At 41.5% G+C, this 57,671-nt stretch carries 48 protein-coding genes, 1 tRNA gene and 1 pseudogene (2 of these 50 cut by a window edge); 23 read left to right on the top strand and 27 right to left on the bottom strand.

Annotated features, from left to right (window positions below; genetic code table 11):
* A protein-coding gene (locus AB6735_RS10510) for a D-alanyl-D-alanine carboxypeptidase/D-alanyl-D-alanine-endopeptidase (protein WP_370995880.1) crosses the window boundary here: on the bottom strand, positions 1 to 709 show its 5' portion. The gene continues 494 nt to the left of window position 1, outside the view; the window shows 709 of its 1,203 coding nt (coding positions 1-709); the start codon lies at positions 707 to 709; its stop codon lies off the left edge, out of view.
* A 181-nt stretch (positions 710 to 890) separates the two neighbouring features.
* Here AB6735_RS10510 and AB6735_RS10505 point away from each other — a divergent pair, with 181 nt between their 5' ends.
* Both AB6735_RS10505 and AB6735_RS10500 read left to right on the top strand, forming a co-directional pair.
* Positions 891 to 2,138: an aspartyl protease family protein gene (locus AB6735_RS10505; protein ID WP_370995879.1), complete on the top strand. Its 1,248-nt coding sequence runs from the start codon at positions 891 to 893 to the stop codon at positions 2,136 to 2,138.
* Between the two features lie 85 nt (positions 2,139 to 2,223).
* Entirely contained in the window at positions 2,224 to 4,869 is a 2,646-nt protein-coding gene (locus AB6735_RS10500) for a zinc-dependent metalloprotease (RefSeq protein WP_370995878.1), read from the top strand.
* 123 nt (positions 4,870 to 4,992) lie between these two features.
* Here the strand turns inward: AB6735_RS10500 and AB6735_RS10495 are convergent, their stop codons facing one another.
* Entirely contained in the window at positions 4,993 to 5,265 is a 273-nt protein-coding gene (locus tag AB6735_RS10495) for a hypothetical protein (RefSeq protein WP_090473681.1), read from the bottom strand.
* Positions 5,266 to 5,455: 190 nt separating this feature from the next.
* Between AB6735_RS10495 and AB6735_RS10490 the strand changes: the two genes are divergently transcribed.
* Positions 5,456 to 6,061: a hypothetical protein gene (locus AB6735_RS10490; RefSeq protein ID WP_370995877.1), complete on the top strand. Its 606-nt coding sequence runs from the start codon at positions 5,456 to 5,458 to the stop codon at positions 6,059 to 6,061.
* A 214-nt stretch (positions 6,062 to 6,275) separates the two neighbouring features.
* Positions 6,276 to 9,212, top strand: a complete 2,937-nt coding sequence (locus AB6735_RS10485) for an outer membrane beta-barrel protein (protein ID WP_370995876.1) — start codon at positions 6,276 to 6,278, stop codon at positions 9,210 to 9,212.
* 59 nt (positions 9,213 to 9,271) lie between these two features.
* Here the strand turns inward: AB6735_RS10485 and AB6735_RS10480 are convergent, their stop codons facing one another.
* A complete protein-coding gene (locus AB6735_RS10480; RefSeq protein ID WP_370995875.1) occupies positions 9,272 to 9,646 on the bottom strand; it encodes a response regulator in 375 nt (124 codons plus the stop codon).
* A 300-nt stretch (positions 9,647 to 9,946) separates the two neighbouring features.
* Between AB6735_RS10480 and AB6735_RS10475 the strand changes: the two genes are divergently transcribed.
* The 3 genes from AB6735_RS10475 to AB6735_RS10465 all read left to right on the top strand — a co-directional run bounded on the left by AB6735_RS10475 (position 9,947) and on the right by AB6735_RS10465 (position 14,020).
* On the top strand, positions 9,947 to 11,356 hold the full coding sequence (locus tag AB6735_RS10475) for a glycoside hydrolase family 30 beta sandwich domain-containing protein (RefSeq protein WP_370995874.1): 1,410 nt from the start codon (positions 9,947 to 9,949) through the stop codon (positions 11,354 to 11,356).
* Positions 11,357 to 11,398: 42 nt separating this feature from the next.
* A complete protein-coding gene (locus AB6735_RS10470) occupies positions 11,399 to 13,174 on the top strand; it encodes a cellulase family glycosylhydrolase (RefSeq protein ID WP_370995873.1) in 1,776 nt (591 codons plus the stop codon).
* 201 nt (positions 13,175 to 13,375) lie between these two features.
* Positions 13,376 to 14,020, top strand: a complete 645-nt coding sequence (locus AB6735_RS10465; protein ID WP_370995872.1) for a hypothetical protein — start codon at positions 13,376 to 13,378, stop codon at positions 14,018 to 14,020.
* A gap of 57 nt (positions 14,021 to 14,077) precedes the next feature.
* On the opposite strand, the gene AB6735_RS10460 is transcribed toward AB6735_RS10465, so the two are convergent.
* The 10 genes from AB6735_RS10460 to AB6735_RS10415 form a co-directional block, all read right to left on the bottom strand.
* Entirely contained in the window at positions 14,078 to 15,616 is a 1,539-nt protein-coding gene (locus AB6735_RS10460) for a YifB family Mg chelatase-like AAA ATPase (RefSeq protein WP_370995871.1), read from the bottom strand.
* 136 nt (positions 15,617 to 15,752) lie between these two features.
* Positions 15,753 to 16,148 (bottom strand): hypothetical protein, encoded by a 396-nt coding sequence (locus AB6735_RS10455; RefSeq protein ID WP_370995870.1) that lies wholly within the window; start codon positions 16,146 to 16,148, stop codon positions 15,753 to 15,755.
* Between the two features lie 193 nt (positions 16,149 to 16,341).
* Positions 16,342 to 17,976 (bottom strand): carboxylesterase/lipase family protein, encoded by a 1,635-nt coding sequence (locus AB6735_RS10450; protein ID WP_370995869.1) that lies wholly within the window; start codon positions 17,974 to 17,976, stop codon positions 16,342 to 16,344.
* A 228-nt stretch (positions 17,977 to 18,204) separates the two neighbouring features.
* Positions 18,205 to 19,782, bottom strand: a complete 1,578-nt coding sequence (locus AB6735_RS10445) for a M1 family metallopeptidase (protein ID WP_370995868.1) — start codon at positions 19,780 to 19,782, stop codon at positions 18,205 to 18,207.
* 297 nt (positions 19,783 to 20,079) lie between these two features.
* Entirely contained in the window at positions 20,080 to 21,465 is a 1,386-nt protein-coding gene (locus tag AB6735_RS10440) for an RDD family protein (RefSeq protein WP_370995867.1), read from the bottom strand.
* Between the two features lie 110 nt (positions 21,466 to 21,575).
* A complete protein-coding gene (ffh, locus tag AB6735_RS10435; RefSeq protein WP_370995866.1) occupies positions 21,576 to 22,904 on the bottom strand; it encodes a signal recognition particle protein in 1,329 nt (442 codons plus the stop codon).
* A 418-nt stretch (positions 22,905 to 23,322) separates the two neighbouring features.
* The gene (locus tag AB6735_RS10430) at positions 23,323 to 24,756 is read right to left on the bottom strand and encodes a hypothetical protein (RefSeq protein WP_370995865.1); all 1,434 of its coding nucleotides are present in this window, start codon (positions 24,754 to 24,756) and stop codon (positions 23,323 to 23,325) included.
* Between the two features lie 4 nt (positions 24,757 to 24,760).
* Positions 24,761 to 25,954: a hypothetical protein gene (locus tag AB6735_RS10425; protein ID WP_370995864.1), complete on the bottom strand. Its 1,194-nt coding sequence runs from the start codon at positions 25,952 to 25,954 to the stop codon at positions 24,761 to 24,763.
* 108 nt (positions 25,955 to 26,062) lie between these two features.
* Entirely contained in the window at positions 26,063 to 27,085 is a 1,023-nt protein-coding gene (locus tag AB6735_RS10420; RefSeq protein WP_370995863.1) for a DUF3078 domain-containing protein, read from the bottom strand.
* Between the two features lie 340 nt (positions 27,086 to 27,425).
* Positions 27,426 to 27,893 (bottom strand): hypothetical protein, encoded by a 468-nt coding sequence (locus tag AB6735_RS10415; protein ID WP_370995862.1) that lies wholly within the window; start codon positions 27,891 to 27,893, stop codon positions 27,426 to 27,428.
* Positions 27,894 to 28,271: 378 nt separating this feature from the next.
* On the opposite strand from AB6735_RS10415, the gene AB6735_RS10410 reads away from it, so the two are divergent.
* The 5 genes from AB6735_RS10410 (at position 28,272) to AB6735_RS10390 (ending at position 34,145) form a co-directional block, all read left to right on the top strand.
* Positions 28,272 to 30,236, top strand: a complete 1,965-nt coding sequence (locus tag AB6735_RS10410; RefSeq protein WP_370995861.1) for an ATP-binding protein — start codon at positions 28,272 to 28,274, stop codon at positions 30,234 to 30,236.
* Positions 30,223 to 30,858 (top strand): response regulator, encoded by a 636-nt coding sequence (locus tag AB6735_RS10405; RefSeq protein ID WP_370995860.1) that lies wholly within the window; start codon positions 30,223 to 30,225, stop codon positions 30,856 to 30,858. The genes AB6735_RS10410 and AB6735_RS10405 overlap by 14 nt, the downstream gene beginning before the upstream one ends.
* 68 nt (positions 30,859 to 30,926) lie before the next feature.
* Positions 30,927 to 31,172, top strand: a complete 246-nt coding sequence (locus tag AB6735_RS10400; protein ID WP_370995859.1) for a hypothetical protein — start codon at positions 30,927 to 30,929, stop codon at positions 31,170 to 31,172.
* 150 nt (positions 31,173 to 31,322) lie between these two features.
* Complete coding sequence (locus AB6735_RS10395; RefSeq protein ID WP_370995858.1) at positions 31,323 to 32,561, top strand: CehA/McbA family metallohydrolase; 1,239 nt, start codon at positions 31,323 to 31,325, stop codon at positions 32,559 to 32,561.
* A gap of 150 nt (positions 32,562 to 32,711) precedes the next feature.
* On the top strand, positions 32,712 to 34,145 hold the full coding sequence (locus tag AB6735_RS10390; RefSeq protein ID WP_370995857.1) for a DUF2142 domain-containing protein: 1,434 nt from the start codon (positions 32,712 to 32,714) through the stop codon (positions 34,143 to 34,145).
* A gap of 90 nt (positions 34,146 to 34,235) precedes the next feature.
* On the opposite strand, the gene AB6735_RS10385 is transcribed toward AB6735_RS10390, so the two are convergent.
* The 4 genes from AB6735_RS10385 to AB6735_RS10370 all read right to left on the bottom strand — a co-directional run bounded on the left by AB6735_RS10385 (position 34,236) and on the right by AB6735_RS10370 (position 37,294).
* On the bottom strand, positions 34,236 to 35,033 hold the full coding sequence (locus tag AB6735_RS10385; protein ID WP_370995856.1) for a hypothetical protein: 798 nt from the start codon (positions 35,031 to 35,033) through the stop codon (positions 34,236 to 34,238).
* A 127-nt stretch (positions 35,034 to 35,160) separates the two neighbouring features.
* Positions 35,161 to 35,997 carry a glucosaminidase domain-containing protein gene (locus AB6735_RS10380; RefSeq protein ID WP_370995855.1) on the bottom strand — a complete coding sequence of 279 codons (837 nt, stop codon included), beginning with the start codon at positions 35,995 to 35,997 and terminating at the stop codon, positions 35,161 to 35,163.
* A 106-nt stretch (positions 35,998 to 36,103) separates the two neighbouring features.
* Positions 36,104 to 36,652 carry a glycoside hydrolase family 73 protein gene (locus tag AB6735_RS10375; protein ID WP_370995854.1) on the bottom strand — a complete coding sequence of 183 codons (549 nt, stop codon included), beginning with the start codon at positions 36,650 to 36,652 and terminating at the stop codon, positions 36,104 to 36,106.
* Between the two features lie 3 nt (positions 36,653 to 36,655).
* On the bottom strand, positions 36,656 to 37,294 hold the full coding sequence (locus tag AB6735_RS10370) for an O-methyltransferase (RefSeq protein WP_370995853.1): 639 nt from the start codon (positions 37,292 to 37,294) through the stop codon (positions 36,656 to 36,658).
* A gap of 217 nt (positions 37,295 to 37,511) precedes the next feature.
* On the opposite strand from AB6735_RS10370, the pseudogene AB6735_RS10365 reads away from it, so the two are divergent.
* A pseudogene (locus AB6735_RS10365) lies at positions 37,512 to 37,942 on the top strand (GxxExxY protein).
* Positions 37,943 to 38,017: 75 nt separating this feature from the next.
* Here AB6735_RS10365 and ruvX read toward each other — a convergent pair.
* Positions 38,018 to 38,431 (bottom strand): Holliday junction resolvase RuvX, encoded by a 414-nt coding sequence (ruvX, locus tag AB6735_RS10360; RefSeq protein ID WP_370995852.1) that lies wholly within the window; start codon positions 38,429 to 38,431, stop codon positions 38,018 to 38,020.
* Positions 38,432 to 38,617: 186 nt separating this feature from the next.
* Between ruvX and AB6735_RS10355 the strand changes: the two genes are divergently transcribed.
* The 7 genes from AB6735_RS10355 (at position 38,618) to AB6735_RS10325 (ending at position 45,178) form a co-directional block, all read left to right on the top strand.
* Complete coding sequence (locus tag AB6735_RS10355; RefSeq protein WP_370995851.1) at positions 38,618 to 39,763, top strand: ATP-binding protein; 1,146 nt, start codon at positions 38,618 to 38,620, stop codon at positions 39,761 to 39,763.
* A gap of 2 nt (positions 39,764 to 39,765) precedes the next feature.
* A complete protein-coding gene (gene ricT, locus AB6735_RS10350) occupies positions 39,766 to 41,181 on the top strand; it encodes a regulatory iron-sulfur-containing complex subunit RicT (protein ID WP_370995850.1) in 1,416 nt (471 codons plus the stop codon).
* Positions 41,181 to 41,663: a gliding motility lipoprotein GldH gene (locus AB6735_RS10345; protein WP_370995849.1), complete on the top strand. Its 483-nt coding sequence runs from the start codon at positions 41,181 to 41,183 to the stop codon at positions 41,661 to 41,663. The genes ricT and AB6735_RS10345 overlap by 1 nt, the downstream gene beginning before the upstream one ends.
* 48 nt (positions 41,664 to 41,711) lie before the next feature.
* Positions 41,712 to 42,863: a hypothetical protein gene (locus tag AB6735_RS10340; RefSeq protein ID WP_370995848.1), complete on the top strand. Its 1,152-nt coding sequence runs from the start codon at positions 41,712 to 41,714 to the stop codon at positions 42,861 to 42,863.
* A gap of 10 nt (positions 42,864 to 42,873) precedes the next feature.
* Positions 42,874 to 43,425, top strand: coding sequence for a DUF4269 domain-containing protein (locus tag AB6735_RS10335; RefSeq protein ID WP_370995847.1), 552 nt, complete (start codon positions 42,874 to 42,876; stop codon positions 43,423 to 43,425).
* A 50-nt stretch (positions 43,426 to 43,475) separates the two neighbouring features.
* Positions 43,476 to 43,739 (top strand): hypothetical protein, encoded by a 264-nt coding sequence (locus AB6735_RS10330; protein WP_370995846.1) that lies wholly within the window; start codon positions 43,476 to 43,478, stop codon positions 43,737 to 43,739.
* Positions 43,740 to 43,807: 68 nt separating this feature from the next.
* On the top strand, positions 43,808 to 45,178 hold the full coding sequence (locus tag AB6735_RS10325; RefSeq protein WP_370995845.1) for a DNA recombination protein RmuC: 1,371 nt from the start codon (positions 43,808 to 43,810) through the stop codon (positions 45,176 to 45,178).
* Positions 45,179 to 45,294: 116 nt separating this feature from the next.
* On the opposite strand, the gene AB6735_RS10320 is transcribed toward AB6735_RS10325, so the two are convergent.
* From AB6735_RS10320 to nadA, 3 genes are all read right to left on the bottom strand, one after another.
* Positions 45,295 to 45,720, bottom strand: a complete 426-nt coding sequence (locus AB6735_RS10320) for a hypothetical protein (protein WP_370995844.1) — start codon at positions 45,718 to 45,720, stop codon at positions 45,295 to 45,297.
* Positions 45,721 to 45,726: 6 nt separating this feature from the next.
* The gene (gene thiL, locus AB6735_RS10315; protein WP_370995843.1) at positions 45,727 to 46,770 is read right to left on the bottom strand and encodes a thiamine-phosphate kinase; all 1,044 of its coding nucleotides are present in this window, start codon (positions 46,768 to 46,770) and stop codon (positions 45,727 to 45,729) included.
* A 357-nt stretch (positions 46,771 to 47,127) separates the two neighbouring features.
* The gene (nadA, locus tag AB6735_RS10310) at positions 47,128 to 48,120 is read right to left on the bottom strand and encodes a quinolinate synthase NadA (RefSeq protein WP_370995842.1); all 993 of its coding nucleotides are present in this window, start codon (positions 48,118 to 48,120) and stop codon (positions 47,128 to 47,130) included.
* A gap of 407 nt (positions 48,121 to 48,527) precedes the next feature.
* Between nadA and nadB the strand changes: the two genes are divergently transcribed.
* Positions 48,528 to 50,120 (top strand): L-aspartate oxidase, encoded by a 1,593-nt coding sequence (gene nadB, locus AB6735_RS10305; RefSeq protein ID WP_370995841.1) that lies wholly within the window; start codon positions 48,528 to 48,530, stop codon positions 50,118 to 50,120.
* 127 nt (positions 50,121 to 50,247) lie between these two features.
* Here nadB and AB6735_RS10300 read toward each other — a convergent pair.
* Positions 50,248 to 50,320 (bottom strand) — tRNA-Gly (locus tag AB6735_RS10300).
* A 91-nt stretch (positions 50,321 to 50,411) separates the two neighbouring features.
* Here AB6735_RS10300 and AB6735_RS10295 point away from each other — a divergent pair.
* Complete coding sequence (locus tag AB6735_RS10295) at positions 50,412 to 50,924, top strand: gamma carbonic anhydrase family protein (protein WP_370995840.1); 513 nt, start codon at positions 50,412 to 50,414, stop codon at positions 50,922 to 50,924.
* Here the strand turns inward: AB6735_RS10295 and AB6735_RS10290 are convergent.
* From AB6735_RS10290 to AB6735_RS10270, 5 genes are all read right to left on the bottom strand, one after another.
* Positions 50,914 to 52,566, bottom strand: a complete 1,653-nt coding sequence (locus AB6735_RS10290; RefSeq protein ID WP_370995839.1) for an Ig-like domain-containing domain — start codon at positions 52,564 to 52,566, stop codon at positions 50,914 to 50,916. The two genes, AB6735_RS10295 and AB6735_RS10290, sit on opposite strands and share 11 nt — an antisense overlap.
* A 115-nt stretch (positions 52,567 to 52,681) precedes the next feature.
* Positions 52,682 to 54,544: a tRNA uridine-5-carboxymethylaminomethyl(34) synthesis enzyme MnmG gene (mnmG, locus tag AB6735_RS10285; RefSeq protein WP_370995838.1), complete on the bottom strand. Its 1,863-nt coding sequence runs from the start codon at positions 54,542 to 54,544 to the stop codon at positions 52,682 to 52,684.
* 209 nt (positions 54,545 to 54,753) lie between these two features.
* Complete coding sequence (locus tag AB6735_RS10280; RefSeq protein ID WP_370995837.1) at positions 54,754 to 54,999, bottom strand: hypothetical protein; 246 nt, start codon at positions 54,997 to 54,999, stop codon at positions 54,754 to 54,756.
* 1 nt (position 55,000) lies between these two features.
* Positions 55,001 to 56,866: an ABC-F family ATP-binding cassette domain-containing protein gene (locus AB6735_RS10275; protein ID WP_370995836.1), complete on the bottom strand. Its 1,866-nt coding sequence runs from the start codon at positions 56,864 to 56,866 to the stop codon at positions 55,001 to 55,003.
* A complete protein-coding gene (locus AB6735_RS10270; RefSeq protein ID WP_370995835.1) occupies positions 56,866 to 57,519 on the bottom strand; it encodes an oxidoreductase in 654 nt (217 codons plus the stop codon). The genes AB6735_RS10275 and AB6735_RS10270 overlap by 1 nt, the downstream gene beginning before the upstream one ends.
* Before the next feature lie 84 nt (positions 57,520 to 57,603).
* On the opposite strand from AB6735_RS10270, the gene AB6735_RS10265 reads away from it, so the two are divergent.
* A protein-coding gene (locus tag AB6735_RS10265) for a pirin family protein (protein ID WP_370995834.1) crosses the window boundary here: on the top strand, positions 57,604 to 57,671 show its 5' end (the start). 643 nt of this gene lie beyond the right edge of the window; only the first 68 of its 711 coding nucleotides appear in the window; it begins with the start codon at positions 57,604 to 57,606; its stop codon lies off the right edge, out of view.

The following is a 57,671-nucleotide window of genomic DNA, read 5'->3' as shown; positions in this document are numbered from 1 at the left end:
TTCGTTTATAAACTGTACCCAAGTTCCCATTGTAGATCGTTTTCGCGGTAGCGCTTAATGGTATATTTACAGGCCATACGGGCTTTTTCAGTGTGTCCCGCAATAGTTCCAATGTTAGTTCCACGCTTGTTTTCCAGGGAATCTCCTGTTTAAAGTTCGGCGGTATGGGCATTACCGGGTAAATAAAATTATTACGCAAAAAATCACGCTTAACCTTAAACTTATCCGGATGATAACTCGTATCGCTGTTTAAAAACCGTTTAAGATAGGATGGCTTGATCTGCAGGTTACCATTGCTATCAGCATATAATAAAGCCACATTGTCCTCTAAGGGCATGTCGGTTATTTCAGCCTGGTAATAATCATTATAATCATCCCAGGCCCAGCCTGTCCCAAAAAAATTATTCGCATAACCTGTTGTTGAATAGTATAGGCTTTTATTACTCCGGGCCAGGAAGCCCAGACCTTTAGTCCCTTTGAGATCGCTATGCAGAAATGAAGGATCACCAGTACCCCAAAACACCAGCGAGTCACTATGCAACTCATAACGAAGTGCCGGTATGGAGTCGCCCAGTATTTTAAGGCAGGTATAAAAAGTAAATAGTTTTGTATTGGATGCCGGGATAAAATATTTATCAGCATTTAACTCATATATCATTTTTTGATCATCCAGATCATACAAAGCGAAGCCCGTGAAATGATCGCGCATGATCAGCGAGTGCTTAAATTGCTTTTTTATCTTTCTCTTTTTTATAGTTCGGGCATAAACGGTATCATTAAATAACACCAAACCGCAAATTATTAGCAGAAATATAAAAGTTGTTTTTAGCATACATTTATTCAATTTAACCAATTATTGTTGTAAATTTAATATACCAACTATAATAACCTTGCTACTCACGCTATTTCATAAAATAAAGCAATTCCGGGCAGTATGGCTGACGTGTTTATTTTCGATTTGCTTTTTTGCCGCACAGGCACAATACTTTGATCTCGATTATCATAAAAAAAAAGTAACCATCCCTTTTCGCCTGGTGCGGAGCCTTATGGTGATTAAATTAAGTATTAATCATAAAGGCCCGTTCAATTTTATATTAGATACCGGTGTTGGCTTAATGATCATTACCGACCCTAAATTAATCGATTCTATCTCTATTCCTAACAAACGAACCTTAAAAATACCTGGGCTTGGGGAGGGCGAAGACGCTGAAGCTTATGTTACCTCTCCATTAGATATTGAAATACCCGGATTGGTAAGTTATGATGTAGCCGCAGCCATTTTGAAAAAGGACCTGTTCAGTTTATCCGGTTACGCGGGTATGCCCATACATGGCTTACTTGGCTACGAGTTTTTCAACAATCTTGCCGTCAAAATTAATGTTCCTGATAGTACCTTAACCGTTTGGCGACCAAAAGACCTTAAAGTGTTTAGGAAGGGGGTACCGATTCCCATCACTATTGAAGACCGGAAACCATACGTAGAAACATGGGTAAAACTGCAAAGCGGGGAGAATATAAAGACCAAGCTGATCATTGATCTGGGAGCCGGGCACCCTATCTCGCTCGAAACGGTGGTAAAACGTTATGGTCTTCCGCAAAAATTTATTGCTTCAGCCAACCTCGGTATTGGCTTAAACGGCCCTATTAACGGATATATCGGGCGGCTGGAGTCATTGGAATTGGGTAAATTTAAAATCAAGCAGCTAATAGCCTCTTTTCCGGATATCAATAATGCCCAAAGTTCCCTTTCTGTTCCCCGGGATGGTAACCTGGGTATTGGGACTTTAAAGCGCTTTTCGGTTATCCTGGATTATACCCATAACACCATGTACCTAAAACCCGGCTCAAATTATAAGGCCCCGTTTGAGCATGATATGAGTGGATTGGAATACTATGCTGCCGGCGATAATTTTGATCGGATCATTATTAACCGCGTTGAACCCGGTTCCGCTGCCGATGAAGTTGGCCTGGAAAGGGATGACGAAATAGTAGCCATCAATTTTAAATCGGTATCAAAAATGACCCTCGAAGAAATTGACGAGATATTCAAGTCCCGGAACGATCGTAGCCTTTTGCTTGACGTTTATCACGATAAAAAATTAGATAAAGTGATTCTTACCCTCAAAAGACGCATATAATAGGGTGATTTTTAAAAATCACCCTATTATATGTTATAACATCGTGTTTATTTTAGTTAAGTTTACTGTTTAAGTATTGACATAAATGAAGACAAACCTTATCGCGGGCCGTTATTTACGGGGCTCTGCTTTTATTTTTGCTGTTTTAGCCAGCTCATGCGCTACCAAAAAACACACAGCAAACCAAACCATAACCCTTAAAACAACATCAGGACCAGGCGGAACTGCCGTAGCTACGGCAACAGTTGGTGCACCCAAAAAAGAGGGCATTAAAAAATTCGCCGATGTTATAACCGGTAAAACAAAGGCCGACAGCGGTCTTTTTAATACCTACAAGGTTGATGGCAAGTATTACTATGAAATTCCCGACTCTTTGATTAACCGTGAAATGCTGGTGGTTACCCGCTATGTTAAAACCCCGGGTGGTTTAAAAACCTTCGGTCAGCAATATGGTGGCGAAGAACTGAACGACCAGGTTTGGAAATGGGAGCGCCATGATAAACAGATCTTTATTCGGGTTCCCAGCTATTCTATAAGAGCGGATAGTACTACCGATATGTATCAATCTGTTAAAAACTCAAATCTGGATGCTGTATTGGCTTCTTTTGATATCAAAGCATTTAATAAGGACAGTACAGGCGTACTGATTGATGTTACCGATTTTTACAATGGTGATATAAGCGCTATTGGCCTAACAGATAATGTTAAAAAAGCCTATAAAATTTCGGGGGTTGATAATACCCGCTCCTATATTGATACCATTAAAAGTTTTCCGATAAACCTGGAAGCTCGTACTTTAAAAACCTATCGCTCTGCAGAATCGCCTACGGATAACTCCACAGGGGCTATAACTTTTGAGTTCAATACCTCCATGCTGTTATTACCCAAAACACCCATGAAAGCCCGTATCAGCGATGAAAGGGTTGGATTTTTTGGGCAGCGACAAACCGATTATGGCACAGACGCTCAAAAAGCCCAGGTAACCGCATATATCCATCGGTGGAAACTGGAGCCTAAAGACCCGGCTGCTTACTCACGCGGCGAACTGGTTGAGCCCAAAAAACAAATAGTTTACTATATTGATCCGGCAACGCCAAAAAAATGGGTGCCTTATCTCATAGCCGGCATAAACGACTGGAACAAAGCGTTTGAAGCGGCCGGTTTTAAAAATGCTATTGTTGGTAAAGAAGCGCCAACCCATAAACAGGATCCTGAATTTAGCACTGAGGATGCCCGCTATAGCGTGATCAGGTATTTTGCATCAGATGTAGAGAACGCTTATGGCCCCCATGTTTCTGATCCGCGTACCGGCGAGATCCTGGAAAGCCATGTTGGCTGGTATCATAACGTAATGAGCCTGCTGCGCGATTGGTACCTGATACAAACCGCGGCAGTAAACCCCGCCGCCCGCAAAGCTCAATTTACTGATGCGCAAATGGGCGAACTTATCCGTTTCGTATCCTCACATGAAATTGGCCACACGCTTGGTTTACCGCATAACTTCGGTTCAAGCTATGCTTATCCGGTTGATTCACTTCGTTCTAAAACATTTACTGATAAACACGGTACGGCGCCATCTATTATGGACTATGCCCGTTTTAACTACATCGCCCAACCCGGCGATGGCGTTACGCACCTTTATCCGCAAATAGGCGAGTACGACCTTTGGGCTATCAAATGGGGGTACAGCTGGTTCACTGGCAATAAAACAGCCGTACAGGAAAAAGAAATATTGGCCGATTGGACCGATAAAAAAGCAGGCAACCCGCTTTATTACTTTGGCCGCCAGGGTACATCCATTGACCCACGCCTGCAAAACGAGGACCTGGGCGATAATGCCATGAAAGCCAGTACTTATGGCATAGCTAACTTAAAACGCATTTTACCTAACCTCGAAAAATGGACCTATCAAAAAAACGAGAATTTTAGCGATGTAGCAGAATTATACAACGAGGTTATAGGCCAGTTTTATCGTTACATGGGTCATGTTACTACCAATATCGGAGGCATGAATGAAAACTTTAAAACCTATGATCAAAAAGGCGCTGTTTATGGTTTTGTAAATAAGAATCTGCAACATGATGCTATGCTGTTTTTAAACAAGCAATTGTTTGAAACCCCGCTATGGTTAATAAACAAGCCCGAACTAAGCAAATTTGATAACGGCGTTGTACTTGGCCGGATCAAATCAATCCAGGTTTCGGTTTTGGCCAATGTAATTAGTCCATCAAGGCTGGCACGCATGTATGATAACGAAGCCAAAAACGGCAGCAATGCTTATACTGTTGCCGAACTGTTTACAGATATTCACAGCGGAGTATTTAACAGCAGCAAACCAGACGCGTTTAAACGTAATCTGCAACGCGGTTATATTGAAAACCTGAAAAGTTTACTGATCACCGACGCGAGCTTTTCATTCCCGGGCATAACAAGCGCGCAATTGGCTTCTTTTGGCCTAACGCCAATAAACATTGTTTTATCTGATATCAGACCAATGGTACGTGCAGAATTGAAGAAAATAGATGCCGGGCTACCAAAGGGTGGGGATGCCTTAACCGCGGCTCACTTTGCCGATCTTCACCTGCGTATTAAAGATGCGCTAAATCCGGATAAAGCAGTGATCAACATCCAGGGGACATTGATGCGAGGAATAAACAATAATGATATATTGAAAGAAAACTCAGAAGCTGGTTATATGAATTGCTGGCCAAAAACACCAACAGACTATTAATCTGCTCATTAATAACAAAAAAACCTGCTTAGTTTAAGCAGGTTTTTTTATGAATATACCTGACACATGCAGCATTAGTCAGGGAGAATTGAACAAGGGTTATAATAACCAGCTATAGCAGCGCTATTTAAGCTGACTGATGTTTTCGAAAAAAGCAATCTGCAGATCAAGCAGTGACCTTACATTGATCTTTTCTCCGTACGCATCAAAACATAAAAATTTTGTGCTTTCCGGATGATTCCTTCGTCTTTTCTCAAAAAAATTAAAGGTTTCAAAGAAATAATGATTAGTGGTGACATGGCTTTTATTATTGGTTTGTGACGCATTTAACCGAAATCCGATGGCATCAATCCAATTGTGCACTTTTGAGTGCAGTGTGCTGCTAATATTATTCATAGGTTAACTTGATTTTAAACATAACGAAACATTCGCCGGTTTTGTTGTTCACTTTTTGTATTATTTAAACAATACACTAATTTCCTTTTTTAATCGGCAACAATAATTGTTCCGCTATTCTCATCGCCTGAACTTAATTATTCATACATCCGTAATAAGTCCACAACTTCATCCAAAAACTTAAAAATTCATGAGAAAACCACGACTATTATTTACTGCTTTATTGATATGTCTATTCAGTATAAACGCTTGTAAAAAGGGAGATCCGGGGCCGGCGGGGGTCAACGGAACCAATGGCGCACAAGGTCCTAAAGGAGATACCGGCTCACCGGGACCGGGCGGCCCACAAGGAGCAACGGGCAATACCGGAGCAACAGGACCAACAGGTGCTCAAGGACCAGCCGGATCTAATGGCGCTAATGGAGACGATGGTACCATGAGTGTTAAAAGTTATTTGTTAATCGATAAAAGTGTTACCCTAACCGGATTTACCAATTTCACGATACCGGCCATTACCCAGGATATAGTTGACAGTGGTGTTGTTTTAGCTTACTTCAGAACTACAGGAAGCACCGGGGGATATTATGCATTGCCTTACAGCGAAGCCGGCAGAACCATTACCTTATCTGACTTTGGGGTTGGTTATGTCGATATCAAAGCCAATTTTTCACAAACCGGGCTCGATTTTAAAATTGTAGTTATTCCTGGGGGCAGTGTTACCACCTTGCAAATCGCCCATCCGGGTATCAATTTTAAAAATTACAGTGAAGTAGCAACAGTTTTGCATATCAACTAATTTAATAAAGGCCCTTATTAAGCGCAAAAGAGCTGATATTGCAGGCTATTTTACGCTTAATATTTGTAACAATGATATGATTAATAAGCATTTAGCGCCTCTTATGTAACAATCGTATGCTTTTTTAATATTTAATACTTTATAAGTTGAACATTTGCAATTGGATTGTGTCCAATATATAATTAATAAAATTTTTAAGCAGAACAAACACTCTATGAAACCCCTGTTCCTTATTTTAAGTCTAACCATTTTAACGGTATTCAACTCGCTGGCACAAACCACGCATGACATTAGCGGCACCGTTGTTGACACTACCAAACTGTCGTTACCGGGCAGCAGTATTAAGCTTATATCAAATGGCGGGGATAGTACCATATCTATTGCCGATGCGAATGGAAAGTTCGCCTTTTCGGGTATTAAGGGCAGTAAAATAACACTTACATTATCATCCATTGGTTTTACATCTATCAAAAAGCACTTCTCATTGGATCCCGACGGAAAGCCTGTTGATCTGGGTAACATTATCATGAAGGCTTCAACCAATATGCTTAATGTGGTTACTATTGTGGGTGTTAATCCGGTAACTTTGAAAGAGGATACCGTGGAGTACAACGCCAGTGCTTATAAAGTACGGGAGAATGCACCGGCCGAAGATCTGATCAAAAAGCTACCCGGTGTTGATGTAGACGTAAATGGAAACATTACTACCCAAGGCAAACAGGTTACCAAGGTGCGCATAAACGGTAAGGACTTTATGGGAGGCGATGTTCAAAGCGCTACTAAAAACCTGCCTGCCGATGTGATTGAGAACATTCAAATGATTGATGATTATGGCGACCAGGCTAACCTTACCGGCGTTAAAACCGGCGAGCCGGATAAGATCATGAACATCACCATTCGTAAGGATAAAAACTATGGTTATTTTGGACAGGGCACAGCTGGCGGTGGTAGAGACGCACTACCTCAAAGCCAGGGCATTCCTGATAAAACTCGTTATATAGGATCAATAAATGCTTTTAATTTTAATGGCGACCAGCAAATTGCTGTCTTAGGAAGCATTAACAATACCAACGTAAATACCTTTTCATTCGGCAGCCCCACAGGCGGTGGTGGCGGTGGTTTTGGAGGCGGTGGTTTTGGCGGAGGCGGCCGTGGTAATGCAGGCCGGGGCGGCGGTAACTCAGGCAGCTTAATAACTACGCAAAATGGCGAAACCAACGCGCATTCCCTGGGAGCTAACTTCCGCGACCAATGGGGTAAAAAGCTTTCGGTATATGGCAGCTACAGCTTTGCTGATAATACGGTTACAACAACAACCAATACGTTGCAGGAAAACAGGTCGGGTACAACACAAAACCAAAACAGTGTTGAAAAAGATCAGAATATAAACCACCGGTTTACCTGGAATATGGAGTATAAACCAGATACGATCAACTATTTAAAAGTTACACCAACATTCTCATACGCGGGCACAAATACCAACGAAACCGAGGCTTCTACCTTTACCCGTGATGGCCAAGTAAGTTCCGCTTATACCTCTCTTACCAGCGGCGATTCACAAGCTCCGAATTATGGTTTCACCGCCTTATTTAACCATCGCTTTAAAAACCGCCATAACCTGAGCATCAATGCTACCGTAAGCTCGGCGCCAAGCTGGTCATACCAAAATCCGGTTTATGATTTTACGGCAGGTGCCCCCACTGCTCCGGCAAATCAAATGATCAATACTTATAGCCGTACCAACAGTTATGGAACTAACGTTTCGTATCTGAACCCAATAGGTAAACGTTCATACCTGGAGCTTAACTATGCGTTTAACCGTGCTATTACAACCAATAACAAAGAAACTGATACGCTCTTTAATGAGGCTGATTTTTCTTTCAGAAGCGACAGCGCGTTAAGCAACCGTTATAATTACACCTTTACAACCAATAAGGTGGGCTTAAACTACCGTTTTATTGAAAAGAAATATAACTATACTTTAGGCTTAGGCGTTCAACCATCTGTTTTAGATGGCAACTCACCGGTAACCGGCGTTTCAACGCACATTTCAACATTTAATGTGATTCCAACCGCCCGTTTCATTTATAATTTTTCACGCAGTCAGTCATTCAGTGTTAACTATAACGGATCAAGCAGTACACCAAGTTTTTCACAATTACAACCCGTGATCGACTTTTCAAACGCGCTTTACCCGGTTGAAGGTAACCCTAATCTGAAACCACAGTTTACCAACAATTTTTCGATCAGGTATAATAAGTTCAGTTTCCAGACAGGTGATGTATTCTTTGCTAACTTATCGTTCCAGAGTGTACAAAACCAGGTGGTAACCAACACCATTACCTATCCTCGTCTTTATTCGCCTAACCCGAGATTCCAAAACACCATTTTAACCCAGTATTTAAATGCTGATGGATATTACACCGGTTCGGGCCGTTTAACTTATTCCAAACCATGGGAAAACCGTAAATACACGCTTTCATTTAACGGTACCGCTACCTACACCAATAATATAGGCTATCTGACCGATATCGATTCAACTTCATTTGCGGCCACTACTCAGAAAAACATTGCCAAAAACCTGGTATTTACCCCGGAAGTCCGTTTCAGGGTTGACATCAATAACGTTATTGACGCACAAATTTTAACCAACTACGCCATCAACCGAACAAGCAACTCTGTAGAAAGCCCCCTGTTAAGCGGAACTTCAAATATCAGGACCTGGAATATTGGCCTTACCGGTAAAAACTACTTTGGCGATTGGGTTTTTAGCTATGATTACTCCAAGGCTACTAACTACGGTTACAGTTCGGATATTAAGGTTACCAACCCTAACATCCTGAACTTATATGTGGAACGCCGCTTTTTGAAAAACAAACAAGCAACTCTCCGTTTATCTGGTTTTGACTTGTTTAATCAAAACACAGGCTTTTCATCAACATCCACAGCCAGTTCATTAACCCAATCTCGTGTTAACCGGCTTTCAAGATATTATCTGTTAACGTTTACGCTTAACCTGAAAAAATTTGCAGGCAAGGCCCCTGTTCAGGATAATATGGGTCCCGGCCGGTTCAGAGATGGTGGCGGAAGGCGCGATGGCGGTAACGGCGGAGGAGGTGTACCAGGTGTTCCTGGTGGGCTACAAAATTAGTCATAAAAAGAGTCCCTTCTTAATAGAAGGGACTCTCTTTTGTTTATATAAAGAATATTTTATTGCGTCGTCAATACATTACTTATAACCCGTTCCAGATCTTCCAAATCAAAGGGTTTGGCCAGATAAGTTTGGGCGCCGGCATGGCTGGCCAATAATTGGATATCGCTATTAGCCGAAAAGTATATAACCGGGATATGTTTTAATTCTTCGTTTTTTTTAAGTGTTTGGGTAGCTACAATTCCTCCGGCATCAGGTATCCAGTTGTCCATTAATATAACATCTGGTAAAATCGGCAACACTTTACCAACAATGTTGTTGCAATCGGTAAAAGTATGCACTTCCCATCCCTTCTCTTCTAAGATATAACTGCAAATAGAAAGTATATCTTCATCATCATCAAATATGATGATCTTTTTGCGCGGTTCTTCCATTATTATACTACCCGTGAAACTATAAATAAATTCCAATACTGGCAAATAATTTAAAGTCTTAATTAATATACATGACAGCCGAATTAATATTGGGCTTTATGTTTTTTGTTGTAGTGTTAAAATAGGGCGCAAAAACGTCAAATCAAATACATAATCCGGTGTATGTTTTACACTTTCGTAATATATTAGTTACTCAATAATTTATATCCCATTATATTGAAAACAATAATAAATTTACCATTCAATTTAAGCCTTATTTGAACCAGTTTGCAGCAGTAATCTTCCTGTTAAATTTAATTTATGAATAAAAATATCCGATCACTTTTATTGTGGCCGCTGCTGTTTGGCACCACAATCAACGCCAATGCGCAAAAAGCGGTTCAGGCCAGTTTATGGCTAACCAAGGCCGACAGATCTGTTTTATTTGAAAAGCAAAAAGATGCTTTAACTTTTAAACAGGCTAACGATAGCGGATTTACCATCAGTATTGACGACAAAAAAACTTACCAGTCTATTGATGGCTTTGGCTTTGCGTTAACGGGGGGCAGCGCCATGCACATTATTCGCATGAGTCCGGGTAGCCGTGCCGCCCTGCTAAAAGAATTGTTTGCCACTAATGATAATAACATTGGCGTAAGCTATATCAGGTTAAGCATTGGAGCATCTGACCTGAACGAAAAAGTATTCTCTTATGATGATATGCCCGCGGGACAAACAGACCCAACCTTGAAACATTTTAACCTTGGACCAGATAAGCAGGATGTGATCCCGGTGATGAAACAGATACTGGCTATCAATCCGGCTATTAAAATATTAGGCTCACCCTGGTCGCCGCCAGCATGGATGAAAACCAATGAAGATACCCGTGGCGGTCGTTTAAAGCCAGAATATTATGGCGCTTATGCCAAATACCTGGTGAAATATATACAAGGAATGAAAGCTAATGGGATTCCGATTGACGCCATTACCATTCAAAACGAACCCTTGCATCCCGGCAACAATCCGAGTTTACTATTGGTAGCTCCGGACGAAGGTGAGTTTATTAAAAACAACCTCGGACCAGCCTTTAAAGCTGCTGGCATCAAAACCAAGATCATTATTTATGACCATAACGCCGACAGGCCCGATTACCCGATCTCTATTCTGAACGACCCTGCCGCCCGTAAATATATCGACGGATCAGGCTTCCATTTATATGGCGGGGATATTGAGGCGTTAACCGATGTGCACAATGCCCACCCGGATAAAAACCTTTATTTTACGGAACAAATGGTGGTTGAAAAAGAGAACAGCTCCACCATCAATATAGCCTCGCCGGTTAAAAGATTGATCATTGGCGCAACCCGTAACTGGAGCCGCAACGTCCTGGAGTGGAATTTGGCCGCCGATCCGGATTATAAGCCCTATACCGACCGGGGTGGTTGCCCCATGTGCCAGGGCGCGGTAACTATCGATAAAAACGCGGTGAAACGCAATCTGGCTTACTATTCCATAGCACACGCGTCTAAATTTGTTCGTCCTGGTTCGGTTCGTATCGCTTCAAATAACTCGGATACACTGCCAAACGTGGCTTTTAAAACGCCGAATGGTAAAAAGGTTCTTATTGTAGCCAACACCAGCGACTCTTCGCAGACTTTTAGTATCAAATATAATGGCCAAGCTGTTACCACTACCCTGGATAAGGGCTCTGTAGGCACTTATATCTGGTAAGCGTTCTTAATTATTTGTTTATACCAATAACCTAAGTATATCATGTTATTACAAACTTTTAAAAATATATCGGTAAGGGCATTATTCCTGGTCTTACCTGTTTCGTTTATTTCGTTACAGGGCAGCGCGCAAAGCTTTTTAAAGGCAGATGGCAAAAAGATAGTGGACGAAAGCGGCAAAAACGTATTGCTGCGCGGCATGGGCCTGGGCGGATGGATGCTGCAGGAGGGCTATATGCTGCATGTGAATAAGGATAGTCGCCAGTTTCGCATCCGCGAAAGGCTGGAAGAACTGATGGGCCCTGCAGAAACCAAGGAGTTTTATGATACCTGGCTGGCTAACAATACCCGCAAAATAGATATAGACTCGATGCATCGCTGGGGTTTTAATTCGGTGCGTTTGCCGATGCATTATAACCTTTATACTTTGCCGGTTGAGAAAGAACCTGTTGCCGGGCAAAATACCTGGATAGATAAGGGTTTCAAAATGACCGACGACCTGCTGGCCTGGTGCAAAGCAAACCATATGTACCTGATCCTTGATCTGCATGCCGCGCCGGGCGGCCAGGGTAACGACCTCAATATATCAGATCGTAACACCGATGTGCCATCATTGTGGGATAGCGAAGCCAATAAACAAAAAATGATAGCTCTTTGGCGCAAACTGGCCGACAGGTATAAAAATGAACCCAACATTGGCGGCTATGATATCATCAATGAACCTAACTGGGGTTTCGATGATCCGGCCAATGATAAGAATGGCTTAAAAGAAAAAACCAATGCTCCCTTACGCAAATTAATGATTGATATCACGGCTACTATTCGTGAGGTGGACAAAAAACACATCATCATTATTGAGGGTAACGGCTGGGGTAATAACTATAACGGCATACTGCCTACCTGGGATAAAAACATGGTATTGAGCTTCCACAAGTACTGGAATTTTAACGATCAAAAATCGGTAGAACACATCATCAAAACCCGCGATCAGTATAACGTGCCCGCCTGGATAGGGGAGACCGGCGAAAACTCCAATGTGTGGCTGACGGAGGAGATCCGTTTGCTGGAGAAAAACAATCTGGGTTGGGCACTGTGGCCATTAAAAAAGATGGGCAATAACAATCCGATCGAGATCCCTTCCAACTTGAATTATGATGACGTAACGCGTTACCTGAATACCGGTAAACATAAACCCAAGGAAAGCAATGTATACAGCGGCACACTCGAAATGGCCATTCATGCTAAATTAGAGAATGCCATTATTCACCATGATGTGATTGATGCTATTTTCAGACAGCCGTTCACTACCGCAACCAAACCGTTCAAAGCAAACAGAGTAACTAACGGCACTATTATCAATGCGGTTGACTATGATCTTGGCCGAAATGGCTTTGCCTATTTTGATACCGATACGGCCGATTACCATACCTCCGGAAAACCGGGCATCGGAAACCATGGCAGAATTTATCGTAATGATGGCGTGGACATCAGCAAAGACTCCACTGCCTACAACAGCTTTTATGTTGACCACATAGAAACCGGCGAATGGGCCCAATACACCATACAGGTAAAAACAGCCGGCGCTTATTCGGTTAAACTAAAAGTAGCCGCTGCTACTGATGATGCCAAACTATCCCTCAACATAAACGGTGCCGATCAGGCAAAAGAAGTGGCTATACCCAATACCGGCGGCCTTAAAACCTGGCAGGTGATCACCGTAAAAGATATCCGCTTAAAAGCCGGCGCTAATAAAGTAAGGGTTTACGCCAATAATGGGGGATATAATTTGCATTGGTTACAATTTTGGAAGGGGAAGTAAGGTAGATTTTAGATACTGTCTACAATCCACGCGTCATTGCGAGGTACGAAGCAATCTCTACACAGGCAAGTCATGGATTTAAATATCGGCTCTGTAAAGCATAGAGATTGCTTCGTACCTCGCAATGACGCGTTTTTTATTTTATTTTTTCGACAAATTTATAACAGATAATTGGGCAATCTTTAAAAATTATATTTGGTTATGGAAAAATATAATTTTGTAAAGCATGGAATACATCCAACTCAAATAGAAGAGGATTATTTAAACACTCTTTTTTCAAGATTTGTTGACGTTCGTAATATCATAGTTAGTCCTAATTTCGATAGTGATACGTCTATTTATAGATTATTTCAAATTAAAGAATTATTTTCTATCTATGTTGAGTGCATCAAATATAAACCGATTAACGATTTTATAAATAGCGGCGATTTTAATCTAATAAGCCACCCATTTATGATGGGCCTGTTTAAAAATTTAAGACACCTTCTTTCTCATTTTCCGCTTGCTGAATCTTGGAATGATATTAAATTTAAAAAGAGTTGGTTAACCGCATTTGACAAAAAATCTCAAATTGAAAAATTTTTGACCCTGTATACTGGAGATTGTGGGATACTTAGTCTAAATACTCCTTATACATTAAATCCTATAAAAGTAGTAATAGGAATCCCAGCTCAATTTAATACTGATGGTTTTATTTCCTTAAAGGAAATTATAAATGAAAGAGACGGTAGTTTAATCTTTGCTTTAATAATCTCTTTAATCTTAGGTAAACAAATAAAAGATTACGATATCCCCTTTGAGAATTCTAAAAACAGCATACTCGTTAAGGACAAAAGCAAACCTTAGATATTAACTGTTATGAAATGCTACGACTCATAAGTTCTCCTATTAGTAATTTCAGTTCTACCCAGCCCAACCTTCCCGATCCAAACTCCTGAAATGAATGGCCTCGGCCAGGTGTTCCAGTTTGATCTCTTCACTGCCAGCCAGATCGGCAATGGTGCGGGATACTTTCAGGATCCGGTCGTAGGCCCGGGCAGAGAGGCCCAATTTTTCCATAGCCTTTTTGAGAAGCGTTTGTCCGGCTACATCTATTTTACACAGATCGCGGACCATTTGTGGGCTCATTTGAGCATTGGCATGCAGATCTTGGCGATTGCCGAAGCGTTCTATCTGTATCTCGCGGGCTGCAATTACCCGTTCACGGATCAGTTCGCTTTTTTCGGCGGCACGATCTGAGGATAGCTCGCTGAAATTTACCGGCGTTACTTCTACATGCAGATCGATCCTATCCAACAGCGGTCCGGAGATCTTACTCAAATATTTTTGCACCATTCCCGGCGGACATATACATTCTTTTTCGGGGTGATTATAATAACCGCAAGGGCAGGGGTTCATACTGGCTACCAACATAAAACTTGATGGATAATCTACCGTAAACTTAGCCCGGGATATGGTTACGCGGCGTTCTTCCAACGGCTGGCGCATTACCTCCAGTGCGCTGCGCTTAAACTCGGGCAGTTCATCCAAAAACAATACCCCGTTATGTGCCAGCGAAATTTCGCCGGGTTGCGGATTGCCTCCTCCTCCAACTAATGCCACATCGCTAATGGTATGGTGCGGGGAGCGAAAGGGTCTGATGGTAACCAACGCATCAGCCGCGGCCAATTTGCCTGCAACAGAATGTATTTTGGTGGTCTCTAAAGATTCGTATAAACTCAGCGGTGGTAAAATAGAAGGTAGCCTTCGGGCCAGCATGGTTTTCCCCGCTCCCGGCGGACCGATCAATATCACATTATGACCACCTGCCGCGGCAATTTCCAATGCGCGTTTGATGTTTTCCTGGCCCTTTACTTCGCTAAAATCACTATCGTAATTGCTCAGGCTGTTGTAGAATTCCTCACGGGTATTCACCACTTCAGGCTCGATGTTCAGGTCGCCATTAAAAAATCCGGCCACCTCTTTGATGTTATCTACGCCGTAAACTTCCAGGTCATTTACAATCGCGGCTTCACGAGCATTTTGCTTAGGGAGAATAAATCCTCTAAAACCATCTTTACGGGCTTGTATAGCAATAGGGAGCGCACCTTTAATGGGCTGCAGACTACCATCGAGTGATAGTTCACCCATGATGATATACTTATCCAGATTCTCCGGCTCCAACTGGCCCGACGCTGCTAAAACAGCTGTAGCTATGGTAAGATCATAAGAAGAGCCTTCTTTTTTGATATCTGCAGGGGCCATATTTACCACCACCTGCTGGCGCGGCATCCGGAAACCGGTATTTTTAAGCGCCGATTCAATCCGGAAATAACTCTCTTTTACCGCCACATCGGGAAGGCCAACTATAAAATATTTGGTACCCGCCGCTATATTTACCTCAACTGTTATGGTAATAGCCTCGATACCATAAACCGCACTGCCAAAAGTTTTAACCAACACTGGGATAAAGTTTAATCAATGCGTAAGATAAATATTTTAATTAGCAGAGGAAAACAGAAAGATATTAAATAGGTACATATAAAAAACCGCCGCCTCTATATCAAGAGACGGCGGACTGCTATTTTTGATCTTGAAATTAGGCTACACGGGCAATAACCATCATAAATCCGCAGGATGCAATGACACAGGCCAGTATCATAACCGACCATATTTTTTGATGGTGTTTGCTTATTTTCTCAAAAGCAATATTGAGCTTATTAAATCGCTTATTGTTTAACAATACAAAATAGTTTAACAGTAACGCCCCAACCGCTCCCAGCAGTATATAAGTGCCGCCCATGGGATTAACATTAAACCAACTCGATTTTAAACAAAGCTGTGCGATCAACAGTAATGTGGTTAAAAATACGATCAGCAAAAAATTCAACCCAAAAAGCGAATTAAAGCGGGGTAAACTACCCTGACCAAAATTTTTGAAACTCCATCTGTAAAAACTTACATACATGGATTTATAGAATCTTGTAGTGTTCATAGGTTGTTGGTTTAAGGTTAATAATGGCTTGTTGTAATATTATATATCGAAATAACGCAATTTTTCAGAATTTTATTGTGTTAAATTAAATATTTTTTATCAACCCTGTATTTTTATTAAATAAATATCCTGCTTCGCCCAAAAATGAAATTGTTGCAAATAATCTTTATTAATACCGCAAAAATTTCACCTTCTATTTAGCTGCGGCCATTTGCAACAATACCTGGTCATGATGATATTTTACTTCTGACTGGTTATCGAACACCATCGCAGCACCATTTTTTTCGGTATACGCTGGCCAATTAGGCAAACCTTTTGCATTAGGATTACCGATACGGGCGAAATTTATCCAGGCCTGGCTTATTTTTGCGGCCAGCGCGTAAGCCTCTTTTCCTCCCCCGGTAAACTCTTCGCAACGACCGATATTATTAAACTGGAAGGCAATATCCATACAATGCACCGATTTATACATGCCATCCATTACCGGCGACTGCCAGGCAAACTGGTACATATAAACAGGCGCTCCCCCAGCTACCGCCGACTTGGCATTGGCCTGCCTAACCGTTCCTGGTCTAAAGGTTGTTAGATCAATATCAATATAGTCGGCTGGTTTTACAGTATTGGGATATGCCTTTTTAACTTCGGCCATATAAGCGTCGGTTTTATCGCCATATTTTTTCTGTAGATATGCCTTGGCCTCGTCTAAAGTAAAACCCGCGATAGCCGGGTTAATGAGCGAAGCCATAAATTCAGTCTTGGTAGAACCCACCAGCAAAGGCACATTTTTAGAAAGCTCGATAGCCGCCGGGTCCGTCATATTATAAGGTAAAAAACTTCCGTCGATACTTGGTTCCCACATTAGTCCGAAGGCACCAACAGGTTTACCTTCAGCCTTCAATTGCTGCTGCACTTTTATAAAAGCTTTTTTGCAGGCTGCACTCAAACGCTCATAAGGCATAGATTGTAATGAATCAACCTGGCCTGGTTGCAGGTTCAATACCTCCAGCACAGCCGCGCCAATGCGTTTAGAAACATCGGCTGTCATAAAATCGCTGCGATAGCTTCCGCTTTCTACTATGGCTTTTTGAAACAAGCCTTTTGCCGATGGCGCGTTCATCAGCGTCCCCACCTTGGCGCCCCCGCCTGATTGGCCGAAGATGGTTACATTATCCGGATCGCCGCCAAAGCTGGCTATGTTTTGTTTTACCCATTGCAGAGCAGCCACGATATCCATCATCCCCGCGTTAGCTGATGCTTTATACTTATCGCCATAGGCCGAAAGGTTTAAGAAACCCAATAAGTTTAGACGATGATTGATAGATACTACCACCACATCGCCCTTTTTACTCAGATTTTCGCCGTCATACGAGGGAAGCTCAATGGCCGAACCAGCGCTAAAGCCACCGCCATGCAACCAAACCATTACCGGGCGCTTTTTTTGATCATTGATGCCGGGCGTCCAAACATTGAGTTTGAGACAATCCTCATTCATATAACCCCAGTTGTGATTAAAACCAAACTCCAGCAGATCATTCACTGTGGTGGTAGGGTCTATGGGACAAACCGCTCCATAAACTAATGATGCGCGAACTCCTGGCCATGACGCTGGCTTTTCGGGTGCCATAAATCGCTGTGCTTTAGCATAGGGAATGCCTTTATAGGTAAAAGTGCCGGTATGGATATATCCACGAACCTGCCCGTTGTCGGTACTGGTTACCGCGATATTTTTTCCGGCTAAAATGGCATCGCCGCTATTGCCCTGGCACCATCCATAAACAGGCAAAAGACATAGGGCTAAAACAGCCCAAAATGAGGAGCGTTTTTTCATAACTTATTTGGTTTAGTATAATTGGTTTTTACAGATCAATGGGCCTATAGAATGCCCAAACAACAACCAGAAATGATACTACAGATAAGCAGGGGAGGATAACAGAAAGGGTCTGTTTAAAACAAGATCTTTTCTATAATTATCATTGTGTTTGTTTAACACAATGATAATTATAAATTCTTATAAATCAAGGGTTATGAGGAACTTTTATTCCATTTGTATACTAACTTATGGGGCTGTGATACTAAATGAGGCTAATACATTTACATTCGGATCGACCACGATAGCATCGGGCTTTGTTTTTACCGAAAATTGGGCCAAAGTGGTTTTATCTTTTACCTGAATGTGGAATACCTCCCCATTAATAGCAACATCCAGCGGGAACTCATATAAATTATCCTGCTTTTGTTCAATACTGACACTAACCGATCCTTTGTCTGCATCATAATGCCAGCCGATGTTCAGATCCGGGTGCCCGGCTTTGTGGAGCCACTGGTTAAAAAACGGTTTCAAATCCTGGCCGCTAACTTGTTCCATCTGTTGTCTTAGGTCGTCGGTATTAGCGTTGCTGCCGCGGTATTTGGCATAGTAGTTTTGTATACCTTTCCAAAACAGCTCATCACCCAGTTTGCGGCGGAGCATGTGCAATACCCAGCCACCTTTTTCGTAGCTATTGGCGTTAAGCAGCTGCATATAGTCGTTTTTCACCGCGCTGTCAACCACAGGAGTAAGGCGCTTTTTTTCAAACTCCAGCACCTTTTTACGATCGGTCAGCAGGCGTTTTTTAAGGGTATCAGTGCCGTACTTGTTTTCCAGGTACAGGTTGGTCATGTAGGTGGCAAAACCTTCGCTGAGCCACAGGTGCCAGAAACTTTTTTCGCTGGCGCTATCACCAAACCACTGGTGGGCGATCTCGTGTGCCATCAGCTCCTCAATACCCGGCGAGGTTACCGATTCTTCAAAGTAAAATATAGCGCTGGCATTCTCCATACCGCCAAATATGGTTTTTGATTGTACATTGGCCAGTTTTTCATAACTGAACGGGCCAACATTTTTGATAAAGAATGGCAATATATCTTTGGCCACGGCGTAACTTTTAAAGCCAGCGTCTTTATTTTCCGGGAACACATAAGTATATACCGGGATGTTACCCACAGTACCAGGACGATCAATAGCAAAGGCGGCGACACCTATAACCATTACTTTGGTGGGTACAACAACAGCTTCGTGCCAGTGCGTTAATTTCAAATGGTTGGGCAGTTGTTGTTCTTTTATTTTCAGACCGTTGGATATTACCTGGTAATGGTCGGGCGCAGTCACTACAAAATCAACCGAGGCTTTATCGGCCGGAACATCTACGCAGGGCAACCAGTTATGAGCCCGGTTTGGCCAGTTATCTCCAAAAAAAGTGCGGTGACCAAAGTTATTGGTAGATATGATGAGGCCATCGGCAGGTACGCCCGTATAGCTTATTTTATAGCTATGCAGGCTGCCTGTTTTGGCGTTTGAATATATTTTAACCGCAGCACTATCCTGTACAAACCTGAGTTTCTTTCCTTTTTCGGTAATTGCTGATACCTGCATCCCTTTACCTTCAGCATTCTTTTTAACCAGGTCGAGGTTAAATGTTGAAGTGTTTTTCAAAAACTTAACGTCTACTGTAGCCAGCCCTTTGATGTTATTATCAGCATCGCTTAATTGTAAGGCAAAGTTGTAGTGCTGTACATCAATAACAGCACCGGGAACCTGTGCCTTGGCGGCCATGCTTAAAATTAAAAAGGCCGAAGATAATATCGTTTTACGCATATATTTTAAATGGGGGATAGCTTCGTATAACACAAAACTAAAATAAAAAAGCGGCCAATCAGTTCCCCATTTATATTTAAAAATGATGTTATCTAAACGCAAGACACCATTTAATCTGCCGATTGCTTATAGCGTTTTTTACCTCCTTGCTGCGAAGCATTAATTGCGTTACAGCTGTATTCCCACATTTTTTCCTCATACTGCGCTATAACATCAAGCAGTTCTGTTCCTCCGGCAGCAACTTTGGAGAGGCTGGTTGCCGCCCTTCTACCACATAGTTGAATATTTGCTGCGTAATTACTTAGTAATATTATTAATAAAATAAAGCTGATTATTTAATGCCAGACCTCTGTTTTCAGATCCTGATTCAGCAAGGGTTGATTTTACTGCGTTGTGCAACTCTTGTTTGGTAAACGAAACCTGTTTAAAGGTACCTTTAAGCGAACTGTAAACTTTTCCGATGTCTTGCTGTGAATATTGCCCGTTCTTGTTCATCTCTATTACCGAAAAAGATATACTATTCCCTGATATCTTTTCAACTTTCATAAACACATTGGAGTCTTGGTAGTAATCTGATCCGGCAGTCTTTAATTCAAAAAAATCTTCTGTATTGGCATTATCCAATTTATGATATATATCATCCTTTATTCGCTCCCGTTCGGCCTGATATTCTCTGCGGAGACTATAAGCGCCATATTCGGAGTATCCCCAATAGCTCAAGCCCCAAAGCGCTATACCTATCGGTACTACCAGAAAATATCGCCCTCCATTAACCCCCGTGCCTCTTTCTTTGACTACACTTGTCCCCGAAATACGATCATGCCATCCGCCGTTCCCAAATAAAAACGAGAAGCTTTCAAAGGGGATACATCGGGCCAATGTGCGTTTTAAAATAGTACTAAAATCTGAATTTTCACCATTATCATTTATCACCCTCGTTTCAGTTAGATATTTAGCCGGTGTAGCCCCAAAAGCCACCTCAAAAGGAACATAGTATAGTAGCCGGCCAATAAAAATGAGAATTAAAAGGGTAAATTTTTCGCCAATAACTGCCTGAAAACGCATCAATATATTATTGTGCAGGTCGCTATAAATCAGCATTTCAATCAAAGTCGAAAAAAGAAGCACCGCCATAATCATATCAGCAATTAGGTTCATGAACCGCTGACCCGACGATGCACTCACATAGTTGGAGGTTGTTTGCTCCTCATCGGTATTTGTTTGTATCTCCAGCTGTTTGTTTTTATTAAAGTAATCTAACACCTGCCAGGCCAGCCCTATCCAAGCCAGCCTTATAATGAGGTATGCCAAAAAAACCAGCTTCGATCTTCCGTCCGCAGCAAACAAACTATCTGTAAGTATAGTGCTAAGGGCGTAAAGTGTAAAAATTGCCTTGTTAAATAATATAATGGCGAAGGCAAACCTGGGCAGCCTTGTTTCTTTACCTTTTGACGATACAAATAATATGGCACCCAATAACAACAATGCGCAAAAAATTAAGTTAAAGGCAGCAGACGCATTCCGCATGCCTAACCATTGGAGATTTAGCGGACTAAGCAGACCTGATAGTGCTCTGGTAAAAAAACCGTAACTATTATTATAGCTATCTGATAATATACCCAATACAGGTACAACAAAAGCAATAATGGCTACGCTTTTTGCCGAAAATTGTTTTTTGAACATAACGTGAATGCCTTATTTTTTTTAAAAGCAATCACAATATAATAATGCTTTAATAAAATGCCTTTCTATCCGATGCTTATTTTTTGAACATTTATTACAAAAATTTGTATTTACATCTTAGGCATACGGCGCATCATGCTGGCCATGGCTGCCGGGTTGCTCATTTGTTTCATTACTTTTTTCATGTCGTCAAATTGCTTCATGAGGCGGTTTACCTCGGCCAGATCCGTACCGGAACCTTTGGCTATACGGGTGCGGCGACTTTGATTAATGGTTTCGGGATTTGATTTTTCAAAGGGCGTCATAGATTGGATGATGGCTTCGATAGCTTTAAAGGCATTATCGTCAACCTCTACATCTTTCATCATTTTGCCTACACCTGGTATCATGCCCATCAGATCTTTCATGTTACCCATTTTTTTGATCTGCTGTATCTGACTGTAAAAATCGTTAAAATCAAACTTGTTTTTGCGGATCTTCTTTTGCAGTTCGGCGGCTTCTTTCTCGTCAAACTGCTGCTGCGCACGCTCTACCAGGGAAACTACGTCGCCCATGCCCAGGATCCGGGAGGCCATACGATCCGGGTGGAAAACGTCCAGCGCTTCCATTTTTTCACCAGTACCGATAAATTTGATCGGTTTGTTCACTACCGATTTGATCGATAAGGCGGCGCCACCACGGGTATCACCATCCAGCTTGGTTAAAACCACGCCGGTAAAGTCTAAACGGTCGTTGAACACTTTGGCGGTATTTACAGCATCCTGGCCGGTCATGGAATCCACCACAAACAGGATCTCATGCGGATTAACCGCTGCTTTTACCTGCTCAATCTCCACCATCATGGCCTCGTCAATAGCTAAACGACCGGCGGTATCAATGATCACCACATTGTGTCCATTCTGTTTGGCCAGGGCAATACCCTCACGGGCAATGGCTACCGGATCTTTTGAATCGCGGTTGGCATAAACGGGGATACCTATCTGCTGACCCAATACTTCCAGTTGGTCAATAGCTGCCGGGCGGTAAATATCATCCGCAACCAGTAGTGGCTTTTTGTTTTTTTGTGTTTTTAAGTAGTTGGCCAGCTTGCCGGTAAAGGTTGTTTTACCAGCACCGTTCAAGCCTGCTATAAGGATAACGGTTGGCGTAGCCGGGAAAGTAAGTTCGGCGGTAGTGCCGCCCATCAGCTCGGCCAGCTCATCGTTCATGAGCTTGGTAAGCAGCTGGCCTGGCGAAACAGCCGTTAAGACATTCTGGCCCAGTGCTTTTTGCCTTACATCATCGGTAAAGGCTTTGGCAGTTTTATAGTTAACGTCGGCATCCAGAAGGGCTTTGCGTATCTCCTTCATGGTTTCGGCCACGTTTATCTCAGTAATAGTTCCCTGACCCTTCAGGACCTTGAACGCCCTGTCGAGTTTATCCGAAAGATTTTCAAACATTATTATACAGTACTTTAATCTTTAAAGGTTACAAAGGTATGATTTTGAAATATATCCGTTGAATTATTTTGGCGATGAACACGCATTTTGAAAAGAGCTTTTACATCCAGCCTACAAAGACTTTTTAAACCTCAAATTTTAACACTTTTCCGGCCGAAAACAGGATAAAACAGGACCAAAATTGTTTCCAAAACCTCCATTTTAACACTTTTTAACAAATTTTAACCCTGTTTTGAGTAGTTTCTGAAACTTTAAAAAGTATTAATTTATTGCCATTCAAATAACTACATGCCAAACGTTCGGTTCTCGGACTATTTTTTCTTTTAACAGAACGGCCCGGTTCCCCAAAGGAAACCGGGCCGTTGATTGTTTACTAAATATACGAAATTTAGAATTAATCCGTGCTATTTTATTCCAATTAAAATCCGGAGATATTTACCAATGCCATTTCGCCCTTACTGATTACCTTGGCCAGTAGAAAACTATTTTTATCAGGAAAATAAGTAAATAATTGATTGACAAACTGATTTGGGCTTTCAGTTTGCCACCGGGGAACATTAAAGCTTATCTTAGTTTCTTCTTTTTGAAGGTTATCACCTAATACATAAATACCATAATATTCACCTGCATTTACATAATATGTGCCTTTGATATTAGCGAGCCCAAAAGAATAGTGCAGATCGGCACTACAATAAAGCTGTGTTGATAGTTTTTTTGTAGCCTTCAGCTGCCCGTCAAAAGAAAGAACAAATAAATAGGCTGGTCCAAAATTATACTTTGGCTTAGCATTCATCATTTCAAAACCTGTTGTCATTTTTTCTTTCAACTCGGTCCTGGCTTCTGCAAAAATATGCATTTCGTTATTTTGGAGCATGATGCTACGGATACTTACGTCAGTAATGTTTTTAACCGATGAAAATGAAAACGCAGTAATCTTATTATTGTTAAGCATTTTTCCAGATTGCAGGTCATATAAGAGCAGGTTTCTGTAGCTTTCATCCTTAAAATCCATAGCACTGCCGTTTAATGCTACAAGATATTCCTGTGATCCGATGGATACCGATTTGATTTCACCCAGGAAAATCTGCGATTCAAAGTTTTTGTCTTCCTGGCCGTTAGCTGATATAACCGTAAGATAGGTTATGCCTTTTTTTGAGCCACTCATGTCTCTCACCAAAACCACTTTGCCGGAGTTGGTAACCGTAAATTTATGCGAGTTAAACTCGTTATCAAAGCTTACTTCTTTTTGCCATACTACATTAAGTGTTTTTGTATCAATAACTATCAGCTGGTTTTTGTCTGGAGTACCTTTTGCCCGGTATTTATGATAATTAATGGCCAGGTAGCTGCCGTTTTCCGATTTTTCTGAATACAGCCAGCCAGATTTCATAGCCGAAGGTATTTCCCCTTCGGCCAGTACAGTACTGGTAAATTTGGCGGTAGCCTTATCAAATTCCAGTTTATGGATCTGGTAGGTTTTTGTTTTGTTTGAATATACTTCTGTAAACACGGCAACTTTACCATTTTGGCCTTCGGCATATCCCAGATAGTTAAACAGGGAATTGTTAAACATATTCTTCTCGCCAATTATAGGGAAATCATATTTAAAGGTTTCAACCAGCGTATTCTTCTGATCAAACTTTCTGATGATCACCTGATGCCCGGCCATCATGCCGTAAACATCTAAAACAGTAAGCAGATAATTATTATAATTATCCAGCAGTACAAAATGTGGGTCCTTTTCATTTTCTGAATCAAACTCAAATTTCTCTCCATACTCTTTTTTCGCCTCCTGGGCCAAGCTGAAGGAAAGGAAATTAAATAGCAGGATAATAGTGTATATATATTTCATGTTTTTATTTTTTTAATTGATAAACGTCTTTTTCCATTTTCTTTAATTCATTTGCTTCATCGTAGGAGAGTTTGATATACACCAGGTTATCCTGCAACTGGTTTAAATACTTTTCGCTTTCCATTCTCTTATTCAGGGCGATGTTAAGGTTTATTAAATTGAAATATAGATACCTGGCGATCTTGTCATTAAAATCGGCCTTGTCATTCTTATACTCTACTTTGCTTAATGTTTGCGTCCAGATATCTACTCCCTTTTGCATGTTGGCAAAGGCAGCGGTATTCATTTCGCTGTTGGTTGGCTGTAGTTTCTTTAAATTGGTTTTTACATAAATATCGGCCCGTTCCAAATCGTCATACTTTCCCTTATTTTTTACACTCAATATTTTAACGCTTTTAGCACTTGCCTGAAAACCATACAGGTTATTGATATAATCGTTCAAAGATTTAATTACTCTGGTTAAGTGGTTTTTCTCTTCGAGCGGTTTGTTGATGTTGTTGGTTGGTGAGGACGACAGAAAAGCATAGTCTTGAAAAAAGGAGGTATTTACTTTTTCAACACCTTTTATTTTAATCACCAATTTGGTAGGTTGGTTAACAAATGTTTGGCCTGCATTATCCTGAAAATTCACCTGCTTTATATCTGCATTGATATCTATATCCGCGTCTCCCCTTGTAAAACCGGTTACCGCTATTTGTGAAGCCAGTACATTATTATCTACAATAGTATAGTTGTTCAAATTCGGTTCAACGTATACAGGGGATTGCGGTTTATAATAAACCGGCTTTGCGGGCATTACCAGTTTGGGATTTTTCCCGTCGCTTGTTAATGTTAAGCGTTCCAGCATCGAAAGTTTTTTAAACGCGGCCGATTCTGTTTCATACTTATCTTTGGCTTTTTGAACATCGCCGTCATAATCCTTCAATTTTTGCTGATAATCCTTTTCGCTGCCGACTACAACGCTGCTATAATCATTAACTGATTTTTGATAATCGGCCTTGGCTTTCTTTATCACATCGTCTGTAGTAAGATTATAGGGAGATGTTACAGTAACTTTGAAACTTTTAACGCTTTCATCCAAGACCACTTGTGGCTGTTTAAGCAGTTGAAATTCGATTGTTTCTGTGGAAATATTTTGCGCGTACAGCGCAGCAGAAAATGGCATTAAAAATGCCAGACAGATAAGGTTTGGTTTCATTTTGAGGTTTAGTACAAATTTATTAATAGCAATAGCTTAAACCTTTGCGTTTCTTAAGCTATTACATTCCGGAAGGTAGACAGCTGAAAATTACAAAATTTATTCCACTTACGGAAACTTATACAACACCCCCAGGGCCAGTCCCTCTGTAGCCTGCGCATCAGGAGAAGTATGCTTATCATAAAGCAGGGTACCATTAAGACTAACATTGATCAACCGGTTAACCCGGGCCGATAAAACCATATCCACACGATGGGTGATATATGCCAGCGATTGCCCATAAGGTATAAATAAGGCGTAGCGCGTATTCAGGTGGACATTTTTCATGATATCCTTATCAAACAGAGCAACCATCTGGAAGGCCAGGTCATTTTTTATGGTATGGCCTATTGGTACACCGTAATTGTCTTGCTGTTTTTGATGAATGGTTGTATCTAAAACAAACGTTTGGCGGGCTGTACCGGTACCTATGCGTAAATCAAAATACCCGGTAGGCTTATATTCAAAACCGAATGATTCTGTTAAATAACCCGGCGACATAAAATTTGAAATATAATCCTGGGTAAACGTACCATTACCATTGTCAATATAATTATAGCCTTTATCAAATTGCGATTCAAACGTTAACGACCCAAATATGTACCAGTGTTTGGATAATTGCGAAGCCAGCTTATTATCAAAGTAAATACGGTCGTTGGTTTTGCGTTTGCCCTGTCCTTTGTTTTTAGATACGCCGTATTGCAGGTTCAGTTCAGATACGTAGCTAAACGGAGCCTTGTTATATTCGGTATGATAAATAAAGTTAGATCCCAGCGCTACCGCGTTTACACCACCCGCCGCGTAATTGCTGGTAAATGACGACTGATTAAAATTCAACCCAAAAGTGATGGACTTTTTCCAGTAGTTCACCTTATAATCCAGCATGCTTAAAGGCACCTGTGCCCTTTGCAGCTGTACCGGACGAATACGGGTTGGGATGGCATTTTTCCGGGAATCTATCCGGAGCTTATTGATTTGCGCGGTATCAATTTTAACGGTGTCACGCTTCAGAGAGTCGGTTTGTTGTGCTTTGGCGTTGATGCCCAGGGCTATTAATGCCAGGAATGGCAGTACAAGTCGGGTTGTAAACATAGTAAACAAATTAAAGCAAAAAATCTCCTTTTATAACAGATTAATAAAAATTTGAGGGGATGGTTTTAAAAAAGTGAAGATCGGGGGGATGAGTGAGGAATTGATGAAGGGTTCGTCAACTAACATCGCCGGTCCTTGCGCGATGACCCGATGAGCTGGATTTGCAGCCAGAAAAAATCTGTCCTCTATAAAAACCTTAATTGAAATCAAGGTTTCAAATATCAAATTTAGAGCGTTTTGTGCTTTAAAATACATTTTCATCAAACCAAAAACCCCGGGCATCGCGCCCAGGGTTTAAGATTAAGATGTTGTTAAAAGATAAGGCCAGGTTTTTTTCTTGTTATTTTGCTGAATATTGAAAATCACCTGTATATACCGTAGTGGTGATGGTTTTGTTGATGACAGGCTGTGCAGCTCCGTCAATAACGGGCTCCAATTTAAAAGTAAAGCTATGACCATTGGTGGCGCTAAATCCACCTGTGCTAATAGCCGCTGCAAATATGGGCGTAGTTGTTTCTATCACCACTTGCCCTGCCCTAAGTTGAGCGTTTGTAATAGTTAACGCTTTTTGGTTAGGCTGTACAACGCCGTTTAGTTTAAATAAGGTAGTCTCGGTTCCCTGAACTGTTGTACCAACAATAACAAAATCAAAATCGTCAGAAGCCAGAAGACCGGTAGTCGTAATGGTAAACTTCATATTTTTTTGAGTTTGAGCCGGAGGGGTCGGATCATCTTTTTTGCTGGAGCATCCGCTAAAGGTCAGTAAACCCAAAACGACAAGGTTTATCCATAAAATTGCTTTTTTCATAAGAGTTGTTTTTAAATTGTTTGTGATTATTTACTTGTAAATTCTTCCACATCCGGGTTTGGGTATGGGTATACCTGCTATTCCTATTGTATTATCTGTTGCTTTTTATCATTTCTTCCTCTATGCGTTTTCAATCTTGCTTGTAGGCGGGTGCCATGTTAGGGAGTAGGCGTTTCAAAAGTAGGCCGGGAAGTAAAAACAAACAATCGGGTATATCTGGTATTTTTTTATACCTATAGTTAGGTATTTTTAATGCTTTTTAAATAATTCAACTTTGCATAAAAGGAATTTCAGGACAGCATTTGGATAAAAGAAAACTTTACCATTAAATTTAGGCCCCTGATTATCCCGCATCTACCAAAGTCCTCAGCTTAATCAATGAAAAAATATTACAGTTTGATCGTTTTTATGGCGATAGCCGTAAGCAGCCGCGCACAGCTGCCCCTTAACGGAAAACATTATGCCGACAGCATTCGCCTAACCTTAAACAACCCTGCACCAGATAGCGCGAAAGCCCGCAGCTGTTTCCGGCTAACCGATTATTTTATTCTGTCAGAAGACACAGTGAAGGCCCGCCAATATTTACAACAGGGACTTAAATACAGCGGGAGCAATAGATACCTGCAATCGGTTTTCTTAGTATTTCAGGCGGGTACATTACCGGGGGCGCGGCCCGATTCGGCTATAAAAACTTATTTACAAGCCGATAAAGAGCTAAAAAAGTATAATACTCCCGATGCGCTTTTGATACGGGCTAAGGGCCTGCATGATTATGCCCGCTTGCTGCAATATAAAAATGATAACCTGGAAGCCTACGTAAACATCCTCCTGAACCAAGCCCTTCCATTGGCCCAACGGGCCGGCGACCATGGATATACTGGTAAAATTTACCTGGATGTAGCATTCGCATTTAAAAACTTAAACAACTTTAAAAAGGCCGAAGTTTATTTGTTTAAAGCCATCGCCACGCTAAAAAACGCACCAAAGGACGCGCAATACCTGGCATCGGCCTATCATACGCTGTCTGAAAACTATTCACTGTCGGGCAGGGCTGCACAAGCCGCCGCCATGCTGGATAGCATGCGCGTTTTACTAACACCTTACCCCGATGCTGATGCCTGGCTTGATTATTATGCAGGTGAGGGCATGCGCCTCACGATAGCCGGGCAGTTTGATCAGTCGCTCAGCGTTATTGATAAAGGTATTGCACTGGCGCAAAAATTACAGCAGGAATACCCCGAACAGCGGCTGCTGATGCAAAAATTTTATGCCCTGTATAATAAAAAATCTTTTCAGCAAGCTAAGGCTGTCGCGCTTGACCTCAGCCATCGTAAGCCCTTCATGAACATCGCCTCAAACCGGTCGCAATTGTTTTATTGCCTGGCCTTAACCGATGAAGAGCTGAAAGATAAAGCCGGCGCTTATGATTGGATGAAACGGTACAGCGCTCTGAGCGATAGCATTTCACACAGCACGCTGGAAACCAAAATAAACTCGCTGGAAATAAAGTATCAGACTGCCGAAAAACAGAAAAAAATTACGGAGCTGGAGGCGGACAGGCAAAAAGCGAAACTGACCAACTGGTTACTGGGTACCGCCAGTATAACTTTGCTCATCATTACGGTGTTTTTAATCTACTATTATCGCAATAGCAAAAAACTGGCGCAACAGAAAGAGTTAAACCATCAGCAGCAGCTAAAAGAGATCGAACAACAGCAGCAGCTCAAATTCACTCAAGCTATGCTTACCGGCGAAGAGCAGGAGCGGCAGCGTGTAGCCCGCGATCTGCATGATGGACTGGGGGGCATGCTTTCGGGTATCAAAATAAAACTTTCGGGACAGGCTAAGGCGGCAGGGCACCAGGAGCTTGACGGGATAATATTGCAACTGGACCATTCGGTGGCAGAACTGCGGCGTATAGCCCGCAACATGATGCCAGAAAGCCTGCTGAGGCAGGGGCTGGAAACTGCCTTGCGCGACCTGTGCGAATCATTGATGAGCGAGCAAACCAAGATCAAATTTCAGGCCTATGACATCCGGAAAGATATGCCGGCGGTTATCCAGGCCAATATCTATCGTATTGTACAGGAGCTTCTGTCAAACGCGGTGAGGCACGCACAAGCCAGCAATATCATATTACAATGCAGTCAGAACAACGATATATTTTTAATCACCATAGAAGATAACGGCATTGGATTCGATGTTAAAACCGCTTTAGATGCCGAAGGCATCGGGTTTAGCAACATCAAAAACCGGGTAGATTACATGAAGGGAAAAATGGATATAGAATCGGCGATCAATGAAGGTACCGTTATTAACATCGAATTAAATGCAGCAGGATAAAACCATACTCGCCATTGTCGATGATCATCCCATGGTGATCGAAGGCTTGAAATCATTGTTAAAACCCGAAGCTGCCATTTACACTACGGTAAGCTTTACAAGAGGGCGGGAGTTTATCTCGTTTTTAAGTCAGAATGAGGTTGACCTGGTATTGCTGGATATTAGTTTGCCCGATGTTAACGGTATTGAACTGTGTAAGGAGATCAAAAAGATCTCGCCCAAAACCATTGTGCTGGGCCTGAGTAATCAAACAGAACGCAGCATGATGCTGCAAATGCTGCAATGCGGCGCCAGCGGCTATTTACTGAAAAATGTTTCGCAGGATGAGCTGTTGGGCTGTATACAGGAAGCGCTGCACGGGCTGATCACCTTTAGCCGGGAGGCGAAGGAAATTATGGGCCGCCCTTCCAAAGCCGGGCTTAATGAGGTTGCATCCATCACCAAAAGAGAAAAACAGATCCTGGAGCTGCTGGCCCAGGGCAAAACTACCGCAGCCATTGCCACCGAGCTATTTTTGAGTCCTCTTACTGTGGATACACACCGGAAAAACCTGCTGCAAAAGTTTGAGGTAAAAAATACTGCCGAGCTGCTGATGGCGGCCGTACAACAGAAGCTTTTGTGAGGACTCATAGATAAGCCAGGGCCTAAAAAAAGTTTCTTATATTGTGCATCGGTAAAACCCTAACAATAATGCTACCACTAAACGAAAAATATTGTACACTGACAGCAACCAAGCACGCATTTTCCTCCAAAGTTGATATTGAAATTGATTTTGGCCAGGAGACCGGCTACGAAAAAGAAACAGAAATAGTTAAGGAATTTACATCAATTGTTGATGCTTTGAACTATTTGGCTACTAAAGGCTGGGAACTGGCCAGTTCCTATAACACAGGAAGACCGATGGAATCCTGGCATATACTGAGAAGAAAAGCTTGATGTGATCAATTCCCGGGAATGGGGAAAAAACAACCATTTGGCAGTTCCCTTTGTCACATTTATACTGCATTTTCCCGGCTTTAACAATTTGCTAATATCAGTGGGGTAAGTTGGCAGCCAAATACCTTACATGGTTAAAAATTAAAGCAAATGAACACCTTTTTACAAACACTTTCTCCCTCAAATCAGCTATTTAAGCACATTACCAGTACCACAGTTGCTTTGCTCATGACCTGCCTGGCCGGTTTTGCACAGGGGCCATCAAATCATAGCAATCCATGGGCGCCTGTTACTCCGGAGGTGCTCCCTTCAATTGCCAGCCTGAGCAAGGGCGTATGGCTTAAAGGCGAACTGCATGTACACTCCCGTCACAGCACGGAGTCATCAAATAATTCCATCGCCAAGATCATCGCCTTTTCAAAAGCGGTTGGTATCGATTACATCTGCATCACCGATCATGACAACCATGTAAACGGTGATGTAGCGCACAACACCTGGGCCGACCCTGAGTTTAAGTCGGATTCTGTATTATTATTATATGGCGCCGAATGGACCACCGTTCGCGGGCATGGCAACGCGTTTTCGGCCAAACCTTATGATCACCAGCGGCTATATGACGTGCGTGACCAGCGCGACGTGGTGATCGGAGCTATCAAAAAAGAGTTGGGCATCCATTTGTCGGCCAATCATCCAAGCGGTAAAGATCATTTCGGATATTCGTACGATATGGTGAACTCCATAGAGGTTTGGAACTCAGCCATCTGGTCAAAAAACGCTAACGCCATCATGATCTGGGATGATATGCTTTCATCGGGCCGCAAACTAACAGGCAGGGGCGGCAGCGACGCGCATCACGGTACGCCCGAGGGAACAGAACAGCCTTCCAAAAACACCTACCAGGCCAAGGCCAATTATGTAGGCACGCCCACCACCTGGGTATTTGCCACAGCGCGTACCTCGCAGGCTGTGATAGACGCGCTGACCAATGGCCGTGTTTGTGTAAGCTCAAACCCATACGCCCCGCGCGTTGAGTTTTATGCAGATGTTAACCAGGACGGTAAAATGGATATGATGATGGGCGATAACACCAAAGCCACAGGCAAACCCGTAAAATTCCAGGTTAAATTAACCGGGAAAACAGTGGTCGATTCCTCCTACACAGTTAACGTTATAAAAAATGGCGACAAATTCGGCACTTTCCAGGTAAACGGCAAAACGGCTTCTGTGGAATTTACTGATACCCCGCAAACACAGGGCCGCAGTTATTACCGGGTGGAAGTGCAGGGTCCGCAAACCGCGTATCCGCAGGTTCCCGGATCAATGGCGCTAAGCGGCAATATGGTGGGTTTATCAAACCCCATCTATTTTAATTTCGATCCTAATTTTTAATCGGCTCATGCAGGGTGTCTGATATGGTAGCGGGTATCATAATTCAGCGATAAGTTGTTACAACAATTACGCTAATCAAAAGTTAAAATGTAATGTTAACATAATTAACTTTGTCGCCAACTCTTTTTACCTGTTGTGAAACCACCCTGCATGATTAATATTCATACTTTTTATTTAAAGCTCCGTAAACAATTACACTATATCTATTTGCTTTATGCCATCCCCATGGTTTATATGGCCGCGGCTATGATCCCGCCATTTCAAAACCCGGATGAGCCCAACCATTTTATGCGGGCCGAGCAGGTTTCAAGAGGCGAGCTCGTCCCTTCTTTTTATTACAAACATCAAACCGATACCAATAAAAGATCAACATCGCTTGATTCGACAGTACTATATCCTAAACCGGGGGGATTTAAGACAGATAAAGGCATACCTGCAGCAGCCGATCTTTTTTTCTACATACAAGCAAACGCCGATGTTAAAGTAAATGACCATTTGTTTCATGCCGCCAAAGACATTAAATGGGGTTCCGGTATAGCCTATTCAAACTTTGGCAATACCGCTATTTACATGCCTTTAGTTTACGCCATGCCTGCTTTAGGCGTTGCATTAGGTAAGCTTTTCCATCTATCTGTTATTAAAACCCTTTTTATTTCAAGACTTTTCAATGGGGCATTGGCCATAACTTTAAGTTTTTTTGCTTTGTTATTAGCCCGGCGAAGTAATATTTTACTTTTTATCGTTTTGCTTTTTCCAATGACCATTGAATTATTCGCATCGGTGAGCCAGGACGCTGTTTTAATCAGTTGTTCCTTTTTATTGGTAGCCATTATTGATCATGCGGAGTTTGGTGAAAAAACTCAATATCAACAATGGCATATTTATGCCATGATCATACTGATGAGCATTATAGGAATGGCAAAGCCCCCTTATGCACTATTTTCGATCGTTTTTTTATTTCTAAGATTGAACCTGAAATTAAAGGGGTTGCTTTTAGGGATCTCTTTCCTGATTATTGCTACATGGCTTTATATAGATCGTATTAATTTAGGTGTAATTTTCGCCCCCCCTTCACTTCATATTAATGCAAAACTTCAGGTTTTGCACATTTTTCAGCATCCCTTCAGGTTTGCTGCAATGTTTTTTGATGTTGATAAAGACGCGGTTTTGGGTAATATAAGATCGTTTATTGGTGTTTTAGGTTGGCTCGATGGCATTTTTTCGCAATTTTATTACATCATGGCATTTTCCATCCTTTCTGTCGGGTTCATTACTTATGGCCGGTTTAAAAAAGATGAGCATTTTGCGCTTCGGATAGCTTTTCTTATCGCGGTGTTTGCTTCGTTAATTGCTGTAATGTCTGTTCAGTATATCACCTGGACAGCGCTGGATTCCCCAGTTTTAAATGGGATGCAGGGCCGGTATTTGCTGCCTATTTTTCCATTTCTTGTACTGGGCCTCATCGACCCAGCCTTATCAAATAAGTTACACAAATTTAAACCTGTCGTCACTTATTTAATTATTATATTTCCCTTGGTTACCGCTATAAATTTATTGCAATTATTGCTGTCAAGATATTATTAGCAACACAGGTTCTTTTAACAAGAATTTTAATTCAGAGTACGAATTTCCCTGCTCTTTGTTAAGCCTACTAAATTCCAGAAACAGCAAGCTTCAATTGGCCAAATCTTCTGCCTTCGGGGTAACCAACTGGGGTAAAGCAAACGCCCGGGGCGAGCGTAAAAAACGCCTTAGGTTTGATTTGATAGAGGCGATAAATTCATAATCGCTGGCAGTGGTTACCAGGTAGTAGCCGGGGCGATAACGCTGCATAAAATCGGTTAGCTGTTGATCCTTCAGGTGGGTAATGTTACCAACATAAGTCCGGTTAAACCTAAAGTCGATCACATTTTGCTTGTAATCCCGTTCAATGATGCCCCGTAACTTTTCGGCATTGCGGCCGCTCCGGCTTAAGGAGTTCCATAAGGCATCAATACCAATGCCTGCACCCATTCCTGGCGCAACCGTAAGCAGGTCATGATTATCCAGTGATCCGTAAAGTTTGGTGTAATCTCTTTTAGTCGCATCCAGCTGTTTTTGCGGGTTTAGCATGGTATCGCGCACAAAAACCTCTTTCAGCTGTATGGCCGAACGTTTCATATAAACAGCCAGTGAGGTGTTGTTTTGTAATTTTAAGGTATCAGCGTAATGATCGGGCTTGGTAAAAATAAGCACATCGCCGGGTTTAGCCTCAATATTAAACTCGCCCTTAAAGGTATTATAAACCGATTTGCCCGTTGTGGCATTCAGCACATTCACTTTGGCAATACGGCCTTTGCTGTCTTTATCAAATACAATACCGTCAACAGTTTTTTGCTGGGCAAAAACCGTTGCAGATAGCGTACATAAAAACAATAGCAGCCATATTTTCATTGCAGCGCCAAAAATAAGCTTTCGGCCGTTCCTGGTCATATTATTTAACAACAATTAACAGCTTTTATGGTATCAAGTAGTTAGTATCAAGTATCACGACATTAAAGTGATATCAAAAGCCTGCAAGAAATCATGATACTTGATACTAACTACTTGATACTCCCGGCTACTTCACAACTACCAGCTTCTGACCAATAGCAATATGGTCATCAACAATGTTGTTTAGCCCTTTTAACTCATCAACTGTTATTCCAAAACGCTTGGATATGTTATATAGGGTATCGCCCTGTTTAACGGTGTATATTTTATCGTCGGGTTTGGTTTTGGCAATGGTGTCGGTATCGGCTTTACCAATGGTATTATTGATCTGCGTAAGCACGCGGTCTTCGCGTTTGATTTTGGCAATTTCTCCTTCCGGGCGATCATACTGGTCAAGATGGTAGCGCACAATAATATTGATCAGCAGCTCCGGGTATTTGGGATTTGTAGCATAGCCACATTGTTTCAGGCCTCGGGCCCAGCCTTCATAATCATTTTTATCCAGCTCAAACAAGCGGGCATAGTTTTTACGCTTCAGGAAAGCAGAATGATCGCGATAGGAGTCGTCGGGGTTATCATATACCCTGAAACATTCGTTGGCGCTGTCATCATCTTTGTAATAGCTTTTCCCTTTCCAGTCGCTGGTGCATTTAATACCGAAGTGATTATTGGCCACTTTAGCCAGGTCGCTGTTACCGCTGCCCGACTCAAACAACCCCTGAGCCAGCGTAATACTTGCCGGGATGCCATACTGGTTCATTTCCTGTATGGCTATGCCTTTAAACCTGTCGATATAGGAAAGAGAGGTATACGACTGATAATTGGCAATAGCATCCTGATTTTGCTTTTTGATGGTATTGTTATTCTGCCGAACCTGCCTGTTGGAGATAGTTTTCTTTTTGGCCGAGCAGGAGGCAAGGCAAACAGCCGCTACGAACAGTAGTAGATAGATTTGTTTTTGCATACGGTTAAAAAAAGAGTCAAGAATTAAGAGTCAAGAATCAGGAAGAAAGGATTCGTTATTCCTCCGTCTTGATTTTTGACTCTTAATTCCTGACTCTCAATCTTTATTAATTTGTTTCTGCCAATTGCGGCTGCTTTACCTGTTTTAGGGAATCTTCTGGTCTTTCGTCAAGGTCATGCAGGTCGTACTTCCGGATGATACCTAACACCTGCGAAGCCCACTTACGGCTGCCGGCATAACCACCACGCTGTATACCTTTGGCCCAGCCCAGGTAATCATAGTGGGTAAGCGCGTCGGCCAGGTGGCTGAACGGCTTGCGCTCGGTCATGATACGGGCAAAATCCTGGAAAGAGTCCATCACCGAATCATATTTTTTATAGGCTGTACGTACTTTTTTATGGCCTTTGTAAAAAACCGCGCCGCCGCCGCCTTTTACACCAAACTGGTTGTTTAAATGCTGTGCAAGGGTACTGTTGCCGCTGGCCGACTCATGCATGGCCACACCTAAAACGATGCTTGCCGGAATCCCGGTTTCGTGCATGATGCGGATGGCGTCGTCCTTAAATTTTTCAATGTAAGAAGTTGGGGTATTTTTCTGTGCTGAAGCAGCTAATGTTGAGACCAACAATGATGTAATCAGTAAGATTTTTTTCATAATTTATTTTTTTCTGATAACCAGCAGCCCATCGCGAACCGGCAGGATTAGTTTTTCTACCCTGGGGTCAACAGCTATCTGGTCATTTAGTTTGCGGATATTCTCGGTATCGGTATCTTTTTCGTCACCATACACCTTTCCTTTCCACAAAACATTATCAATTATTATTAATCCTCCGGACCTGACCTTGTTAAAAGTCATTTGAAAGTAAGTATAATTATTCTTTTTATCAGCATCAATAAACACCAGGTCGAAATTATCTTCCTCTAAATCAGCAATAATGGCCTCTGCCTGGCCAAAATGCAGTTTTATTTTATTTTCAACATTTGTTGATTTAAAGTGTGAATTGATGATCTCCTCCATCTCGCGGTTCACTTCAATGGTATGGAGGATGCCGCCTTCTACCAACCCTTCAGCCAGGCAAATGGCAGAGTAGCCAGTAAAAGTGCCTATTTCCAGGATCAGTTTGGGCTGTATCATTTTGCTCAAAAAACTAAGCAAACGCCCCTGATAATGGCCCGACAACATATGCGGACGGAGCACTTTTAAATGCGTTTCCCGGTTGAGCTTTTGCAATGCTGCCGGCTCGGGGTCGCAATGGTCATCTAAGTATGCCTGTAGGCCATGTGGTAGAATATCCATGGGGGCAAAGATAAACCGTTGATGGGTTTGATTGCGTTGATTTCGGTGGTTTTTTTTGTAAGCTATTGATTATTAGATGATTTTATTTGTCATGCCAATTGTCTGAACCGTTGATTTTGATTGATTGAGCTGATTTCCCTGATTCTTTTGTGTTAATATTTCCCTTATTTTGTTTGGTTTTATAACGTTATTGAACAAAGCCCATAACCTTATCTGAATGAAAGAGATAGTAAACAGTTCTTATAAATACTCCGATCTGACAGGAAAAATAATTGGATGCGCGATGAAAGTTCATAACGCATTAGGGAGTGGTTTCCAGGAAGTGGTTTATCAGCGAGCTTTAGCTATTGAAATGCAAAAGAACGGGTTAATATTTAGTCAGGAATTGGAAATGACCATTTATTATGATGGAATTAACATTGGGAAAAGACGTGTGGATTTTTAGTTCATGATATTATTATGGTAGAAATTAAAGCGACATCAAAGTTAGAAGACGCGCACCTGGCCCAGGTAATAAACTATCTGGAGGCTTACAAATTAGAAACAGGGCTACTCCTCAATTTCGGCTCAAAGAGCCTGGAGTTTAAACGCATCACCAACGAATACAAGTTGGCCAAACAACAATCAAAAAATCAATCATCAAACTAAAAATCACTTACCAATTGCAAAAAATCAACGAATAAATCATCTAACGCCAGCAAAGCATCAGCGAAATCAACGCAATCAAAATAATCTGCGGTCCATGTAGCTCTGCAATAATATCACGGCCGATATGGTATCAACCAGCTCCTTATTTTGCCGGTGTTTTTTGTTCATACCACTTTGGGCTATAGTGGCGGATGCCATTTTGGAGGTAAAGCGCTCATCCAGCATTTCGATGGGAACATCCGGGAAATTCTTTTTAAGCAGGGTTACAAAACCTTTTACATGCACGGCCGATTGCGAGGGGGTGTTATCCATCTGCTTGGGTTCGCCCACTATAAAGCGCTCCACCTGCTCTGTTTGCAGGTAGGTTTTCAGATAATCTACAATATATTGTGGATGTATGGTGTCCAGCCCGGTGGCAATGATCTGCAAGGGATCGGTCACCGCGATGCCTATACGCTTGGTACCATAATCAAAAGCCATTATTCTCATTTTGTAAAGATAGGAGATGTGAGATATGAGGTTTTCATTTGGTAAAGATATAGGATATTCACTTCAATTTCCATATAGCATAATAATCTCATTATCAATAATTTAATCATTATTGTCTCACATCTCATATCTCCTATCTCATATCTGATTAACAACATCTCACATCTAATTCTTATTTTGCACCAAATGCAGTTTAAAGATATAGTTGGACAGGATGCTGTAAAGCAACGGTTGCTTAACACGGTAAAAGAGAACCGGGTAAGCCATGCGCAGTTATTTTTGGGTCCCGAAGGATCGGGCAGCCTGGCATTAGCTGTTGCTTACGCGCAATTTTTATCGTGCGAAAATAAACAGGCTGATGATTCCTGCGGCGAATGCGCGTCGTGCCGTAAATATCAAAAGCTGATGCACCCCGATCTGCATTTCTCTTATCCTTTTTTCGCTAAACACAAGGATGATACCGCTCTTACGTTTATTGAACAATGGCGCGAAGCTTTCTCCGCCAACCCGTACCTGAGTCTTGACGACTGGCGCGGATACCTGGATGCCGAGAACAAACAAGCGAATATCAATATAGCCGAGTGCCACCAGATCATTAAAAAACTCAGCTTTAAACCATTTGAATCGGTTTATAAGATCCTGATCCTTTGGCTACCTGAATACCTGGACAAAGAAGGCAATGCGTTACTGAAAATTATTGAAGAACCCCAGCCTAATACGTTGTTTATATTGGTGGCACAAAATCAGGATCAAATACTGAATACTATCCTGTCGCGTACGCAGCTGGTTAAGATTCCCTGCCTTACCTACGAGGAAATAAACCAATATTTGCTTACCGAACATAAGCAAACTGTGGACGCCGCTGCCGAAATTGCCTATTTAAGCAACGGCAACTTAACCGAAGCTTTAACCATGCTGCAGCAGGACAATAAAGGCTATCATAATCTTTTTGTACAATGGCTGCGCCTATGCTTTAGCAACAAGGGACTGGAAATTTTAACCTTTGTTGACCAGTTTGCCAAAATGGGCCGCGAAAACCAGAAAAATTTTTTACGCTACGGCATCAGCTTTATACGCGAGTGCTGCCTGCTCATGGCCGGCGCCGGCAACCTGGTGCACCTGCCGGCAAAAGAGCTGGAAACGGCACAAAAGATGACCAATGTACTGAGTATTGAAAAGAGCCAATATATAAGTGATGAGCTTGAAAAAGCGCATTATCATGTAGAGAGAAATGCAAACCCTAAAATTTTATTTTTAGATGTATCTTTACAGATTATTAAAATATTAAATTTAAAAACCATCCCTCAGGGGAGTCAATATATACCAAATTAATTATGGGTTGTGGAAGTTGCTCAACAGGTGGCGGATGTTCGCCTGCGGGCTGCAAAAGTAATGGTTCATGCCTTACTAATGGTTGCAGCAAATTAGATGTTTACGATTGGCTGGCCCACATGGACATGCCAACAAATTATAAGCCGTTCCCGGTTATTGAAGTAAAATTTAAAGGCTCACGAAAGGAGTTTTTTATAAATACCGACAATATTTACCTGGAAGCCGGCGAGCTGGTAGCTGTAGAAGCGGCTACCGGTGGTTATGATATAGGCCATGTATCGCTAACCGGCGAACTGGTGCGCATGCAAATGGTGAAACGCCATGTAAAAGAAGCCGATGTAGTGAAAAAGATATACCGCAAGGCTACTATTGCCGATGTGGATAAGTGGAAAGCGGCTAAAGATATGGAGTGGGAAACCATGCACAAATCGCGCAAACTGGCCCTTGATCTTAACCTGAGCATGAAATTGAGCGATGTGGATTACCAGGGCGATAAAACCAAAGCTACTTTTTATTATACGGCCGAAGGCCGCGTTGATTTCAGGGAACTGATCAAAAAAATGGCCGAAACCTTCCGCATTCGTATCGAGATGCGGCAGATAGGTATGCGGCAGGAAGCAAGCCGTTTAGGCGGTATCGGCTCCTGCGGTCGTGAGTTGTGCTGCTCCACCTGGCTTACCGATTTTAAAACCGTATCTACTTCGGCAGCGCGTTACCAGAACCTATCACTCAACACTTTGAAGCTGGCGGGCCAGTGCGGTAAACTGAAATGCTGCCTTAATTATGAGCTGGACACCTATATGGATGCCCTGAAATATATCCCCGATAATGTGAACGTGCTGCGTACCGAAAAGGGTGACGCACGCCTGCAGAAAACCGATATCTTTAAAAAGATCATGTGGTTTAGCTATCCGCGCGAAGAATCATGGGTACCATTGCCTATCAGTAAGGTGAAAGAAATTCAGCAGCAAAATAAAGAAGGTATTATTCCTGCCGACCTGGGCGAACTGATTGAGGTAGAAACCCAACCGACCAAAGTGCTTGATTATGAAAATGTGGTTGGTCAGGACAGTTTAACCCGTCTTGATGAGCGCCGTAACAATAACAAAAAGAAGAATAACAATAACCGGAACCGTAATAAGGACAGAAAGCCGGGCGCCCCTGCACCGGAAAACCGCGGTAGTAACCAACCACGCCAGCAGGGCGCAGCACCATCTGCAGAAAAACCGGCGCAGCAGCAAAATCCTGATGCACCTAAGGCTCCGCAAGGCAACAGGCTGCCACAACAGCAGGCTAACCGTCCGCCACAGGCAACAGGTGATAAACCGGTACAGGAAAACCGCAACAGGAATAACAGGCGCAGGCCAAACCGTGGAAACAAAAACAATAATAACCCACCGCCGGATAGTAAATCATAATGAAACGGGCCCTAAAAACCTTTTGTACAATAACAGGAGTTTTGTTGATCACCGTATTAGCCGGCTGTTCCGACGCTAATTCGGTTATGGATAATAATAATGCCATTTCCGATCATAACTGGAGCTATGTGAACCGGATAAAGTTTGATTGCAAAATTAATGATGAGTCTGCAGCCTATAATCTGTACCTGAATTTGCGGGTTACCGACAATTACAAATATTCCAACCTGTTTGTGCTCATCTACGAAACATCCCCGGATAAAAAGGTAAAGATTACCCGCTACGAAGTAAAGCTGGCCGGCCGTGATGGAGAGTGGTTTGGCAAAGGATCTGGTAATTTGTATAGCTACCAGGTGCCATTCAAAACAAATGTTAAATTCCCGGCCAAAGGCAATTATCATTTTGAGATAGAACAAAACATGCGCGATAACCCCCTGCATGAGGTGAGCGATGTTGGGTTAAGGGTGGAGAAAGCAAAGTAGGCATTCGGCTTATTTTACTATCTTGTTCAACCTAATTGTCGCATTACAATGAATCAGGAATTTCCGGTATCGCGGAGCCAACGCGTTTTTTATTTTTTCATAGCCCTAATGGTGTTTGGGTTTGGTGTTTTTATAGCAATAACCTTTGTTTCCAGAAACCCGCTTGGCCTTTTGTTTGGTATGCTTTTATGCGGATCATCAATACTTATTGTAATAGGAACTCTTAAAAGAAAAATCATGGTGTATGATGATCGTATTGTGCACATCAATTTATTCAGAACGCGGGAACTTCTTTTGGCAGACGTCAAAGGTTACAGGATAGGGTCAAAAGTGATATACATTATCCCCAATAACACTTCTTATTCCAAAATTACGATCAACAATTATGCAGAATATACGGAGTGGGAAGAACTGACGAAATGGCTCGACGAAAACTTTACAGATCTTGATCGGGTAGACTATCAAGCCGACGAGGATAGCATTCTGAATGATACCCGGTTGGGGATCACAGAAACGGATAAAAAAAGTGCCATTCACAAAGCCCGGATAACAGCTATTATTTATAATGTTATTGGGGGCCTTTTTTTCATCTTCCTTTTTGTTTTTAAGAGAAGCTCCCTTTTTGATGCTATTCTTATCATTTATCCACTTATAGCCATTATCATCATTATTACCAGTAAAGACTTAATAAAACTTTTTGCTAAACCGCGCACTCCCTATTACAGTGTTTTGATCGGTGTATACGGTGCCCTAATTCCTCTGTTTATCAAATCCATAGCTGGCTATAATATTCTTGCGTTCAATCACGTTTGGCTTCCTTTTGTTATTGCTGCTGTAGGGTTGGGTATGCTTTTTCTGCTTTCTGGTACATATAAAGGAGCCACAACCACAGGTGGTTCTTTAAGTTTTGGCCGTTTATTAACCGGGGGTATTTACGGGTTTTGCTGTGTTATATTGATCAATTGTGTTTTTGACCGCTCTACAGAAAAGCTTTTTGACGCAAGAGTATTGAGTCATAGCATTACACATAACAAAGGCACGCACTATCACCTGGTAATAGGTCCATGGGGCCCGAAATCAAATACAAGCAATATTGATATTTCAGCAGCTGAATATTTTCAGGATACTATTGGATCAGTAGTAGATGTTCATTTGAAAAAAGGGTTGCTGAATATCCCCTGGTATACCGTTTCAAAATAACCGGTTACAAATGTCCACAGATCAATTCCTTAATTTAGCGTACTTAAGCACTGGCAATTCACAACAACAGGCTGCTTATAGCCTGCTGTTGAAATACGATTTGTTTGGCCCTCTGCAGCTATTTGATCCCGTTTTAGTCGGCACTATTCCCATCAATATCGGCATAGAAACCAGCGATCTGGACATCGTTTGTTGTTTTAGTAATAAAGTGGATTTCAAAAGCGTGGTAGCCTTAGCCTTTTCAGATTTTGAAAACTTCGGGCTTACTGATACCATTATCGATCAACAGGAAACCATCATAGCTAATTTTGCTGTCGATGGCTGGCCGGTAGAGGTTTTTGGCCAATATATTCCAACTCTACAACAAAATGCTTATCGGCACATGATCGTTGAATATTTGTTGTTGGAGCATTATGGTGAATCATTCCGGCAAAAGGTAATTGAACTTAAAAAACAGGGTTATAAAACCGAGCCTGCCTTCGCTCATTTGCTTCACCTTTCGGGCGACCCTTATCAGGCTCTGCTCGATCCGGAACTGATCGGTCGGCTCAATATCAAATAAGTCAGAACCAATCCCATGTACGGTATGTTACTCTGAAAACATCACCCTACATGAAAAATTCCCTTTTAACCATATTTGCAGGAATGATACTTGCATTAGCCGCCTGTACCGGGACCGATAAAACAAACCGGAATAGTGATACTTCCGCAGTTAAAGGCAACAGCGGCCCGGCCGATAGCACACAGGCGGTCAAATCATCCGGCGCCGCGGGCAGTAGCGCCCTTAGTCCGGGCAGTACAGATACCAGCAAAACAGGGGATACTGCCGCCGCACCCACTGCTGATACGCCGGTTAATAAAAGTATCCCGCGTTAGCCTTTTTCAGCCACATTATATTGCATTACTAAAAATATTATCATAATTTTACTAATATTTTTATCAATATGAGTGGCGATATTTTATTAGTTGTTTCCCTGGCGATGCTATTGCTTTCCGTTTTTTTGTTTTTAAAAAAGCCAAAAGCTATTGAGCTGATATCGGTAGAAGAGCTGAACCGGCTTCGCAATGAGCAAGATCTGCTTAAAATTAACCTGGCCCGTGCCGAAGAAAAAGGAAGCATTATATCCACTGAAAAGGAAAATATCATCCAGCTGTTGAAGGATGAGAAAACCCGGCTGCTGGATGAATTGCTATTTGAACGCACCCAGCTGGCTCAGGTTAACCAACAGCTGGAAAGCGTTAAATCATATTATCAATCGCAGCAGGAAAAACTACAGGAGCAAAAGGTAGAGGTGGAACAGATCCGTACACAGTTTCAACGCGAATTTGAGAATGTGGCCGAAAAACTGCTGAAAGAAAAGTCAAAGGAATTTATTGACGTAAACCGCAGTAACCTGGATATGATCCTTAATCCGCTGAAGGAAAACCTGAAGGCCTTTGAGGATAAGGTAGAAAAGGTTTATAACATGGAAGCCGCTGAGCGCAATACGTTAAAAGGCGTGATCACCCAGTTGATGGACCTGAACAAACAGATCAGCGACGAAGCTCAGAATCTGACTAAAGCACTTAAAGGCGACAATAAAAAACAAGGTAACTGGGGTGAAGTGATCCTGGAACGGGTGTTGGAACGATCGGGCCTGGTACGCGACCAGGAATATCGCGTACAAGCTGCCATGCAAACCACCGACGGGACCCGGTATCAGCCCGACGTGATCATTGACCTGCCCGATGATAAACACCTCGTGATCGACTCAAAAGTATCCCTGATAGCTTATGAGCGCCTGGTGAACGCAGATACCGAGGAAGACCGGAAGCTTTTTGCCAAAGCACACATTGAATCTATCCGGAATCATATCGGCGGTCTGTCATCCAAAAAATATCATGACCTGTACAAGATCAACTCACCCGATTTTGTCCTGCTTTTTGTTCCTATTGAATCCTCTTTCAGTATAGCCGTTCAACTGGATGGTGAGCTGTTTAATTATGCCTGGGATAAAAAGGTGGTGATCGTTAGTCCGTCAACCCTGTTGGCTACACTCCGCACCATCGCAAGCATGTGGAAACAGGAGCGTCAAAACAGAAACGTACTGGAAATTGCCCGCCTGAGCGGCGATATGTATGACAAATTTGTAGGTTTCCTGGGCGACATGGACAGCATTGGCCGCAACATTAATCAAACCCAAAGCGCCTATAATACGGCTTTGAATAAGCTTTCAGAAGGTCGCGGAAATTTAACCACCACCGCCGAAAAGATCAAAAAGTTAGGCGCTAAGGCTGATAAGCAGATCGATCAGAAATTTATTGGGGATGAGTAGATAAACGCCTTAACCTATTTGTCATCCTGAGGAACGAAGGATCTATTAATGAACTTTGCGTATTGCACAGATAGATGCTTCACTACGTTCAGCATGACAAAACAAGGGAAATGTGTTTACGCAATCACATCTTCCCCTTGCTCATTAAACCAACTATTAGCCGGTTTGGAAAATAGCAGGCGTAAGGCTATCAGTTCAATCACAATCTCGATGGCATATAGCGCCATAACCAAATTGGTGAATTTCTCTTTTATAGCATGACTTAGCAATTGTGCAATGTTGAACCCAAAGGAAAGCACGTTGAAAACGATAAATATAAGGGCTACTATACGTGCCCATTTTTTACCGGCAGAGGTAGCTGTGATCACCAGACTGATCACAATAAAACTGATAATGAAAGGGATAACACCAATACCATCAAGCCAATCGGTTACCATTGACAGGATGAATGCCAGGTATAATAACATTATCCCGGTAGCAACCTGTTGGGGTTTATCGGTATCTTGTCCGTTATTCAGTTTTTTAAAAAGACTGTTAAACATTTTTTATCAATCCTTTTTAAAAGCATTCCATCCCTGGGCTTTCAAGGCGTGTACATTGCCTGTTTTGGTAATGAGGTTGCAGCCTGCTGAGGGCTCAGTGATGTGTCCAATGATAGTGATATCCATCTTGAACTTGATCTTGTCGTAATCGGCTTGTTTTACGGTAAAAAGCAGCTCATAGTCTTCGCCGCCACTCAGCGCGCAAACAGTAGGATCGAGGTTAAATTCACGGGCTGTTTCGTAGGTCATCGGATCCAGCGGGATCTTATCTTCATACAGGTTACAACCCTTGTCGCTTTGCTTACAGATGTGCAATATCTCAGATGCCAAACCATCGGATACATCGATCATGGATGTTGGTTTTACGTCGATGCTTTTCAACAATTCGACAATATCACGACGAGCCTCTGGTTTTAACTGGCGCTCCACAATATAATCTTTTCCCTCTAAATCGGGTTGGACCTGTGGATTTTCGAGGTAGATGAGTTTTTCGCGCTCCAGCAATTGCAAACCAACATAGGCGCCGCCTAAGTCGCCGGACACGCAGATCAAATCGCCTTCGCCGGCTGTATTGCGGTAGGTTACATCAGCCTCATCCGCATAACCAATAGAAGTTACACTGATCACCAAACCTTGTTTTGACGAAGTGGTATCACCGCCAACCAGGTCAACATTATATTTTTCGCAAGCAATATAAATGCCCTCGTATAGTTCTTCAATAGCTTCCAACGGAAATTTGCTCGACATCCCGATAGATACCGTAACCTGCGAAGCGGTACCATTCATGGCATAAATATCGCTCAGGTTTACCTGTATAGCTTTGTAGCCTAAATGTTTTAGTGGGGTATAAGCCAAGTCGAAATGAATACCTTCCAATAGCATATCGGTACTTACCAGCACTTTTTTGCCGGTAAAATCAAGTACAGCTGCATCATCACCCACACCTTTTACGGTGCTTTGCTGGGTCAATTTTATATTTTTTGTCAGATGACCTATCAGCCCAAATTCGCCTAAGTCCTCTAAATTCGTCCTGTCCTGATTTTCAAACATTTTTTTTTAATATAATAATCTGCAAAAATACAAAAATGTTCCGCCGTATTAAGGTGTAAAAATTTCGGGCCGTCGCAAAAACCAACATGATGTCTACCGCCGAAGGCGGGAAATTTTTTTAGGATTTTAGCCTCTACCAATCTCACTGTCCCAACCGGCACAACAATCCATCATATCCGCCTTTGGCGGGAAATTTTTTTGGATTTCTAGGGGTAATACTAAAAGCTCACCTATAATCTTTCCATAAAATAGATACGCCATTGCGAGCGCAGCGTGGCAATCCCTAACTATACAGAGTGGCTCTACAAATCGGGGATTGCCACGCTGCGCTCGCAATGACGCGTTTTATTTATGCCTTTACAACCCCAACCGTGCCGATATTTCCAACATCCGTTCAATTGGTTTTACCGCACGTTCAATAATATGTTCCGGCACTGTAATTTCTGGTGATCCATTCTTTAAACACAGGTATAATTTTTCCAGTGTATTACGTTTCATATGCGGACAATCATTACAAGCACAATTGTTATTTGGTGGTGCCGGGATAAACGTTTTATCCGGATTTTCCTTTTGCATCTGGTGTAGTATCCCCGCTTCGGTTGCAACTATAAATTCTTTATCAGAGTGGCTGCCTGCATATTTCAGTATCCCGGTTGTTGAGCCAATATAATCGGCCATTTGCAATATAACTTCCTCGCATTCAGGATGTGCCAACAGCTTGGCATTAGGGTATCTTTCCTTGAGTTTAGTGATCTTTTCCCTGGAAAAAATTTCATGAACCATACAGGCTCCGTTCCACAATACCAGGTCACGTCCTGTTTTTTTAGCCACATAGGCACCCAGGTTTTTATCGGGCCCAAATATGATCTTTTGATCTTTTGGTAAGCTTTCTACAATGGCTACGGCGTTACTTGATGTACAAACAATATCACTTAAAGCTTTCAGTTCGGCCGTACAGTTTACGTAGGTGATCACCAGATGATCGGGATAGTTCTCCTTAAACTTTTTAAATAAATGGGGCGGACAACTATCTGCTAATGAGCAACCTGCCTTTAAGTCGGGTAATAAAACTTTTTTGTTTGGCGAAAGGATCTTGGCAGTTTCGGCCATGAAGTGTACCCCGGCGAAAACGATAATATCGGCATCAGTCTTTGCGGCTTGTTGCGAAAGCCCCAAACTATCTCCAATATAATCCGCAATATCCTGGATATCGGGTTCCTGGTAATAATGAGCCAAAATAACTGCATTTTTTTCCTTTTTAAGTTTTTCAATCTCATCAAAAAGATCAAGCGTGGGGTCGATGTATTCGTCCACAAATCCTTTCACATTTAATTCTTCGAAGATATCCATTTCAACATTTCAATTAATAACAACTAATTTTTTATATAAATAAAACTATTGTTTATTGGTGTGTTAGTATTGTGCAAAAGTCGTGATATATTTTGTTTCATTAATTAGTTTTCACATTTTACTAACAGTTTTCCACATCTTTTCATATTATATTTGATTGATTTTGTGATTCGTATGACAATCAAATTTTATTTGAAAAACTTTTATGTTAATATTTTGTGAGTGGGTAAAATGTTAACTATATGACTTTAGTACCTCAAAAGTCGCTCAAAAATTATTCATATTAGCATCAAAAATGGCAGTTATCCACGAGTTGATTATTTATTAGCTATTTGTTTACATGAAATTAACAGGTTTTGTACCTGTTGTTAACACTAATTATACTTTTACACAATTTATATATAAATATGACCAAAACAGTTGATTTTCTGGTTGTGGGATCGGGCATCGCAGGATTGAGTTTTGCGCTAAAGGCTGCAAAGCATGGTAAGGTTCTGATAGTTACAAAATCAAACGAAGATGAATCAAACACTAAGTATGCCCAGGGTGGTGTTGCCGTAGTTGTGGATAAAAAAGAAGATTCTTTTGAAAAGCATATAGAAGACACTTTAATATCAGGTGATGGGCTTTGCGACAAAGAAGTTGTGGAAGCCGTTGTTAAAGAAGGTCCTGAACGCATCAATGAAATTATTGATTACGGAACGAATTTCGATAAGACCAATGAAGGCTTTTATGACCTGGCCAAAGAGGGCGGGCATTCGGAATTTAGGGTACTGCATTATAAAGATGTAACTGGCTGGGAAATAGAGCGTTCACTTTTAGAAGAGATACATAAGAATCCTAATATTGAAATATTAACACATTATTTCGCGGTTGATTTGATCACTCAGCATCATTTGGGCGAGTTGGTAGGTAAATCAAGTACAGATATTACCTGCTATGGCATTTATGCTTTCAATACCGAAAGTAATATTGTGGAAAAGATATTATCCAAAGTAACCGTGATGGCTTCGGGTGGTGCTGGTCATATTTATGCGGTAACTACTAACCCAACCATTGCTACCGGCGATGGAGTTGCTATGGTTTATCGTGCTAAAGGAAAAGTGCGTAATATGGAGTTTATACAATTTCATCCTACAGCTTTATATAACCCGGGTGAGTATCCTTCTTTTTTAATATCAGAAGCAGTACGTGGTTTTGGAGGTGTGTTGAGACGTACCAATGGCGAAGAGTTTATGGAAGAGTATGATCCGCGCAAATCATTAGCCCCACGTGATATTACTGCCCGTGCTATTGATGCCGAGATTAAAAAATCTGGTGAAGATTTTGTTTACCTGGATATCAGACATCGCAGTAAAAAAGATATTTTAAATCATTTTCCTAATATATATGCTAAATGCCTGGAGATAGGTATCGATATGACCAAGGATATGATCCCGGTAGCGCCAGCCTGTCATTACATGTGTGGTGGTGTAATGGTTGATCATGCTGGGCAGTCATCTATACTGCGCTTATATGCCTGTGGCGAATGCTCTTCAACGGGCTTACATGGAGCTAACCGTTTGGCTTCTAATTCATTATTAGAAGCATTGGTTTTTGCTCACCGCATATACGAAGACGCAGTAAGCAAATTTAAAGATTTTGTTATCCCTGATAATATCCCTGATTGGGATGAAAAAGGTGTACAATTATCAAACGAAGATATCCTGGTAACACACAATGTACGCGAAATGCAGAAACTGATGAATGACTATGTGGGTATTGTTCGTTCCGATTTCCGATTGGAAAGGGCCTTACGGAGGTTAGGTTTGTTATACGAGGAAACAGAATCTTTTTATAAGAAGACAAAGCTATCCGTAAAGCTTTGCGAGCTGCGTAATTTAATACAAGTATCCTTTATTGTTGTAAAATCGGCCATGTTGCGTAAAGAAAGCAGGGGACTACATTATACTACGGATTATCCAATGCATGCTGAAAAGGTTGAGGACACGGTTTTTTAAAAATTGAAAATAGATAATAATAAATGCGTCATTGCGAGGTACGAAGCAATCCCCAAAGTACAGAGCGGCTCTGCTTATCGGGGATTGCTTCGTACCTCGCAATGACGTAGTGGAAAAAGATAATATGAGCGGAAAACGGGATTCGAACCCGCGGCCTTCAGTTTGGGAAACTGATGCTCTACCAGCTGAGCTATTTCCGCTTAAATTTGTAGCCAAACATAATAAAAAGTACATCAAATCAATAATTTCCATCTACTAAATCAATAATTCAGTAACCCACTAATTAAAGATATGCCTGTTATACTCCCAGTTAAAGATAAAAGCCCGGTTTGGGGTGATGATTGCTTTATTGCTCCCAATGCCACCATAGTAGGTGATGTAGTAATGGGTAAAAACTGTTCGGTTTGGTTTAATGCGGTAATTAGGGGAGATGTGCATTATATTAAAATAGGAGACAATACCAATATTCAGGACGGGGCTGTGATACATGCCACTTATTTAAAAGCGGCTACCAATATAGGCAGTAACGTTTCTATTGGGCACAATGCCCTTGTGCACGGCTGTACGCTGCATGATCATACGTTAGTAGGCATGGGTGCCATAGTGATGGATCACGCTGTTGTAAACGAATTTGTGATCATTGCAGCCGGAGCAGTGGTATTAGAAAACACAATCTGTGAATCAGGATATTTGTATGCCGGTATTCCTGCAAAAAAGATAAAGCCCTTAACAGACGAGCAAAAAGCTATGCTTAAACAGCTCCCTAATAATTATATCATGTACTCCGGTTGGTTTAAGGAGTAACAGGTTCTTTAGGTACTGTTATAGCTTCTTCTGCTTCCCAGTTTGGTCTTAATGATATTAATTTATCACTCACCCAGGTCTGTTCAGGTTGTTTCTTTAAGTGTACATTGCCGCTGTCCCATTTACCATTCTTGTTTTCATCATAAATTACCCGTAACAAGTATTTACCTGTGATAATGTTCTTGTAAACAATGGAACCAGTGCGCCGTAGCGGGTCGCTTTGTAATACTTTCTTTTGATCGTTTAACAACTCAACAACGTATGCTTTTGAAGTATCTGCCGGAAGCGTAACTTTTACTGTAAGTGAGCTGTAATTATCTGTTTTGTCTATCTGAAACTTTTTTGATATTCTTTTATTCTTATCTCCATATATAGAGGTGAATGCGGCTTCATTAAAAATGATCTCATACTTGCTGCCCTGTCGCCAACGGTATTTCAGGGTTAGTTTTTTAAAGTTTCCTGTATCTTTTTGCAAAGTAAGATCGCTGGTGGCAACAGCAACGGAGTCTTCATTAAGAGTGATGAGTGAATTATCAAAGTTTTCTATAGGTAAGCTGGCGGTTAGTTTTAAATCGTTACCTGGCTTAAGCAGATTATTGTTATTAATATTATATTGAAAAGTTAGTGAGCGTTGAAAGGTTTCCTTTTTTCCTTTTAAGAGGGAAGTGGAGTCTATGGGTTTTCCATTATCAAATACTGCTACCCTGATAGAATCAAAATTCATATTGCGCAGATAAACGGATGCTGTATCTTTTGTTTTACTAAAGTCTATCTGCTTTTGTTTGTCGATATCTGCAGGATAGATAACTTTTATGGAAGGATTGGTTAACGCCTTATTAAAAACAAAAAGTAACTTTCCATCCGTATCAAAGCGCTTTTCAGAAAATCTGAATTTTTCTGGATTTTGCTTAAAAAGATTGAGCTGAACATTTGAAGTATCGGACCGTAGGTGGATCGGTTTTTTTAAGAAGGCAATTAATTCCTGGTCGTTATCAAATATCTTATTGGGTGATGCTTCTTTTAAAGCGTAGATCCGGTAGGTGTCTTCCCGCAGGTTATTCAAACTGAAATTTCCGGATGAATCTGTTGTGGTGAAAATGCTTGGTTTCTTTTTTCCAAAAAGGAGGGAGTCTTGTTTTAATGTGAAAAGCATCACGGTTACATCTTTTTCTTTTTCCTGGGTTAAAGTATTGGTTACAGTTCCGGAAATACTTAAGGAGTCAATATGCGGGCCGGTAGAGAAAACATAAGTAAAGTTTTTAAGTACGTTGCTTTCGTTAACATCCTGGATGGCCTTTCCAAAATTGATAACATAAGTTGTATTTTTTTGAAGAGTGTCTTTCAACTTTATTTTTAATATCCTTTTGCTGGAACTGTACTCTGGTTGTTTTTCCATCGCCGGACTCATGCTTACTTCCTGGTACTGATTGGTGAGTTTAATAAACTCATCAAATTCAAGAGTAATTTCCTTGGCGTTAAAATTCCGTGTTTTATTAGCCGGTATTGCTTTCACCAATTTGGGAGGAGTGAGATCGCGCGGTCCTCCCTGGGGTGGCTGCTGTGCCGCACAGCCAATAAGGAGTAAAAAAGCCAAAAAATAGAATGGAAAATTGTGAAAATTGACCCGTTTGTTATTTAACATAGTTTTTAGGCGATATAAACGATTTTTATGTTTTTATGAGCTATGATATTAAAAAAAGAAAATAATTGATTTAAAACAAAATTTTATAAAGTGTTTATTATCAATCTGTTACGTTCTATCTGGAAACATGAATCATTAAAACTGAAATATCTGAAGGCGATACCCCTGAAATTCGGGAGGCCTGACCTAAAGTGCGTGGTTTTATCTTCATTAGTTTTTCGCGTGCTTCTTTTGAAAGTGATCCAAGGGTATGGTAATCAAATTCCGGATTGATCTCGCGGTCTTCCATTTTTTTCATGCGGTCAACAATTTCCATTTCTTTTATAAAGTAACTCTCATATTTGATTTTTATTTCAGCCTGCTCAATAGTTTCTTTATCATAAGCTGATAATAATTCCGCCAGTGGTGCATCAACCTTTTTAAGGTCGTTAAAACCTACCTGCGGACGGCTCAGTAAATTGAAAAGTTTAGCGCTTTGCGATAAGGGGCTTGTACCTAACTCGTCCAATAAGCCATTCACATTTGATGGGTCTATTGATTTACTCCTGGTGTAAGCAACAATGTCATCGGAGTTTTTAACTTTTTGTTTTACCTTTTCCAGTCGTTCATCGTTGATCAATCCCAGCTCATGACCCATAGGACTAAGTCTGATATCGGCATTATCCTGACGTAATAATAAGCGATGTTCCGCCCTGGAGGTGAACATGCGGTATGGCTCTTCGGTGCCTTTGGTCACCAGGTCATCTATCAATACACCGATGTATGACTCTGACCTTTTCAATATCAGCTCGTGTTTATCGTTAATCTTTTGGTGTGCGTTTATACCTGCTATGAACCCTTGAGACGCTGCTTCTTCATAACCGGTAGTACCATTGATCTGTCCGGCAAAGTATAAGTTGCTGATGAGTTTAGTTTCTAAAGTTAAACCTAACTGGGTAGGCGGGAAGTAATCGTATTCTATAGCATAACCCGGGCGGAACATTTTGGCATTTTCAAAACCGGGTATTTGGGTAAGCGCTTTGTATTGTACATCTTCTGGTAAAGAGGTTGAAAAACCATTTACATAGATCTCAATAGTATTCAATCCTTCGGGCTCAACAAATATTTGATGACGATCGCGCTCGGCAAAACGGTTTATTTTATCTTCAATAGAAGGGCAATAACGCGGACCTAATCCTTTGATACGACCAGTAAACATGGGGGATTTTTCAAAACCTTCCTTTAGGGTTTCATGCACCTTGGTGTTGGTATAGGTGATCCAGCAGCAGCGTTGTTCCTGAATCATATCTACATCGGTAAAAGAAAAACGACCACGTTCTTCATCACCCCATTGCTCTTCCATCAGGCTATAATTTAAGCTGCGGCCATCAATACGGGGAGGGGTGCCAGTCTTCATTCTGCCCGAATCAAAACCCAATGTAAGCAGTTGTTCAGTTAAACCGGTAGCTGATTTTTCACCTGATCTGCCACCACCGAACTTCTTTTCACCTATATGTATCAAGCCATTTAAAAAGGTACCGTTAGTCAGTACTACTGCGTCGGCTTCTATTTCTACACCTATAGAGGTTCGCACTCCTTTTATAGTATTATCCTTTACTAATAGAGAAGTAACAGTATCCTGCCAAAAGTCAACATTAGGGGTTCTTTCCAATGCCAAACGCCATTCTTCTGCAAAGCGCATACGGTCGCTTTGTGCCCGTGGGCTCCACATTGCAGGGCCTTTAGATTGATTCAGCATTCTGAACTGAATGGAAGTTTTGTCTGTAATAATGCCTGAATAGCCACCTAAAGCATCTATCTCACGCACTATTTGTCCTTTCGCTACACCACCCATAGCTGGGTTACAACTCATCTGTGCAATGGTTCCCATATTCATGGTAATAAGCAACACAGACGACCCCAGGTTGGCAGCAGCAGCAGCAGCTTCACAGCCGGCGTGGCCTGCACCAACAACTATTACATTATATTTCTTAAACATTTTTACCTCCATGTTCCACGTGGAACCTTCTTATTAAGTACTGAGTCAGAAGTTCTGAGTCTTAAGTCGCATGTCTATTTTTGACTTAAGGTCATGAGCTTTTGGCTTACTATAATGTTCCACGTGGAACATTATTCTTAAATTATGTCACAAGTCTTTATTTAATTTCTACTTAGAACTAAAGGCTTATGACTTGCAAAAATACCTATCTATACCGATGTTCCACGTGGAACTTTTAATAATGATATTAAAGCTACAAAGCCCCAAACGCCTTCTAATACCACGAACGGATAAAAACTAACCATGTATGAAGCATAGCAGCAAGTACCAGCACCTACAAAATTCATGAGCTTATATGTCTTTCTTTCGGCTGATAATTTGTTAAATAAATTTAACAAAAAAGCGATCAAAAGTATGATCACACCTACAGAAGCAATAATATCCGATGTTTTCACCTTATGATTCGTTTAATTCAGTTAGCTCCATCCAGCGCATGCTTTTTGCATCCAGTTTCTTATTCAGCGCATCAATTTCAGCCAATATTTCATTCAGCTTTTCAGGTGCTATACCCGTAGTATTCAGCTGTTCGGTTTTATCCTTTATCTGGATTTCTATAGCTTGTATTTCTGCTTCTGTTGTTTCCAGTTCCTTTGCTTCCTTAAAGCTTAATTTGCTTTTTTTAGGAGTAGCGGATGGAGTAGGAGCAACAGGGGCAGGCTTTTTAGCTTGTTGTTTCTCTTCTTCCAGATCAATGCGATAAGAGGAATAGTTACCATTATATATACGTACATGACCACCATCTTCCATAATGAATAGCTGATCGGTTAGCTTATCTAATAAATACCTATCGTGCGATACGATCATTAATACACCGGTATAATTGGTTAAAAACTCTTCCAATACATTCAGGGTATCAATATCCAGGTCATTAGTAGGCTCATCCAGTATCAGGAAATTGGGATTCTTCATCAATATGCTCATCAACTGCAGCCTTTTCTTTTCGCCACCGCTCAGTTTAGATATAAAACCATACTGTTTAGCAGGAGGGAAGAGGAATAAAGTAAGCAGGGCCGAAGCGGATATGGTTTTACCATCAGCCATAGTTATAAACTCCGCAACGTTTTTTACAATATCAATTACGCGCTCATCTTCTTTAAACTTAATGCCCGACTGATGAAAATAGCCTAATACTGTAGTTTCTCCCTTTACAACGGTTCCTTTATCGGGTTGTAAGCCCCCGGTGATCAGGTTAAGTAGGGTAGATTTCCCGCTACCATTACGGCCGGCTAAACCAATACGATCGCCTTTTTTAAATACATAGTTAAAGTCCTTAATAAAAGTACGGTCGCTAAATGATTTATAAAGGTGCTCCATCTCCATGATCTTGTTACCCTGACGCGCTGTTTTTACACTCAGTTCAACCTTTTCACGGATACCACCACTTTTGGTTTTCTCTTCCAGGTCATAATAGGCATCTATACGGGCCTTTGATTTTGTTCCTCGGGCTTGTGGTTGTCTGCGCATCCATTCCAGCTCTTTGCGTAACAAATTGCTGTTTTTTTGGAAAGAAGCTTCGTCCGCTGCATCACGCTCGGCTTTCTTTTCCAGGTAGTATCCATAGCTACCATTATAAGGCTGTATTTTACCACGGTCTATCTCTAATATCTCATTACATACATTATCCAGGAAATACCTGTCGTGTGTAACCATCAATATAGTTTTGTTGCCTTCGGTCAGTAATTTCTCCAGCCACTCTATGGTATCAATATCCAGGTGGTTGGTTGGCTCATCTAAAATATAAATGTCAGGGTCTTCAATTAACAGCTTAGCCAGAGCCAAACGTTTCTTTTGTCCGCCAGATAGGGTATTGATCTTTTGGTTCAGGTGATGGATATCCAGTCTGCCTAAAATAGTTTTGATCTTATATTCATATTCCCAGGCATCAACATCACTCATCTCCTCCATCACTTTTTCAATGGCCTTGGAATTATCGGGCTCATTTTCTAAAAGCTCTTCATATTTACGGATCAGTTGCTGCTGCACGTCATCGGCATGAAAAATATAATCGCTGATGGTTACTGCGTCTTTAAAACCAGGGTCCTGTTCCAGGTAGCCCATGTTCAGGTCGCGGCTTTGCACCACTTTACCTTCGGTTGGCTTTAAATGACCCGCCAGTAATTTAAGCAGGGTAGATTTGCCCGCCCCATTAACACCAACCAGCGCAACCCTGCGGCCGCGGTTTATACCGATGGTTATATTTTTAAAAAGCCAGTTGTCATGAAACTGATGACCAAGATTCTCTGCCGAAATGTAAGTACTCACTATAATTGTTTTATTTTGTCAGACTCATATATAAATAAGCCTGTGTTAATTTGCATTGATTGTTTGTACATCGCTGCCGCCACGATTGACGCAGGTATACTTTTGTATTTTTTTAACCCGCCAAATAATAACGGATCTATTATTTTAAACAGTGCGGTTACTATTTTCTCTTCTACCCGTTTTTCGGTTCTATTACCTGTTAACAAGGATGGGCGATAAATATGTAAGGTCGCAAAGCCCACCCGTTGTATATCAGCTTCTGTTTCGCCTTTGATTTTAATATAAAAGGTTGATGAAGCAGCATTGGCACCTACAGCTGATACCAGGTGATATTGTTCTACACCGTTTTTATGTGCTAATTGTGCAAGGATCAATGGGTAATCATGATCAATTTTGCGATAAACAGCTCTATCAGGCGTTTTATGCCTGGTTGTGCCCAGGCAGCAAAATATAGCATGGCCAGTAAGCTGGTCAGCATAAGCCTCCAGCCGGTCAAAATCAACCACCAATTGAGTCAGTTTTGGATGCCGGACAGGTAATTCTTTTCTGACCAGAATTAAAACTTCCTCATAAAAAGTCTCTCGTAGTAAAATATCTAATAAATTGCTGCCAATTAGTCCGCTTGAACCTGCAATAATAGCTTTGTTTGCCATTGCGTGCATAATTTTTGCAAAAGTACGCATAAATAAGTTGTGGAATAAAAATTGTGTGTTTAAACATATAAATAGGAAAACATCATGAAAACAATATTTTATCCCGAAAATGAACGCGGAAAAAATAACCTGGGTTGGTTAAAGGCCAACTT

This window comes from Mucilaginibacter sp. RCC_168, from assembly GCF_041355315.1.
GTDB lineage: Bacteria > Bacteroidota > Bacteroidia > Sphingobacteriales > Sphingobacteriaceae > Mucilaginibacter.
The sequence above is the reverse complement of the archived record's forward strand: the minus strand, read 5'-3'. Positions and strand labels throughout refer to the sequence as shown.

Coding starts and splice junctions, on each gene's coding strand:
- AB6735_RS10500 (WP_370995878.1), top strand. CDS start 2,224: ATGAAGACAAACCTTATCGCGGGCCGTTATTTACGGGGCTCTGCTTTT.
- AB6735_RS10495 (WP_090473681.1), bottom strand. CDS start 5,265: ATGAATAATATTAGCAGCACACTGCACTCAAAAGTGCACAATTGGATT.
- AB6735_RS10490 (WP_370995877.1), top strand. CDS start 5,456: ATGAGAAAACCACGACTATTATTTACTGCTTTATTGATATGTCTATTC.
- AB6735_RS10485 (WP_370995876.1), top strand. CDS start 6,276: ATGAAACCCCTGTTCCTTATTTTAAGTCTAACCATTTTAACGGTATTC.
- AB6735_RS10480 (WP_370995875.1), bottom strand. CDS start 9,646: ATGGAAGAACCGCGCAAAAAGATCATCATATTTGATGATGATGAAGAT.
- AB6735_RS10475 (WP_370995874.1), top strand. CDS start 9,947: ATGAATAAAAATATCCGATCACTTTTATTGTGGCCGCTGCTGTTTGGC.
- AB6735_RS10470 (WP_370995873.1), top strand. CDS start 11,399: ATGTTATTACAAACTTTTAAAAATATATCGGTAAGGGCATTATTCCTG.
- AB6735_RS10465 (WP_370995872.1), top strand. CDS start 13,376: ATGGAAAAATATAATTTTGTAAAGCATGGAATACATCCAACTCAAATA.
- AB6735_RS10455 (WP_370995870.1), bottom strand. CDS start 16,148: ATGAACACTACAAGATTCTATAAATCCATGTATGTAAGTTTTTACAGA.
- AB6735_RS10450 (WP_370995869.1), bottom strand. CDS start 17,976: ATGAAAAAACGCTCCTCATTTTGGGCTGTTTTAGCCCTATGTCTTTTG.
- AB6735_RS10445 (WP_370995868.1), bottom strand. CDS start 19,782: ATGCGTAAAACGATATTATCTTCGGCCTTTTTAATTTTAAGCATGGCC.
- AB6735_RS10440 (WP_370995867.1), bottom strand. CDS start 21,465: ATGTTCAAAAAACAATTTTCGGCAAAAAGCGTAGCCATTATTGCTTTT.
- ffh (WP_370995866.1), bottom strand. CDS start 22,904: ATGTTTGAAAATCTTTCGGATAAACTCGACAGGGCGTTCAAGGTCCTG.
- AB6735_RS10430 (WP_370995865.1), bottom strand. CDS start 24,756: ATGAAATATATATACACTATTATCCTGCTATTTAATTTCCTTTCCTTC.
- AB6735_RS10425 (WP_370995864.1), bottom strand. CDS start 25,954: ATGAAACCAAACCTTATCTGTCTGGCATTTTTAATGCCATTTTCTGCT.
- AB6735_RS10420 (WP_370995863.1), bottom strand. CDS start 27,085: ATGTTTACAACCCGACTTGTACTGCCATTCCTGGCATTAATAGCCCTG.
- AB6735_RS10415 (WP_370995862.1), bottom strand. CDS start 27,893: ATGAAAAAAGCAATTTTATGGATAAACCTTGTCGTTTTGGGTTTACTG.
- AB6735_RS10410 (WP_370995861.1), top strand. CDS start 28,272: ATGAAAAAATATTACAGTTTGATCGTTTTTATGGCGATAGCCGTAAGC.
- AB6735_RS10405 (WP_370995860.1), top strand. CDS start 30,223: ATGCAGCAGGATAAAACCATACTCGCCATTGTCGATGATCATCCCATG.
- AB6735_RS10400 (WP_370995859.1), top strand. CDS start 30,927: ATGCTACCACTAAACGAAAAATATTGTACACTGACAGCAACCAAGCAC.
- AB6735_RS10395 (WP_370995858.1), top strand. CDS start 31,323: ATGAACACCTTTTTACAAACACTTTCTCCCTCAAATCAGCTATTTAAG.
- AB6735_RS10390 (WP_370995857.1), top strand. CDS start 32,712: ATGATTAATATTCATACTTTTTATTTAAAGCTCCGTAAACAATTACAC.
- AB6735_RS10385 (WP_370995856.1), bottom strand. CDS start 35,033: ATGACCAGGAACGGCCGAAAGCTTATTTTTGGCGCTGCAATGAAAATA.
- AB6735_RS10380 (WP_370995855.1), bottom strand. CDS start 35,997: ATGCAAAAACAAATCTATCTACTACTGTTCGTAGCGGCTGTTTGCCTT.
- AB6735_RS10375 (WP_370995854.1), bottom strand. CDS start 36,652: ATGAAAAAAATCTTACTGATTACATCATTGTTGGTCTCAACATTAGCT.
- AB6735_RS10370 (WP_370995853.1), bottom strand. CDS start 37,294: ATGGATATTCTACCACATGGCCTACAGGCATACTTAGATGACCATTGC.
- ruvX (WP_370995852.1), bottom strand. CDS start 38,431: ATGAGAATAATGGCTTTTGATTATGGTACCAAGCGTATAGGCATCGCG.
- AB6735_RS10355 (WP_370995851.1), top strand. CDS start 38,618: ATGCAGTTTAAAGATATAGTTGGACAGGATGCTGTAAAGCAACGGTTG.
- ricT (WP_370995850.1), top strand. CDS start 39,766: ATGGGTTGTGGAAGTTGCTCAACAGGTGGCGGATGTTCGCCTGCGGGC.
- AB6735_RS10345 (WP_370995849.1), top strand. CDS start 41,181: ATGAAACGGGCCCTAAAAACCTTTTGTACAATAACAGGAGTTTTGTTG.
- AB6735_RS10340 (WP_370995848.1), top strand. CDS start 41,712: ATGAATCAGGAATTTCCGGTATCGCGGAGCCAACGCGTTTTTTATTTT.
- AB6735_RS10335 (WP_370995847.1), top strand. CDS start 42,874: ATGTCCACAGATCAATTCCTTAATTTAGCGTACTTAAGCACTGGCAAT.
- AB6735_RS10330 (WP_370995846.1), top strand. CDS start 43,476: ATGAAAAATTCCCTTTTAACCATATTTGCAGGAATGATACTTGCATTA.
- AB6735_RS10325 (WP_370995845.1), top strand. CDS start 43,808: ATGAGTGGCGATATTTTATTAGTTGTTTCCCTGGCGATGCTATTGCTT.
- AB6735_RS10320 (WP_370995844.1), bottom strand. CDS start 45,720: ATGTTTAACAGTCTTTTTAAAAAACTGAATAACGGACAAGATACCGAT.
- thiL (WP_370995843.1), bottom strand. CDS start 46,770: ATGTTTGAAAATCAGGACAGGACGAATTTAGAGGACTTAGGCGAATTT.
- nadA (WP_370995842.1), bottom strand. CDS start 48,120: ATGGATATCTTCGAAGAATTAAATGTGAAAGGATTTGTGGACGAATAC.
- nadB (WP_370995841.1), top strand. CDS start 48,528: ATGACCAAAACAGTTGATTTTCTGGTTGTGGGATCGGGCATCGCAGGA.
- AB6735_RS10295 (WP_370995840.1), top strand. CDS start 50,412: ATGCCTGTTATACTCCCAGTTAAAGATAAAAGCCCGGTTTGGGGTGAT.
- AB6735_RS10290 (WP_370995839.1), bottom strand. CDS start 52,566: ATGTTAAATAACAAACGGGTCAATTTTCACAATTTTCCATTCTATTTT.
- mnmG (WP_370995838.1), bottom strand. CDS start 54,544: ATGTTTAAGAAATATAATGTAATAGTTGTTGGTGCAGGCCACGCCGGC.
- AB6735_RS10270 (WP_370995835.1), bottom strand. CDS start 57,519: ATGGCAAACAAAGCTATTATTGCAGGTTCAAGCGGACTAATTGGCAGC.